The sequence below is a fragment of the Blautia sp. HCP3S3_G3 genome, assembly GCF_052063365.1.
Lineage (GTDB): Bacteria > Bacillota > Clostridia > Lachnospirales > Lachnospiraceae > Blautia_A.
In genome coordinates this window covers 1-57,671 of the sequence record NZ_JBQHXR010000008.1, presented here as the reverse complement: position 1 = coordinate 57,671, position 57,671 = coordinate 1, and the positions used below count along the sequence as shown (strand labels likewise).

The 57,671-nt window shown below is 43.7% G+C and carries 53 protein-coding genes and 1 CRISPR repeat array (1 of these 54 running past the window's edge); of the genes, 46 read left to right on the top strand and 7 right to left on the bottom strand.

The genetic code is table 11. The annotated features are described in order from the left end of the window. The 24 genes from nuoE to ACTNEW_RS09175 all read left to right on the top strand — a co-directional run. A protein-coding gene (gene nuoE, locus ACTNEW_RS09290; RefSeq protein ID WP_441060203.1) for an NADH-quinone oxidoreductase subunit NuoE crosses the window boundary here: on the top strand, window positions 1-439 show its 3' portion. The gene continues 74 nt to the left of window position 1, outside the view; 439 of the gene's 513 nt are visible here — the last part of the coding sequence; its start codon lies beyond the left edge, outside the window; its stop codon occupies window positions 437-439. A 12-nt stretch (window positions 440-451) separates the two neighbouring features. After that, a complete protein-coding gene (locus tag ACTNEW_RS09285; RefSeq protein WP_441060201.1) occupies window positions 452-2,206 on the top strand; it encodes an NADH-ubiquinone oxidoreductase-F iron-sulfur binding region domain-containing protein in 1,755 nt (584 codons plus the stop codon). Between the two features lie 15 nt (window positions 2,207-2,221). After that, entirely contained in the window at window positions 2,222-5,725 is a 3,504-nt protein-coding gene (locus tag ACTNEW_RS09280) for an FAD-dependent oxidoreductase (protein ID WP_441060199.1), read from the top strand. A 307-nt stretch (window positions 5,726-6,032) separates the two neighbouring features. Next, complete coding sequence (locus tag ACTNEW_RS09275; protein WP_441060197.1) at window positions 6,033-6,914, top strand: undecaprenyl-diphosphate phosphatase; 882 nt, start codon at window positions 6,033-6,035, stop codon at window positions 6,912-6,914. 40 nt (window positions 6,915-6,954) lie between these two features. Then, on the top strand, window positions 6,955-9,744 hold the full coding sequence (locus ACTNEW_RS09270) for a DNA translocase FtsK 4TM domain-containing protein (protein WP_441060195.1): 2,790 nt from the start codon (window positions 6,955-6,957) through the stop codon (window positions 9,742-9,744). Between the two features lie 41 nt (window positions 9,745-9,785). Then, window positions 9,786-10,265, top strand: a complete 480-nt coding sequence (gene rlmH / locus ACTNEW_RS09265; RefSeq protein ID WP_441060321.1) for a 23S rRNA (pseudouridine(1915)-N(3))-methyltransferase RlmH — start codon at window positions 9,786-9,788, stop codon at window positions 10,263-10,265. 103 nt (window positions 10,266-10,368) lie between these two features. Beyond that, a complete protein-coding gene (locus ACTNEW_RS09260) occupies window positions 10,369-10,695 on the top strand; it encodes a cupin domain-containing protein (protein WP_441060193.1) in 327 nt (108 codons plus the stop codon). Window positions 10,696-10,709: 14 nt separating this feature from the next. Further along, window positions 10,710-11,648, top strand: coding sequence for a tRNA dihydrouridine synthase (locus ACTNEW_RS09255; RefSeq protein ID WP_441060191.1), 939 nt, complete (start codon window positions 10,710-10,712; stop codon window positions 11,646-11,648). Next, window positions 11,645-12,148 carry a pyridoxamine 5'-phosphate oxidase family protein gene (locus ACTNEW_RS09250; RefSeq protein ID WP_441060189.1) on the top strand — a complete coding sequence of 168 codons (504 nt, stop codon included), beginning with the start codon at window positions 11,645-11,647 and terminating at the stop codon, window positions 12,146-12,148. Before ACTNEW_RS09255 ends, ACTNEW_RS09250 begins: the two co-directional genes overlap by 4 nt. Before the next feature lie 125 nt (window positions 12,149-12,273). Next, window positions 12,274-12,822, top strand: a complete 549-nt coding sequence (locus ACTNEW_RS09245; RefSeq protein WP_441060187.1) for a DUF2284 domain-containing protein — start codon at window positions 12,274-12,276, stop codon at window positions 12,820-12,822. A gap of 106 nt (window positions 12,823-12,928) precedes the next feature. Then, complete coding sequence (locus ACTNEW_RS09240; RefSeq protein WP_441060185.1) at window positions 12,929-13,204, top strand: YabP/YqfC family sporulation protein; 276 nt, start codon at window positions 12,929-12,931, stop codon at window positions 13,202-13,204. An 11-nt stretch (window positions 13,205-13,215) separates the two neighbouring features. Further along, window positions 13,216-14,424: a sporulation protein YqfD gene (locus ACTNEW_RS09235; RefSeq protein ID WP_441060183.1), complete on the top strand. Its 1,209-nt coding sequence runs from the start codon at window positions 13,216-13,218 to the stop codon at window positions 14,422-14,424. Window positions 14,425-14,543: 119 nt separating this feature from the next. Continuing rightward, window positions 14,544-15,386, top strand: a complete 843-nt coding sequence (locus tag ACTNEW_RS09230; protein ID WP_441060181.1) for a fumarate hydratase — start codon at window positions 14,544-14,546, stop codon at window positions 15,384-15,386. Then, entirely contained in the window at window positions 15,387-15,950 is a 564-nt protein-coding gene (locus ACTNEW_RS09225) for a Fe-S-containing hydro-lyase (protein WP_441060179.1), read from the top strand. An 83-nt stretch (window positions 15,951-16,033) separates the two neighbouring features. Beyond that, window positions 16,034-17,044: a PhoH family protein gene (locus ACTNEW_RS09220; RefSeq protein WP_441060177.1), complete on the top strand. Its 1,011-nt coding sequence runs from the start codon at window positions 16,034-16,036 to the stop codon at window positions 17,042-17,044. Further along, window positions 17,041-17,535, top strand: a complete 495-nt coding sequence (gene ybeY, locus ACTNEW_RS09215) for an rRNA maturation RNase YbeY (protein ID WP_441060175.1) — start codon at window positions 17,041-17,043, stop codon at window positions 17,533-17,535. Before ACTNEW_RS09220 ends, ybeY begins: the two co-directional genes overlap by 4 nt. 143 nt (window positions 17,536-17,678) lie before the next feature. Next, a complete protein-coding gene (locus tag ACTNEW_RS09210; RefSeq protein WP_441060173.1) occupies window positions 17,679-18,086 on the top strand; it encodes a hypothetical protein in 408 nt (135 codons plus the stop codon). 87 nt (window positions 18,087-18,173) lie between these two features. Further along, window positions 18,174-19,019 carry a glutamate 5-kinase gene (gene proB, locus ACTNEW_RS09205; RefSeq protein ID WP_441060171.1) on the top strand — a complete coding sequence of 282 codons (846 nt, stop codon included), beginning with the start codon at window positions 18,174-18,176 and terminating at the stop codon, window positions 19,017-19,019. 84 nt (window positions 19,020-19,103) lie between these two features. Continuing rightward, window positions 19,104-19,325: a DUF896 domain-containing protein gene (locus ACTNEW_RS09200; protein WP_441060169.1), complete on the top strand. Its 222-nt coding sequence runs from the start codon at window positions 19,104-19,106 to the stop codon at window positions 19,323-19,325. Then, window positions 19,303-19,890, top strand: coding sequence for a 5-formyltetrahydrofolate cyclo-ligase (locus tag ACTNEW_RS09195; RefSeq protein WP_441060167.1), 588 nt, complete (start codon window positions 19,303-19,305; stop codon window positions 19,888-19,890). The genes ACTNEW_RS09200 and ACTNEW_RS09195 overlap by 23 nt, the downstream gene beginning before the upstream one ends. Before the next feature lie 192 nt (window positions 19,891-20,082). Further along, window positions 20,083-22,569, top strand: coding sequence for a hypothetical protein (locus ACTNEW_RS09190; protein ID WP_441060165.1), 2,487 nt, complete (start codon window positions 20,083-20,085; stop codon window positions 22,567-22,569). 343 nt (window positions 22,570-22,912) lie between these two features. Beyond that, window positions 22,913-23,830: a M14 family zinc carboxypeptidase gene (locus tag ACTNEW_RS09185; protein ID WP_441060163.1), complete on the top strand. Its 918-nt coding sequence runs from the start codon at window positions 22,913-22,915 to the stop codon at window positions 23,828-23,830. Between the two features lie 93 nt (window positions 23,831-23,923). Then, window positions 23,924-25,318, top strand: coding sequence for a tRNA (N6-isopentenyl adenosine(37)-C2)-methylthiotransferase MiaB (gene miaB, locus ACTNEW_RS09180; protein WP_441060161.1), 1,395 nt, complete (start codon window positions 23,924-23,926; stop codon window positions 25,316-25,318). Between the two features lie 171 nt (window positions 25,319-25,489). Beyond that, window positions 25,490-26,269 carry an inositol monophosphatase family protein gene (locus tag ACTNEW_RS09175; RefSeq protein ID WP_441060159.1) on the top strand — a complete coding sequence of 260 codons (780 nt, stop codon included), beginning with the start codon at window positions 25,490-25,492 and terminating at the stop codon, window positions 26,267-26,269. Between the two features lie 102 nt (window positions 26,270-26,371). Here ACTNEW_RS09175 and ACTNEW_RS09170 read toward each other — a convergent pair whose 3' ends face one another. Continuing rightward, entirely contained in the window at window positions 26,372-27,715 is a 1,344-nt protein-coding gene (locus tag ACTNEW_RS09170) for an MATE family efflux transporter (protein ID WP_441060319.1), read from the bottom strand. A gap of 282 nt (window positions 27,716-27,997) precedes the next feature. On the opposite strand from ACTNEW_RS09170, the gene ACTNEW_RS09165 reads away from it, so the two are divergent. The 4 genes from ACTNEW_RS09165 to ACTNEW_RS09150 all read left to right on the top strand — a co-directional run bounded on the left by ACTNEW_RS09165 (window position 27,998) and on the right by ACTNEW_RS09150 (window position 30,190). Further along, complete coding sequence (locus ACTNEW_RS09165) at window positions 27,998-28,363, top strand: BMC domain-containing protein (RefSeq protein ID WP_441060157.1); 366 nt, start codon at window positions 27,998-28,000, stop codon at window positions 28,361-28,363. Window positions 28,364-28,375: 12 nt separating this feature from the next. Then, window positions 28,376-28,804, top strand: coding sequence for a BMC domain-containing protein (locus tag ACTNEW_RS09160; RefSeq protein WP_441060155.1), 429 nt, complete (start codon window positions 28,376-28,378; stop codon window positions 28,802-28,804). A 54-nt stretch (window positions 28,805-28,858) separates the two neighbouring features. Then, entirely contained in the window at window positions 28,859-29,404 is a 546-nt protein-coding gene (locus ACTNEW_RS09155) for a EutP/PduV family microcompartment system protein (protein ID WP_441060153.1), read from the top strand. Between the two features lie 63 nt (window positions 29,405-29,467). Further along, complete coding sequence (locus tag ACTNEW_RS09150; protein ID WP_441060151.1) at window positions 29,468-30,190, top strand: glycerophosphodiester phosphodiesterase; 723 nt, start codon at window positions 29,468-29,470, stop codon at window positions 30,188-30,190. Window positions 30,191-30,361: 171 nt separating this feature from the next. Here ACTNEW_RS09150 and ACTNEW_RS09145 read toward each other — a convergent pair whose 3' ends face one another. Further along, window positions 30,362-31,384: an alpha-hydroxy-acid oxidizing protein gene (locus ACTNEW_RS09145; RefSeq protein ID WP_441060149.1), complete on the bottom strand. Its 1,023-nt coding sequence runs from the start codon at window positions 31,382-31,384 to the stop codon at window positions 30,362-30,364. A 244-nt stretch (window positions 31,385-31,628) separates the two neighbouring features. Between ACTNEW_RS09145 and ACTNEW_RS09140 the strand changes: the two genes are divergently transcribed. The 15 genes from ACTNEW_RS09140 (at window position 31,629) to ACTNEW_RS09070 (ending at window position 49,404) form a co-directional block, all read left to right on the top strand. Beyond that, the gene (locus ACTNEW_RS09140; RefSeq protein WP_441060147.1) at window positions 31,629-33,275 is read left to right on the top strand and encodes a histidine kinase N-terminal 7TM domain-containing protein; all 1,647 of its coding nucleotides are present in this window, start codon (window positions 31,629-31,631) and stop codon (window positions 33,273-33,275) included. Next, window positions 33,272-34,582: a hypothetical protein gene (locus ACTNEW_RS09135; RefSeq protein ID WP_441060145.1), complete on the top strand. Its 1,311-nt coding sequence runs from the start codon at window positions 33,272-33,274 to the stop codon at window positions 34,580-34,582. The genes ACTNEW_RS09140 and ACTNEW_RS09135 overlap by 4 nt, the downstream gene beginning before the upstream one ends. After that, entirely contained in the window at window positions 34,579-35,202 is a 624-nt protein-coding gene (locus ACTNEW_RS09130; RefSeq protein WP_441060143.1) for a response regulator transcription factor, read from the top strand. Before ACTNEW_RS09135 ends, ACTNEW_RS09130 begins: the two co-directional genes overlap by 4 nt. A gap of 265 nt (window positions 35,203-35,467) precedes the next feature. Then, a complete protein-coding gene (locus ACTNEW_RS09125; RefSeq protein WP_441060141.1) occupies window positions 35,468-35,854 on the top strand; it encodes a hypothetical protein in 387 nt (128 codons plus the stop codon). Window positions 35,855-35,936: 82 nt separating this feature from the next. Continuing rightward, window positions 35,937-36,287 carry a hypothetical protein gene (locus ACTNEW_RS09120; RefSeq protein ID WP_441060139.1) on the top strand — a complete coding sequence of 117 codons (351 nt, stop codon included), beginning with the start codon at window positions 35,937-35,939 and terminating at the stop codon, window positions 36,285-36,287. 17 nt (window positions 36,288-36,304) lie between these two features. Further along, window positions 36,305-37,759: an SPFH domain-containing protein gene (locus ACTNEW_RS09115; RefSeq protein WP_441060137.1), complete on the top strand. Its 1,455-nt coding sequence runs from the start codon at window positions 36,305-36,307 to the stop codon at window positions 37,757-37,759. Between the two features lie 96 nt (window positions 37,760-37,855). Beyond that, the gene (locus tag ACTNEW_RS09110) at window positions 37,856-38,917 is read left to right on the top strand and encodes a DUF4428 domain-containing protein (protein ID WP_441060135.1); all 1,062 of its coding nucleotides are present in this window, start codon (window positions 37,856-37,858) and stop codon (window positions 38,915-38,917) included. 94 nt (window positions 38,918-39,011) lie between these two features. After that, complete coding sequence (locus ACTNEW_RS09105; RefSeq protein WP_441060133.1) at window positions 39,012-40,103, top strand: hypothetical protein; 1,092 nt, start codon at window positions 39,012-39,014, stop codon at window positions 40,101-40,103. A gap of 12 nt (window positions 40,104-40,115) precedes the next feature. Next, on the top strand, window positions 40,116-40,940 hold the full coding sequence (locus ACTNEW_RS09100) for a TPM domain-containing protein (RefSeq protein ID WP_441060131.1): 825 nt from the start codon (window positions 40,116-40,118) through the stop codon (window positions 40,938-40,940). Between the two features lie 59 nt (window positions 40,941-40,999). After that, window positions 41,000-44,290 (top strand): leucine-rich repeat domain-containing protein, encoded by a 3,291-nt coding sequence (locus ACTNEW_RS09095; protein ID WP_441060129.1) that lies wholly within the window; start codon window positions 41,000-41,002, stop codon window positions 44,288-44,290. A gap of 179 nt (window positions 44,291-44,469) precedes the next feature. Then, window positions 44,470-46,092 (top strand): hypothetical protein, encoded by a 1,623-nt coding sequence (locus ACTNEW_RS09090; protein ID WP_441060127.1) that lies wholly within the window; start codon window positions 44,470-44,472, stop codon window positions 46,090-46,092. Window positions 46,093-46,214: 122 nt separating this feature from the next. Next, window positions 46,215-46,766 carry a hypothetical protein gene (locus ACTNEW_RS09085; protein ID WP_441060125.1) on the top strand — a complete coding sequence of 184 codons (552 nt, stop codon included), beginning with the start codon at window positions 46,215-46,217 and terminating at the stop codon, window positions 46,764-46,766. Window positions 46,767-46,906: 140 nt separating this feature from the next. Beyond that, window positions 46,907-47,116, top strand: a complete 210-nt coding sequence (locus tag ACTNEW_RS09080; RefSeq protein WP_441060123.1) for a hypothetical protein — start codon at window positions 46,907-46,909, stop codon at window positions 47,114-47,116. Between the two features lie 196 nt (window positions 47,117-47,312). Continuing rightward, window positions 47,313-47,498 carry a hypothetical protein gene (locus tag ACTNEW_RS09075; RefSeq protein ID WP_441060121.1) on the top strand — a complete coding sequence of 62 codons (186 nt, stop codon included), beginning with the start codon at window positions 47,313-47,315 and terminating at the stop codon, window positions 47,496-47,498. A gap of 439 nt (window positions 47,499-47,937) precedes the next feature. Next, a CRISPR array of direct repeats spans window positions 47,938-48,312; the repeat unit is 29 nt; unit sequence GTTGTACCTTACCTATGAGGAATTGACAC. Between the two features lie 465 nt (window positions 48,313-48,777). Continuing rightward, window positions 48,778-49,404: a GNAT family N-acetyltransferase gene (locus ACTNEW_RS09070; RefSeq protein WP_441060119.1), complete on the top strand. Its 627-nt coding sequence runs from the start codon at window positions 48,778-48,780 to the stop codon at window positions 49,402-49,404. A 629-nt stretch (window positions 49,405-50,033) separates the two neighbouring features. Here the strand turns inward: ACTNEW_RS09070 and ACTNEW_RS09065 are convergent. Further along, the gene (locus ACTNEW_RS09065; protein WP_441060117.1) at window positions 50,034-50,159 is read right to left on the bottom strand and encodes a hypothetical protein; all 126 of its coding nucleotides are present in this window, start codon (window positions 50,157-50,159) and stop codon (window positions 50,034-50,036) included. Between the two features lie 470 nt (window positions 50,160-50,629). On the opposite strand from ACTNEW_RS09065, the gene ACTNEW_RS09060 reads away from it, so the two are divergent. The 3 genes from ACTNEW_RS09060 to ACTNEW_RS09050 are packed head-to-tail and all read left to right on the top strand — an operon-like array spanning window position 50,630 to window position 53,825. Beyond that, a complete protein-coding gene (locus tag ACTNEW_RS09060; protein WP_441060115.1) occupies window positions 50,630-50,926 on the top strand; it encodes a hypothetical protein in 297 nt (98 codons plus the stop codon). A 13-nt stretch (window positions 50,927-50,939) separates the two neighbouring features. Then, window positions 50,940-53,198, top strand: coding sequence for an ATP-binding protein (locus ACTNEW_RS09055; RefSeq protein ID WP_441060113.1), 2,259 nt, complete (start codon window positions 50,940-50,942; stop codon window positions 53,196-53,198). Between the two features lie 15 nt (window positions 53,199-53,213). Further along, window positions 53,214-53,825 (top strand): DNA-directed RNA polymerase subunit alpha C-terminal domain-containing protein, encoded by a 612-nt coding sequence (locus ACTNEW_RS09050; protein WP_441060111.1) that lies wholly within the window; start codon window positions 53,214-53,216, stop codon window positions 53,823-53,825. On the opposite strand, the gene ACTNEW_RS09045 is transcribed toward ACTNEW_RS09050, so the two are convergent. Genes ACTNEW_RS09045 through ACTNEW_RS09030 form a run of 4 tightly spaced genes read right to left on the bottom strand, consistent with a single transcriptional unit; the run spans window position 53,817 to window position 56,603 of the window. Continuing rightward, window positions 53,817-54,134: a hypothetical protein gene (locus ACTNEW_RS09045; protein WP_441060109.1), complete on the bottom strand. Its 318-nt coding sequence runs from the start codon at window positions 54,132-54,134 to the stop codon at window positions 53,817-53,819. The genes ACTNEW_RS09050 and ACTNEW_RS09045 overlap by 9 nt on opposite strands. A gap of 15 nt (window positions 54,135-54,149) precedes the next feature. Beyond that, window positions 54,150-55,598: a leucine-rich repeat domain-containing protein gene (locus tag ACTNEW_RS09040; protein WP_441060107.1), complete on the bottom strand. Its 1,449-nt coding sequence runs from the start codon at window positions 55,596-55,598 to the stop codon at window positions 54,150-54,152. Further along, complete coding sequence (locus ACTNEW_RS09035) at window positions 55,585-56,427, bottom strand: helix-turn-helix domain-containing protein (protein ID WP_441060105.1); 843 nt, start codon at window positions 56,425-56,427, stop codon at window positions 55,585-55,587. Before ACTNEW_RS09035 ends, ACTNEW_RS09040 begins: the two co-directional genes overlap by 14 nt. After that, window positions 56,424-56,603: a hypothetical protein gene (locus tag ACTNEW_RS09030; RefSeq protein ID WP_441060103.1), complete on the bottom strand. Its 180-nt coding sequence runs from the start codon at window positions 56,601-56,603 to the stop codon at window positions 56,424-56,426. The genes ACTNEW_RS09035 and ACTNEW_RS09030 overlap by 4 nt, the downstream gene beginning before the upstream one ends. Window positions 56,604-57,671 lie beyond the last annotated feature (1,068 nt).

Here is a 57,671-nt window from a genome sequence, read left to right as displayed (position 1 = left end):
TGCAAAAGTACCTGGCAGCCTGATTACCATTCTTCAGCAGACACAGGACATTTACGGTTATCTTTCTCTGGATGCGATCAACTACATCTCTGAGAGAACCGGAATTATGCCTGCAAAGATCTATGGTGTTGCTACGTTCTATGCGCAGTTCCGCTTACAGCCGATCGGCAAATACCTTATCATGCTCTGCAAAGGTACAGCCTGTCACGTAAACGGTTCCGACATGATTGAAGAAGCAGTTTGTGAACATCTTGGAATCAAAGACGGAGAGACAACAGAGGACGGATTATTTACTCTGAACAACGTTGCCTGTCTTGGCTGCTGCTCTCTGGCACCGGTTATGATGGTGAAGACAGCAGACGGCGAGGAGACCTTCGGTAACCTGACCAAATCTTCCGTTAAGAAAATTCTTGATGATTACAAAGCGCAGAATGCATAGGAGGTAGAAAATATGAAAGTTGTTGTAGGACAGGGCAGCTGTGGTATTGCTACCGGCGCTAAGAAAACCTCTAATGAATTCGAAAGAATCGTAGCGGAAAAGAATCTGACAAACGTTGTGATCGACAAGACAGGATGTATCGGTACCTGTTATCTTGAGCCGATCGTTGACGTTTATAATGAAGAAGGCGCCCTGGAAGCCAGATATGTCAAATGTACACCAGACAAGGTTGCTGAAATCGTTGAGGAACACCTCATCGGCGGCAAACCTGTTGAAAAATACGTGATTCCGCAGGAGGATGAGGCTTTCTTATCCCAGCAGCAGAGAATCGTTCTTCGTAACTGCGGTAAGATCAACCCGGAAAAAATCGAAGAATACATCGCTGTAGGCGGATATGAAGCAGCAAAAAAAGTAATCACATCCATGACTCCGGATCAGGTTATTGACGAAATCAAGATCTCCGGCCTTCGCGGCCGCGGTGGTGCCGGTTTCCCGACCTGGTTCAAATGGAATGCGATCAAATCCAATCAGGGTGCTCAGAAATATATGGTATGTAACGCAGACGAGGGTGACCCGGGTGCATTCATGGACCGTTCCGTACTGGAAGGTGACCCGCACTCTCTGCTGGAAGGTATGATCATCGGCGGTTTTGCAGCAGGTGCTACCGAAGGTATCATTTACTGCCGTGCTGAGTATCCTCTCGCAATCGCACGTCTTGAAATCGCTATGGCACAGGCAAGAGAAAAAGGCTATCTTGGCAAGAATCTGTTTGGAACAGGTTTCAACTTTGATATCCGTATCAAAGCCGGTGCAGGCGCATTCGTATGTGGTGAGGAGACCGCTCTGATCGCTTCTCTGGAAGGCGAACGAGGAATGCCTCGTCTGAAACCGCCATTCCCGGCAGCAAAAGGTTACTGGAAACTCCCGACCAACATCAATAACGTAGAAACTTATGCCAACGTTGCATGGATCATCTCCAACGGCGGACAGGCATTTGCAGACAGAGGTGCTGAGAAATCCAAAGGTTCCAAGGTATTTGCTCTTGCAGGCAAGATCAAGAAGGGCGGTCTTGTGGAAGTACCAATGGGTATGACTCTTCGCGAAGTTATCTACAATATCGGCGGAGGTATCAAAAATGACAAAGCATTCAAAGCTGTTCAGATGGGTGGACCATCCGGCGGATGTATTCCGGCACAGCTCATTGATACCCCGGTTACATATGAAGACATCAATAAAACGGGTGCGATCGTTGGATCCGGCGGTATGATCGTTATGGACGAAGATACCTGTATGGTAGATATGGCTCGTTTCTTCCTTGACTTTACCAAGAAAGAATCCTGCGGTAAATGTAATTACTGCCGTATCGGTACCAAGAGAATGCTTGAGATTCTTGAGAGAATCACCAAAGGTGAAGGTAAAGACGGTGATATCGAACTGCTTGAAGAACTTGCAGGCAAGATCAAAGACGGTGCGATGTGCGGTCTTGGACAGACAGCTCCGAACCCGGTACTTACCACCATCCGTTACTTCAGAAATGAATATGAAGATCATATTTACAACCATAAATGTACAGCAAGATCCTGTAAGGCTCTGATTCACTACGAAATCACAGACGACTGCAAGGGCTGCGGCAAATGTAAGAGAAACTGTCCGGTCAATGCGATCGAAGGTGATAAGAAACAGGTTCACAAGATTGATCCGAATGTATGTATCAAGTGCGGCAAGTGCGAAGAGAACTGTGCATTCGGTGCAGTGAAGAGAGTTTAATAGGAGGTGTAGACTGTGAACAAATTCAGATTAAATATCGACGGCAAAGAAGTCTACGGTCTTCCGGGACAGACGATTCTTGAAGTCTGCAGAGAAAATGATATTTTCATCCCGACTCTTTGCTATGATGAAAGAACAGAAATTTACGGTGCATGCGGTCTCTGTATGGTAGAGTGGGAAGGCAGCCCGAAGCTTTGGAAAGCCTGTGCAACAGAAATTGCACCGAACATGGTAATCCGTACCAACACTCCGCGTGTTATTGAATCCAGAAAAACAAACCTGGAACTTCTTCTTTCCAACCACAAGGGAGACTGCCGTCCGCCATGTATGCTTGCATGTCCTGCAGGTACAGACTGCCAGGGTTATGTAGGTCTGATCGCCAACGGACAGTACGAAGAAGCAATTGAACTGATCAGAAACAACATTCCGCTTCCGGGCGCTATCGGACGTGTATGTCCTCATCCGTGTGAAACAGCATGCCGCCGCGGTCTTGTTGATGAACCGATCGCTATTGCAAACCTGAAGAGATTTGCTGCAGATACCGATGAATTCGGTGAAGATCCGTTTGTACCGGAATGCGAACCGGATACAGGTAAGAACGTTGCCGTAATCGGTGGCGGACCTTACGGTATTTCCATGGCATATTTCCTTCGCCAGCTGGGACATGATGTAACCATTTATGAAGCAATGCCGAAACTCGGCGGTATGCTCCGTTATGGTATTCCGGAATATCGTCTTCCGAAAGAAGTTCTTGACGAAGAGATCGCTGTTCTTGAGAAAATGGGCGTTACCATGATCACCAATACCAAGATTGGCGAAGATATTGCCTTTGAAACAATCAAGAGAGATTTTGATGCTGTCTGCATCGGTATCGGTGCGTGGGTATCCACCGGCGTTCGCTGCAAAGGCGAAGACGCAGAAGGCGTGATCGGCGGTATTGATTTCCTTCGCAAAGTTGTACGCAACGAGCCAATCGACCTTGGTAAAAATGTTGCCATTGTCGGCGGTGGTAATACTGCAATGGATGCCTGCCGTACAGCTGTACGTCTTGGTGCTGATAAAGTATACAATATCTACAGAAGAACCAAAGATGAAATGCCTGCAGATATGCTGGAAATCGAAGAAGCAGAAGAAGAAGGCGTTATCTTCCTGAACCTGACCAATCCTCTGGAAATCATTTCCGATGAAAACGGTCACTGCCGTCAGATGGTACTTCAGGTAATGGAACTTGGTGAGCCGGATGCTTCCGGACGTCGTGCACCGGTTCCGGTAGAAGGCAAGACAGAAACGATCGATGTAGATACAGTTATTCTTGCAATCGGACAGAGAGTAAACGCAGCCGGAATTGACGGTGTAGAACTTACCCGCAAGGGCGGTATCGTTTATGACAAAGATACTTTCATGACTGCAATCCCTGGTGTATTTGCCGGCGGTGACTGCGGTAATGATAAGATTTCCATCGCTGTAGAATCTATCGGTGACGCTAAGAAGAGCTGCGACATCGTTGATGCATACCTTCGCGGCGAAGAAATCAAATATGAGCCGAACTACTATGTAACCAAGAAGGACGTAACTCCGGCTACTTTCGAAGACCGTGAGAGAATGTGCCGTCCGACTATGGAACAGCTCAATGCAGAAGAAAGAAAAGATAACTTTACAGAAGTTGTATTCGGATATGATGAAGCTCAGGCGGTAGAAGAAGCTCATCGCTGTCTGGAGTGCGGATGTAAAGATTACTTCGAATGTAAGCTGATTTCCTATGCAAATATGTATGATGTTCATCCGGATCGTTTTGCCGGTGATATCAATGAAGTAGAATACAAAGATGAGCATCCGTTCATCCTGAGAGACCCGAATAAGTGTATCCTCTGCGGACTCTGTGTTCGTGCCTGTGATGAAGTCATGGGTGTAGGCGCACTCGGTCTTGTAAAACGTGGTTTTGATACTGTTGTAAAACCGGCACTTGAACAGCCGCTGTCAGAAACAGGATGTATTTCCTGCGGTCAGTGTGTAAGTGTCTGCCCGACAGGTGCTCTTCAGGAAAATCTTTCCCTTGAGAAATCTGTTCCGCTTGCAACAGAAGTAACTGACACCACATGCGCACACTGCTCCGTTGGCTGCTCCATTCATCTGGAAACCTACGGTGATATGCTTGTGAAATCTGTTCCGGACAAAGAAGGTGCTGTTAATAAAGGACTTCTCTGCGGCCGCGGTAAATTCGGATTTGACTGTGCAGTTCTGGGAGACAAGCTCCTTGATCCTATGGCAAGAAAGAATGGGGAACTGACAGAAGTGGATTACCATGAAGCATTTGTTCTGGTAACCAAAAAAGCAGAAGCACTTGCTGCAAAATACGGCAAAGATGCTGTAGCAGTATCCATCTCTGACAGATACACCAACGAAGAAGCATATGTAATCAAGAAATTTGCCGATGCAATCGGTGCCAAGACTCTTTGCTTCAATAACAGAGAGAGCGGACTTGAAAAAGTTCTCGGCGTAAATGCATCCCCGAACACTATTGACGAACTTCTTTCTGCAGAAGTAATCCTCTGTGCAGGATTCATTGCAAAAGAAAATCAGGTAATCCGTCTGAAACTGAAACAGGCAGCTAAGAATGGTGCAAAAGTGATTCTTGTAAATCCGGAAGGATATGAACAGGATCATATGAGCTTTGCATATAAGACCATTTCCACCGACAATTCTCTTGCATTCTTCAAGGGTGTTGCAAAAGCTCTTGTTGATATGGGCAAAGGTGCAGGTGTGGAAGGCTTTGATGCATTCAAAGCTTCCGTAGAAGGTGCAGAAGTATGTGATGAGATCAAGGCAGTTGCAGAGCTTTATGCAAATGCAAAGAAAGCAATGATCGTATTCCAGCAGAATGTGGTTACAACAGAAGCTGCAGCACTTCTTGCTGATATCGCTGTTGTATCCGGCCACATCGGCAAAGCCCGTGACGGTATCCTTCAGCTCAAGGCTAAGAATAACAGCCAGGGTCTGATCGATCTGGGTGTAACTGCAGGTGCAGAAGCTATGGAAGGCGTGAAAGCACTTCTCGTATTCGGCGAAGATCCGGATCCGGCACTGCTGAAAGATGTTGTATTCCTTGCAGTATGTGATACTCATATGACAGAAACAGCACGCCTTGCAGATGTTGTAATTCCTGGAACAGGTTTCGCATCTACATATGGAACCTTCACAAATACTGAGCGCAGACTGCAGCCGGTTGAACAGGCAATCGAAGAAGATGTCGTATTCAACAACTGGGAAGTTGCTGCTGAGCTTGCTCATGTATATGAAGTAGAAATGCCATACGATGATGTAGAAGATATTTCTGACGAAATGAACGATGTCCTTCCTGTATATCGTTATGCAGAAATGGGTCAGATCTATGGCGGTGTTCTGGAATGCAAAGGTGCTAAACTGGTTGCTGTAGAAGATGCAGCACTGGTAGCTCCGCTGAAATGTACCGATCATCTTACAAACATGATCGATGCAAGACTTCCGAAAGCATCCAAATAATAAATAAATAATAATAATTTTGTCCAAACGGTGTAATAACATTATCCCTGTGCAGGTGCCTGCACAGGGATATTTTTTTATTGAAGCAATATCGAACAAAAGTTCAGTATCCGAGCCAACATCTATTGTAACTTGCTCTGATTTATGTTATAATTTTTAAGAATCTGTCCAAAAAGATATTATATATAGGAAAATACAATTCAGAAAAGCACACTCTTGAGCAATTTTCAAACACGATCTAGAACAACGTTTCTGTGAATGGACAGAATTTCATGAAATCTAACAGTCAGAGAGGAAAAAACAGACTATGACCGCTATGAATGCTATTTTACTGGGAATATTGCAGGGCATTACAGAATTTCTGCCTGTAAGCAGCTTTGGCCATATCAGTACAATAGAAAATGCTATGGGGATTAGCGTAAATACGGGAGTTCTCTTTGAAGTCATGCTGCATGTGGGCACACTTTTTGCGCTTTTTACCGTATTCCGGAAAGATATCCGGAACGTTTTTGCAGAACTTCTCGGAATGCTTGCAGACCTGATCGGTAATGCCAATCTGTATATTTACAATAGAAGAACCGGTGACAATCTGCATTATGCCAGAATTATAACAGGCAGTTATCGCAAATTTGCCGCACTGCTGGTGGTTTCTGCAATTCCTTCCATGGCACTTGGCTATGTCTGCAGACGTCTTGTCGCAAAAAGCGCCGTAAATCCGATGATTTCCGGAATTGGTTTTCTGATCACCGGAATCCTGCTCCTGGTTACGGATATGGGGAAAGCAGGAGGTGCCACAGCAGCGAAAGATGCTTCTTATGATCAGGCAATGTGGCTTGGAATCTGTCAGGGAATTTCTGTATTTCCGGGATTTTCCAGAAGCGGTCTGACGATCTGTATTGCACTGCTTTTTGGATACAGCCGTACGTTTGCTGTAAAATTTTCTTATTTAATGTCCATTCCGGCTGTATTGGGAGCACTGATTCTGGAAATTGGAGAGTTTGCTTCACCAAACATGACCGTGTGGCTTGGAATCGATTTTGTACTTGGCATGCTGGCAGCTGCGGTAACCGGATACTTTGCTGCACGTACAATGCTGCGTCTGGTACATAAAACAAAATTCCGCTATTTTTCCTATTATTGTTTTTTCATTGGAGGACTGGTACTGTTGACTCATTATGGAATGAAATAATAGTTTGACAGAAACTCATAACAGGAGGAGAACATAACGAATGGCAGTTTCAAAAAATCAGAAAGGCAAAAGAAAACCTGCATCCGGCAAGGCAAAATCAGGCAGAACATCATCTGCAAAAGCTTCATCCGGCAAAGCACAGAATCAATCCGTATCCAGCAGTTTTCAGACAGAAATTATTCTTCTGATCATACTGGCAGCAGCAGTGATTCTGATGTTCAGCAATTTTGGTATGGGCGGAATTGTCGGTGATGCGATCAGCACCTTTTCTTTTGGTGCAATGGGGCTGATGGCATACGCGTTTCCTGTCGTAATGTTTGTAGGTGCTGCTTTTCTTCTGTCCAATAAGCATAATAAGCTTGCCTACAAAAAATCTGCCGCAGGAGCAGTGTTTTTTATTGTAATGTGCGGCGTTATGCAGCTAATCACAGAAGGCTATATCAGGAGCAGAACATTATTGGATTATTATTCCATCAGCTCTGATTATCATACCGGCGGCGGTGTGATTGGTGGTGCTATCTGCATTTCCACCACATCTGCGTTCGGGGTATGGGGCCGCTATGTGATTATGATTCTGGTCCTTCTCGTATGTCTGATTCTGATCACACAGCATTCTTTCTTTGAATTTTTAGAACAGATATGGATGTTTTTTTATACCATGATCAGAGGAGGACATGCACGATATAAAGAAGGACAGCCTGAGCGTGAACTGAAGAAAGAACTCCGCGCAAAAGAACGCCAGCGCCAGAAGGAAGAACGTCAGACAGAACGGCTCAGAGAACTGGAGGAAGCTCTTGCAGAGGAAGATTCAGATGAAGAGGCTCTTCCTGCAAAAGCAAAAAGATCCGGAAAATCGGGAACCAGAAGAGGCTCCGGACAGGAAAAAGCTTCTGACATGTCTTCCGGAAGCAGAAGAGGCAGATCTGCCAAAAGAACAGCTTCTGCACAGACTCAGGGAGAAAGCCGCGGATTTCTGGAAGGAACAGAACTAAAACCTTCCGGTGTACGTGTCCATAAGACATCTGTGGATATTCCGATGGAAGAAGAAAACCGGGAACCGGATAATCTTGCCGTAGATACCAGAGAATCCGGACAGGGACAGATTGAATTCCGCATACATCGTTCTCAGCCGCAGGCGGAGGAAGAGGAAGAAACACTGGAAGATCTGTTCGATACACCTGAGGTTCAGGAAAACATTCCGGACAGAAAAGAAAATATATCCCGACAGGACGAGCAGCCAGAGCCACCTTTTTCGGAGGAGAAGCCGAAGAAATCTACCAAAAATCCGAAATCATCTCCGGCAGAAATTGAAAATGGAATCAAAAATATCACCCATGAGATCAGCAATCAGGAGCTCCCTGCTAAAAAGGTATATCATTTTCCACCGCTGAAGCTTCTCAAAAAAGGAAACGGGAAGTCTCAGGGGGACTCTGATGAACATCTCCGCAAAACTGCCCAGAAGCTGCAGGATACCCTCCATAACTTTGGGGTAAATGTCACCGTTACCAATGTCAGCTGCGGTCCAACGGTTACCCGTTATGAGCTTCAGCCGGAAATGGGCGTGAAGGTCAGCAGAATTGTAGGACTGGCAGATGATATCAAATTGAATCTGGCCACTCCGGATATTCGAATCGAAGCTCCGATTCCCGGCAAGGCTGCTGTTGGCATTGAGGTTCCGAATAAAGAAAACAGTGCGGTCATGCTGCGGGATCTTCTGCAGTCCAGGGAATTCCAGGAAGCAAAATCAAAGCTTTCTTTTGCTGTGGGAAAGGATATCGGGGGCAAACCGGTTGTGACAGACATTGCAAAGATGCCGCATCTTCTGATTGCCGGCGCTACAGGTTCGGGAAAATCTGTCTGCATCAATACACTGATCATCAGTATTCTATATAAAGCTACACCGGACGAGGTAAAACTGATCATGATCGATCCGAAGGTGGTGGAACTCAGTGTTTATAATGGAATCCCGCATCTTCTCATTCCGGTTGTCACAGATCCCAAAAAAGCGGCAGGCGCTTTGAACTGGGCAGTATCAGAAATGACTGTCCGATACAATACCTTTGCGGAATTTGGTGTTCGTAATCTTGGCGAATACAACAAAAAGGTAGAAAATATGCGTGTTCCGGAAGGACAGGAACGCCCCAAAACACTGCCGCAGATTGTTGTGATCGTTGACGAGCTTGCAGACCTTATGATGGTAGCTCCCGGTGAAGTGGAGGATGCGATCTGCCGCCTTGCGCAGCTTGCACGTGCAGCCGGCATTCATCTGGTCATTGCCACACAGCGTCCGTCTGTAAATGTCATTACCGGTCTTATTAAGGCAAATATGCCGTCACGAATTGCGTTTACGGTTTCTTCCGGTGTGGATTCCAGAACCATTCTCGACATGAACGGAGCGGAAAAACTGCTTGGCAAAGGGGATATGCTGTTTTATCCCCAGGGTTATCAGAAGCCTGCCCGTATGCAGGGTGCTCTGATCACGGATGAGGAAGTAAGCAGCATCGTTGATTTTCTGTCTGACAGAAATCCTGCTGTCGAATATAATACACAGATTGAACAGCAGGTAAATACCGCCATCCTTCCCGGAGGGGCATCCGGAAGCGATGACCGCGATGTTTATTTTGAGGAAGCAGGAAAGTTTATCATTGATAAAGAAAAAGCTTCCATCGGTATGATTCAGCGAATGTTTAAAGTTGGATTTAACCGCGCGGCCCGTATCATGGATCAGCTTTGTGAAGCCGGAGTGGTAGGATCGGAAGAAGGAACCAAGCCAAGAAAAGTTCTCATGACAATGGAAGAATTCCAGAATTATATCGAGGAACACGTATAAAAGCAAGAAACATGTATAAATAGAAAGGATTCATGTTATTTATGGAGATCCGGATTTTATCTGTAGGGAAAATCAAGGAAAAATATCTGAATGACGGAATCGGGGAATATGCCAAACGTCTGAGCCGGTACTGCAAACTGACTTTTTTGCAGGTCCCTGATGAAAAAACACCGGACAAAGCATCGGATGCGCTAAATACTCAGATTAGAGAAACAGAAGGGGAACGTCTCATGAAGCATATCCGTGAACAGGATTATGTGATTGCGCTTGCCATAGAGGGAAAAATGCTGGATTCTGTTGAACTTTCTCAGATGATCGGCCGTCTTGGCGTAGAGGGAAAAAGTTCGGTTGCATTCGTAATCGGCGGTTCCCTTGGTCTGAGCGAAAAAGTCTTACAGCGGGCTGATTATAAACTGAGTTTTTCCCGCATGACATTTCCGCACCAGTTGATGCAGATGATTCTACTGGAACAGATTTATCGCGGATACCGTATTCTGAATCATGAACCATATCACAAATAACAAAAATAATTACTTTCCAGAGTGCATTTAAAAATTGCTTTCCGACAGATGTGCGAGATAATTACAAATACAATCTAATATGATAAAACAGGAGGAAAATTTCATGGAAACACAAAGAGTAGAAAATATGTGCGGCGGAAATGGTCATGTGCTGATCAGACATATTCTCGGAGAAAAAGAATTAAATGGAAAATGCCGGCTTTATGCACAGGTAACATTGGAACCGGGCTGTTCCCTCGGCTATCATGAACATCATGGAGAGAGTGAAACCTATTATATTCTTTCCGGAGAAGGAATTTACAGTGATAACGGAACTCTCCGTATGGTAAAGGCCGGAGAAAAAACATTTACACCGGATGGTCAGGGACATGCTCTTTCCAATACTGGAAATGAAAATCTTGTCTTTATGGCACTTATTATTCTGGACTGATGAGGAAAGATTACATGGCGCCCATGGAGGGCATAACCAATTTTATTTTTCGAAATGCCTACCATGCATATTTTCATCCGATGGATAAATATTTTACACCGTTTATCTCTGCGAAACCGGGTAAACATCTCAGTGTGAAGGAAATCCGGGAAGTTTCTCCGGAAACAAATGCAGGGCTCGTTGTTGTACCTCAGATTCTGACCAACCATGCTGAAGATTTCCTGGAAACAGCCCGTATTTTCAAAGAATATGGACATCATGAAGTGAATCTGAATCTCGGATGCCCATCCGGAACCGTTACGGCCAAGGGCAAAGGTTCCGGATTTTTGAAAGATCCCGAGGAACTGGATCGTTTTCTTGACCGTATATGTGAAGGACTGGAAAGAGAACAGATGAATCTTTCTATAAAAACCAGAATCGGGACAACCGATGAAGAAGACTGGGAAGAACTTATGGAAATTTACAACCACTACCCTCTTACCGAACTGATTGTTCATCCACGAATCCAAAAAGATTACTACAAAGGGGAAATACGGTTACATGCTTTTGAACAGGCTGTAAGTACAGTCCGGGCACCTCTGTGTTATAATGGAGATCTTTTTACCGTTCAGGATTATCAGAATATCGGGGAACAGTTTCCGGAAACAGAACGATTTATGTATGGCAGAGGACTGATCACAAATCCAGGGTTGCTCAATGAGATTCGGGATGGTCAAAAACCGGACAAAAAAATGTTCCGTAATTTTCATGACAAAATATATCATGATTATCAGGAACTTCTTCATGACGAACGGAATGTGCTTTTTCGAATGAAGGAACTGTGGAGTTATTTTTCCGTCAGTTTCCGCAATTCAGCGAAATATATCAAGAAAATCAAAAAAGCAACTCATTACAGCGAATATCAGGCAGCAGTGTCCGGGTTATTTGCAGAACAGGAGGAATTTTTAGCATGAGAGAGATGCGTCTTCATAAGAGAGAGGTAAAAGATACTGAAGACCTCAGACATATTCTGGAATCCTGTAAGGTTGTGCGGGTCGGAGCTGTAGATGAAGAAGGAATGTTTATTGTTCCAGTCAATTTCGGCTATCTGCTGGAAGAAACACAGGAAGGTTCCCAAAATCTGAAACTATACTTTCACGGGGCTGTTTCCGGGCGCAAGGCAGATACTTTTTCCTGCAGTCCCGAAGTCGCATTTGAAATGGACGGAAGTCATGCGCTGATTCGCGGGGATTATGCGTGTTCTTACTCCTATGCCTACGAAAGTATTATGGGCAATGGAAGGATTCGTGTCGTAGAAGATCACGAAGAAAAAATCTACGGATTGTCTCTGATCATGAAACACCTGGATGCGGATTCCGAAATCTTTTTTTCGGAAGATGCGCTCACAAGGACAAAAATCTACTGTATTGAGGCATCTCATTTCACTGGTAAGAGAAGAACAGCCAAAGCTTAAACACCTATTTTATGTCACAGGAATGAGTTCTGCGTTTTCCTGTAATATAAAAAAGTCTTTCGGGCAGATTGTACTGCAGCGGAGAGAGATTCTATTGTCATAGCTGCTGGAGAAAGAGTGGTAACATGGAAGTATCATTAAATTTAGAAAAATTTGAAGAATTTATTTCACAATATCCAATTTTTGAATATCGAATCATAAAAACAAATGAGATCGAAACAGAAGAACGGGTGCGTATCATCTGTGAAAAAGAATGTGTCCGTTACAATTCCACATGGGCGTGTCCGCCCGCTGTCGGAACCCTGGAAGAATGTGAGGAAAGAATTCACAGTTATCCTCACGCAGTGTTTTTTTCCAGTGTTGCAGAGGTTTCGGATGTTCTGAACCTGGAGGAAACCCTTTCAACACGACTTGCTCATGAGGAACTGACAACAGCTGTCAGCGATTATCTCCGTTCGCAGGGATATGAAACTTTTACCCTTTCCACAGAATCCTGTGATATCTGCATAGAATGCGCCTATAAACAGGGGCGTCCCTGCGTTCATCCAGACAGGATGCATCCCTGTCTGGAGAGTCATGGAGTTGTGGTTTCACAAATCGTGGAAGCGCAGCAAATGGAATTTCAGCTGGGCGGCAATACCATTCTGTGGTTTTCAATGGTATTGTTTCGATAACATCGATCATCCGCTCATCCAGATCCAATAGAACATCGCTTCACAAATAATACATAACCGATTTCTCCGCGGCATAGATTAGAAATAAAAGCCGCGGAGATTTTTTATGAAAAAAAATAGCCGATATAAGGAAAAGCTGGTAACTTCGCTGGAAATTCCGGAAGATCTGGCATATCGTGATGCTATCGTAACCATTACCGGGAAACATCTGGCTGTCATTGAAAATTACCGCGGCATTCTTCGTTATACCAGTGACGAAATTATTATCCTGACTTTTCGCGGGAGACTTACCATATGCGGAAAACATCTGGAAATCCCCTATTTTTCCAGTGAAGAAATGCAGATTCGGGGATGTATATCCCGCATTTTTCTGGAGCAGTAGGAGGCGTGCTTATGGAGAAATTTTTAAAATTCCTCTCCGGGTATGTAATACTGGAAGTGCAGGGAGAGCAATGTGAAAGATTTCTGAATCTCTGCAGAGCCAAAAACATCTCCATACGGAAGCTGAAATGCCCCAATCCCGGCTGTCTGATCCTGGAAATGCATATCCGGGATTTCTTTTCTCTGCGCCCTGTCCGCAGCAAAACAGGGGTACATATTCGTGTGATCCGAAAATATGGAATGCCTTTTTTTATTGTTCGCAGCAAAAAGAGGATCGCCTTTTTTGCAGGAATTCTTCTCTGTGCCTTCCTTATTCTGTTCCTTTCCGGCAGAATCTGGAATATTCATATTGAAGGAAATATTCAGAATCCAACACCGGATATTCTGGGATTTCTCAGTGAACAGGGGATTGTTCATGGAATTTCCAAAAGAACCATCAACTGTGCAGATCTTGCGGCTTCTGTGCGACGGCAATATCCGGAAATCACCTGGGTGTCTGCAAGAATTGAAGGAACACGACTGATCCTTACTATTCAGGAAGAAGAAATCCCGCAGGATTCTGTAACCGAAACGGAAACTCCCTGCAGTCTGGCAGCGGATGTGGAAGGAACTATTGTGAAAATCATTACAAAGGCCGGAACTCCTCAGGTCTTACCGGGAGATATCTGTAAGAAAGGAGAGCTTCTGGTTCTGGGGCGTCTGGAAATTCTAAATGACAGTCAGGAAATCATACGCTATGAATATGTGCATGCAGATGCAGATATCTATGTGGAACATGAATTGCCCTATTACAGAGAATTCTCCTTAAGCCATGAAGAAGAGTTTTTATCCGGTGATACAGAACATCATTCTTATATCCGGCTGGGAAATTTCTATCTGGATACAGGCAAAACACAAAAATCCGGCTGGAGAAGAACTGCATGGGAAAAACAGGTAAGACTTACCGAAAATTTTTATCTTCCCATATGGCTTGGAAATGTAACCTTCGAAAAAATCCAGGAAGTAACCTCCGTCTATTCAAAAGAAGAGGCCAAATCCCTGGCAGTAAAACAGCTTCAGCAATACGAAGAAAAATTAATAGAGCAGGGAATGGAGATATCTGCAAACCATGTAAAAATAGAAACGGATTACGACTCATGTACGGCCAGAGGAACGCTCACTGTAATCGAAAAAACAGGAATCCCCGTCGCAGTGGAAAGAAAAGAGGATGAAGAAACTTAAAGAATAAAAATACACCAATCTGACCATGATATCTGTCATGGGAGATAAGAAAGAAGTGGAAGACTGGAAATATCTGTGGTAAAATAGGAAGAGTGCAAAAGAAAGGAGTACAGTTACAGATGCGAGAAATTGAAGTAAGCCGGATTACGGATGTAGTGGAAAAACTCTGTATCGAAGCCAATGAACATCTTCCGGAAGATGTAAAATGTGCGATCAGAAACTGTCGTGCATGTGAAGATGGCGAAATCGCCAAAGGAGTTCTGGACAATATCATTGAAAATTTTGAAATTGCGGATAAAGAATGTGTTCCGATCTGTCAGGATACAGGAATGGCATGTGTATTTCTGGAAATAGGGCAGGATGTACATATGACAGGCGGCAATCTGACAGATGCCATCAACGAAGGTGTACGCCGTGGATATGACAGAGGATATTTAAGAAAATCTGTAGTAAAAGATCCGGTACGCCGCGGCAATACAGGAGACAATACACCGGCGATGATCTATACAGAAATTGTTCCGGGTGAAAATATTAAAATAACCGTAGGACCAAAGGGCTTTGGAAGTGAAAATATGAGTGCGATCCGTATGTTCAAGCCATCCGCCGGCCTTCAGGGAATCAAGGATTTCATTATCGAAACAGTAGAAAATGCCGGACCGAATCCATGTCCTCCGATGGTAGTCGGCGTGGGAATCGGGGGCACCTTTGACAAGGCTGCTCTGCTTGCAAAAAAAGCACTGATGAGACCGATTGATTCTTCCAATCCGGATCCCTTTTATGCAGATCTGGAAGTAGAAATGCTTGATAAAATCAATAAACTTGGTATCGGACCGCAGGGATTTGGCGGAAAGACCACAGCGATCGGTCTGAATATTGAAACTCTGCCTACACACATTGCCGGAATGCCATGTGCAATTAATATTAACTGCCATGTGACCCGTCATAAAACGGAGGTGATTTAAATGGAAAAACATATTACGCTGCCTCTTACAGAAGAACTGGCAAAAACTCTCCATGCAGGAGATACGGTATATCTGACAGGAACCATCTACACCTCCCGTGATGCCGGTCACAAAAGAATGTGCGAAGCACTTGCCCGGGGAGAGAAACTTCCTTTTGACCCGACAGATGCTACGATTTATTATGTTGGACCGACACCGGCAAAACCGGGACAGGTAATCGGATCCGCAGGCCCGACTACCAGTGGCCGTATGGATGCCTATGCACCGACTATGATGTCTGTAGGCGCCCGTGGAATGATCGGAAAAGGAGCACGTCTTCCGGAAGTTGTGGAAGCCATGAAGAAATACAGTGGTGTTTATTTTGGCGCGATCGGCGGAGCTGGTGCACTTCTGGCGAAATGTATCAAAAAAGCAGAACTGATCGCATACGAAGATCTTGGTGCGGAAGCACTCAGAAAACTGTATGTGGAGGAAATGCCGCTGGTTGTCATCATTGACAGTGAGGGCCGCAACCTGTATGAAGAAGGTCGTGCCTCATATCTGAAACAGCATCATGAAAGCTAAAAGTCTTTCCATATCTGTAAATCATGCTAAAATAAACAGGTACGCAGAAAATACTGGTATTTGAAACGAAAGGACAGCAATGAATGGCTAACATCATAGAATTACATGCAGATGTGCCTGCCAGCCAGGAAGGGAATGTTTTCGGTCAGTTTGATGAGCATCTGAAACTGATTGAACGGACACTGAATGTCACTTTAATCTCCAGGGACGGAGCTTTAAAGATTCTTGGAAATGAGCAGAACGCATCCCAGGCGAAAAAACTGATTGAAGAACTTGTCACGCTGGCAAACCGCGGCAATACCATTACCAGACAAAATGTCAATTATGCATTGTCCCTTGCTCTGGAGCAGCGGGGACAGGTACTGACAGAAATTGATAAAGACCTGATCTGTAACACGATTCAGGGAAGACCGATCAAACCAAAGACACTTGGCCAGAAAGAATATGTGGATCAGATCCGGCAGAAAATGATTGTTTTCGGTGTTGGACCTGCCGGAACAGGCAAGACTTATCTGGCTATGGCCATGGCAGTGACTGCTTTCCGCAATGAAGAGGTCAGCCGTATTATTCTGACCAGACCTGCCATAGAAGCAGGCGAAAAGCTTGGTTTCCTTCCCGGAGACCTGCAGAGTAAGGTTGATCCGTATCTGAGGCCTCTCTACGATGCACTGTACCAGATTATGGGAGCTGACAGCTTTGCCAAAAACATGGAAAAAGGCCTGATTGAAGTGGCCCCGCTTGCTTATATGCGCGGACGTACACTGGATAATGCATTTATCATTCTCGACGAAGCTCAGAATACAACACCGGCCCAGATGAAAATGTTCCTGACACGTATCGGATTTGGTTCCAAAGTAATCATCACAGGAGATGCCTCACAGAAAGATCTCCCAAGAGATGCTGTATCCGGCCTGGATGTAGCACTGAAAGTGCTGAAAAAAATTGATGATATCGGTTTCTGTCAGCTTACCAGTAAGGACGTTGTACGCCACCCGCTGGTACAGCAGATTGTACAGGCATACGATGATTATGAGAAGAAACAGAAGCCGGCGGCACCAAGAAAGAATACCCGCCGCAGTAAGGAGAATGTATGACATTACAGTTTGAGTGTGAAGTAGAAGTGGACTGGGGAATTGACTGTGCCGGACTGGCAAGAGAAGTTGCCGAAAAAGTTCTGGAAATGGAAAATTGTCCATATGATGCATCCGTAAATCTGGTTTTGACCGATAATGAGGAAATCAAACGTGTAAATACGGAATTCAGAAATATTCTTGCACCTACAGATGTGCTTTCTTTTCCTATGATTCCTTTTGAAACACCGGCAGATTATTCGGTTGTCGAAGAGGATGATTCCTACTTTGACCTGGATACCGATGAGCTTCTTCTGGGCGATATCATGATTTCCGCAGAAAAAGCAGCTGCACAGGCAAAGGAATTCGGGCACAGTGTAAAACGGGAATTCTGCTTTCTTGTCGCACACAGCATGCTGCACCTTCTGGGATATGACCATATGGCACCGGAAGAAGCCGCTGTTATGGAAAAAAAGCAGGCAGATGCACTGGATGCACTGGGTATTACAAGATAAATAAGGATAATGCGCTCTATATACAGTAAATTATGGAATCATTCTCCCGTAACTTACCATCAGAGAAAAGCACATAATCATAACAAAAAAATCCGATACTATAGAATAGAACCATTCCTGTACACAAAGGAGCGTGAATACAAATGCGAAAAATATTCTACAGTATCGGGATTTTTTTGTTTCTTGGCGTCCTGTCCCTGGCCTATTATCAATCCTACCAGATTGCAGCCACCCGGGACCGATTATGGCTTTTGTCACAGACAGATGTTTCAGGAAATTCAGAAAACCAAAACACATCTTTTTCCGAAAAAGCCCCCGGTACAGCAGTCATGGCAGATTCGAATGGAGAAACCGGGCAATATGGAACATACTATCTGAAAGAACAGGATGGGTATGTGACGGTTTATCATTCTGATCAGAGAACCATTTATGAAACCACTTCCATTTCGGTCTTATCCCTCCCGGAGTCTCTAAGGAATGAAGTGAGCAACGGAAAATATCTCAGGGATCAGCAGGAATTGTACAGTTTTCTGGAGAATTATTCCAGTTGATCCGGGAAATCAAGAAAAACCATGGACGAAACAAACAAAATGTTGTAAGATAAACCGGATGAAAAAATAATGGAGTGACAAAAGACCATGAACTATCGTGAATACTTAAAAGATAAAAAGAGGATTGTCATCAAAATAGGTACCTCTTCCCTGACCCATCCGGAAACCGGAAGGCTGAATCTTCGCAAACTGGAAGTTCTTGTTCGTGAGATCGGCGATCTTCATAATCAGGGAAAAGATGTTGTCCTTGTTTCTTCCGGAGCCATCGGTGTCGGTGCAGCGGCTCTCGGTATGAATGGCAAACCTGCGGAACTGGAGAAAAAACAGGCCTGTGCTGCAGTGGGACAGGCCAGACTTATGATGATCTATCAGAAGCTCTTTTCAGAATACAATCAGATGGCGGCTCAGATCCTGATGACCAAAAATACAATGGTAGACAATCTGAACCGCAAAAATGCCAAGAATACTTTTGAAGAACTTCTGAAAATGGGCACAATTCCCATTGTAAATGAAAATGACTCTGTTTCCACCTATGAAATTCAGTTTGGTGACAATGATACGCTGTCTGCAGTAGTTGCAGCACTGATCGGAGCGGATCTTCTGATTCTTCTTTCCGATATTGACGGATTGTTTACCGATGACCCGAATAAAAATCCGAATGCAGAATTTATTGATGTGGTGGAAAATCTGGACAGTCATTTTCGTGACATGGGAAAAGCATCCACGGGAAGCAAAGTGGGAACCGGCGGTATGGCCACGAAACTCACTGCAGCTGAAATTGCCACAGCAGCAGGTACCGATATGGTAATTGCAAATGGAGAAGATTTTCATGTAATCCATAAAATCATTGAGGGACGTAATCAGGGAACCTTATTTGTCGGTCATCCGAAAGAAGAATTTTATCTGATCGATTACATAGAAAAACTGCTGTGATTCATTCACAAATACTTCGGGGTTGGAAGTGAACTTCCAAATTTACCGTTATTGACGCAGCAAGAGCGTCAGGAAAGAGGAAAAATGGAAATATCAAGAATCGAAAGAATTAACGAACTTGCCCGTAAATCCAAAACAGTGGGACTTACAGAAGAAGAAAAAAAAGAACAGGCGATGCTGCGCAAAGAGTATATCGCAGCAATCCGGATGAATATCCGTTCACAGCTTGATAATATCAGTATACAGGAAGCAGATGGAAGTATCACCAATCTGGGAGAAAAATATGGAAACAAAAAAAGACATTAGAAAAAAAATTTTTGCTTCGAGAAAAGCATGTACGGATGAACAAATCGAAAACTGGAGCCTGGATATTACCCGGAGAGTCATTGCTCTTCCTGCATTTCGCAATGCCAAACGCATCCTGGCATATGCAGATTACAACCACGAGGTAATCACACGTTATCTTATAGAGGAAGCATGGAAAGCCGGAAAAGAAGTAGCTGTTCCGAAAGTGGTCGGCAAAGACATGGTGTTTTACCGTTTTACAGATTTCTCACAGCTGCAGCCCGGGTATTACGGAATCCCGGAGCCGGATGGAAGCGGAGAAGCTGTAAACTGGGAAGAAGCCCTTATGATCATGCCTGGCGTGGCATTTGACAGGGAAAATCACAGAGTCGGATATGGCGGAGGTTTTTATGACCGTTATCTGGAAAAGCATCCTTCACTGGAACGTGTAGCAGTAGCCTTTGATTTTCAGATCATGCCGGAAGTACCTGTAGAACCTACCGATATCTTTCCGCAGATCATTGTAACAGAAAAAGAGCTGTTGTTTATCCCGTTCACAGAAACCGGTACAGTGGAAAATAAATAACGGATCAGCTATCAGGATACAGGCTAACCTGCCACTTCTGTAATTTGACTTTCCGGTATCAGGTGTGCTATACTATATCATAATGTTTTACAACCGTTCATTTATTTATAAATCGGCCTTCTGAATGGCAGGAAACATTATATCACTTTTTTATTTATTTTATGAATGCTCGTTTTATGGGGAGGATTTATTATGCGAAAAAAACAAGTACTTGCTTTACTTTTATCAGGAGCCCTGACTTTCAGTATGGCACCTGCTGCAGTATTTGCAGAAGATGCCAGCGAATTATCGATAGAAGATGTTTCAGATGCAGGAATAGCAGCAGCCTCTGAAACACCGGAAGAAGAACCGGCAGAGGCTCCGGCAGAAACACCGGCAGAGGCTCCGGCAGAGGAACCGACAGAAGCACCAACCGAAACACCGACAGAAACACCAGTTGAGACACCGACAGAAGCACCAGCTGAGACACCAACAGAAGTTCCAACCACAGCACCTGGAGAAGTGCCTGTCGTTGAAATTCCCTCTGCTGCAGAAGGAAATCTGAAAGAAGGAGAGGGTGCCACACCTACTCCTACAGAAGCAGCTGCAAAACCGTTTACCGTAGGGGATAAATCTTTTGATACCCTGGATGAAGCGCTTGCCGCATGTACAACACCTGTTGCAAATGATGAGCCGGACACCATTATTCTGAATCAGGATCTGGTTCTTGACAAAACAGTAAAACTTACCGGCAAGAACATTGTGTTTGCCACACCTGCTGACAAGACTATTACCATTTCCAGGAAGAGCGGCTTCAAGGGAAATATGTTTGAAGTCAAAGACAGTTTTGTTTATTTTTGCGGTACAGAAGATTATGATGAAGATGGCAATGATATCCATGGAACGCTGACGATTAATGGTGCATCCGAGGAAATGTCCGAAGGTTCTATTGTATCCATATTGGAAGGCGGTTCTTTCCAGTTAATGGCAAACTGTACACTGACCGGAAATAAGACAAGTGCCAATGGTGCAGCAATCCATTGTACACAGGGAATTGTCCTGCTCAGCGGCGGTACCATTACCGGCAACAGCACAACCGGAGAAGGCGGTGCCATCTTCAGTGATTCCACTGTATACGCAGAAGGTACGGTAACTGTTACGGGAAACACCGGTGCAGAAGGAGCTGTAAGCAATATTGTGCTTGCAAATGACAGTTCCATAACAGATCCGAACGATGAAAAAGCAGTTGTCGTAAGTATTGTCGATAAACTGGAAAAGTCTACTATTAGTATTCAGATGAAAAATCCGGCAGCAGGTGTTCCTGTTGTATGCATGGATTCTGATATTGAAGGTATCACGCTTGCCGATGTATTACCACAGTTTACCTATGAAGGCAGCGGAGATTTTTCCATTGACGAAACCGGTTTCCTGAAATCCCAGGAAACACCGGAAGAAACGAAATTAAGCGCAGAGATTAAAGATGCAGCCTGGCTCAGCACAAATAAAGTAAAATTAACGGTAACATCCAACAAAGATGCAACTGTTTACATTAAAGTTGTAAAGACCGGTACAAAAGCACCTACTGCAGATGAAATCAAAAAGGACAATCATAAAACAACCGTAAGCGCAAACAAATCATCTGCTATTACCTACACTTTCTCTACAAGTGAGAAAACAGCTGTAGGAACAGATGGAGCCAGTATTTATCTTTGCTTCATAGATAATACCGGTGAAGCAGTCGTTGTATCCAAAGATATGGATCCGGCAGCCCGTCCCCCGAAACTTACCGGTGTCGATGCATCATGGACAGGACACGATTCCGCAACCGTTATTTTCCAGTCAGATAAATCCGGTACTTATTACTGGACGTATGGAACAGACTCCACTGCTCCGGCTATTGAGAAATGTACCAAAGGTGCTGCACTTGCTGCAAATGCAAATACCCCGATTTATGTAGAGGGTATTACTACAGAAGGTACGATTTATGTATATATTTACGTAAAGAGTGACAGCGGACTGGTTTCTGCACCATTGGTTGCAGAACTTCAGAGCAAATCCCGTCCGGCTGCACCGACCCAGACACCGACCCGCGATCCGAAGGTACCGGCTGTTACAGAAAGTACCGTAACCGGTCTTGAGAAACCTCTGGAATTTTATCCGAATACCTTCTATCCGTTCACCGTATCCGGTGCCGGAATGGACAATACAGATCCGATTGAGGGAGATGTAAGATGGAATCCTCTGTACTGGAGTACTTCCTCCAATCCTTCCGACAGCGAGAAACACAGCACATGGAAAATTGGTGCTGCAGGCGGTATTAAGAAAGCAGCCACCTACAATCTGTACATTTTCTACAGACAGGAAAAATACACCGGCAATGAATGGCGTGCAACAGATAATATCTCTTCTGTCGCTTACCAGTTCCAGTCAGCTGCCATTGAATTTGATGACATACAGATCACTCCTGGTGCGAACGGAACTTATTCCTATTATGATGAAGATGGTAATCTGGTCACAAGAGATGCCGACGGCAATCTGATTTCCAGAACAGATGATACAACGGATACTGGCAGCGCAACTGCAACTGGTGCCAATACAGCAGATGAGTCACCGGTCGGAACCATGGGCATGCTTGCGGTATTATCTCTTCTTGCAGGTGGTTACGTTCTGGTAAGAAAGCGCAAAAGAATAACTGAATAAAGGATCCCCGGAGCCTGCGAATTTCAGGCAAAGAAACGATACGTTGAGCAGATCATGCGATGATTTCAATCGGGATGATTTTTAAGAGACAGGTCTTAATACCTGTCTCTTTTCATATATTATACTAGTATAACCCGCGATAAATAACCTTATGTTTCATACTTGCATGAAAAAACATACCTTTTGACCCTATCATCCTGTGATTATGGAAGTCACGGACAACATCCATATGCCTGAGTACATAGGCATATGGATAATCTATTTTTCCAGAGCTACAAATAAACTGCTTTTCATGCATGTACTTCAACCATGATCCGCTATGGATATCAGGGAGGATTCCGCAATGATTACAACAGAACCTCTTACCTATGAAAAAATATACTATACACTTTGGGAAACTGCGCAGCGATATCGCTCATTTACCCAGTTTCGTGTAATCGGAAGCAGTCATGATGAACGAATGATTCCCATGCTGGAAGCCGGACATGGCATTTCTGTGCTTTTCTGTATTGCAGGACTGGATGGAGCGGACCGATGGATGTCCTCTTTTCTTGTGGAGATGATACAGGAATACTGCAGAGCTTATGAGTCCAACTGGACACTGGAAGAAGAATACCAGGTAAGAGAACTTTTGGATGATGTACGGATCTGTTTTATTCCCGTAGTGAATCCGGATGGGTTTGAAATAGGTGAAAAAGGCTTTTCTGCAATTCGTAATCCCATCTATCGGCAGATGCTGAAAATGATGGAGCGTGATTCCGACGGATTTTCCTATAATGCGAGAGGCATGGATATCCGGCGGAATTTTCCTACCTGCTACTGTTCCAGAAACAGAATTCATCAGGAGCCGGCAAGCGAAAACGAAACAAAAGCCCTGATCCGGATTTTCCAGGAATATCGCAGTGCCGGTCTTTTGTCATTCCGATATCTTGGCAAACGAATTGTTTATCTGAGGCATCCCCAATCTTTTGCCTATAACCAGAGAAGCTACCGGCTGGCGCGCCATCTTCAAAAATGTTCCTGCTACCGGCTGGAAAAATCTTCGGATGAAGAAAGAGGAAGACGCCGGGAAGAGCAGACAGGAACCGGTTCACCGGAACAGTATTATGGAGAAATCACAAAACAGCCTGCATTTATGATTGAAACACCGGAAATCATACATGACAGCCCAAAAGAACAGGCAGAAGAATGCAGACAGAATTACCAGGAAATCCATACACTGCCTCTGGAATATATTATGTCATTGAACAGACATGGATAATTTAATTGTTCAATTCAGCAGAAACTCTTTGACAGTTCCCGATAAATTCTGTATGATAGAGATTGTCTAAAGAACGGAAAGGATGGATCATCTTTGAGTAATACAAATGAAACCCAAATTCAGTTAACATATGTTCAGAAATGTTCAGATCTGCTTCCTTCCCTTTATGAAGGGCGCAGACCTACTTATTACATCGAGAATGAAGGATGTCAGATGAATTCCCTGCAGACCGAATCCGTAGCTGCCATGATGGAAAAAATCGGATATACAAAAGTGGATACCGAAGATGCCGACGCAGTGATCTATAATACCTGTACGGTTCGTGAAAATGCCAATCAGAAAATATACGGACACCTTGGTCATCTCAAGAGTATCAAAAGAAAACATCCGGATATGAAAATTATTCTCTTTGGATGTATGATGCAGGAGCAGCATGTGGTAGAAACAATTCGCAAGAGCTATCCATTTGTCAGTCTTGTATTCGGTACCCATAACATTCATAAATTCCCGGAATTATTTTTCCGCACACTGACTTCCGACAGCCAGATCATTGATATCTGGCAGGAATCCGATGAGATTGTGGAGGGACTTCCGACTTCCAGGAAATATTCTTTCAAAACCGGCGTGAATGTCATGTTTGGCTGCAACAATTTCTGCAGCTACTGTATTGTTCCCTATGTACGAGGCAGAGAGAAGAGCCGTGAACCACAGGCAATCATCGATGAGATTCGAGCACTGGTTGATGATGGAGTCACGGAAGTCATGCTTCTTGGCCAGAATGTAAACTCCTATGGAAAAACTCTGGAACACCCGGTGACTTTCGCAGAACTGCTTACACAGATTGAGGAAATTGAAGGATTAAAGAGAATCCGTTTCATGACTTCTCATCCGAAGGATTTATCTGACGAACTGATCGAAGTAATGGCACGAAGCAAAAAAGTGTGTCATCACCTGCATCTGCCACTGCAGTCCGGAAGCAGCAGAATCCTGCAGAAAATGAACCGCCGTTATGATAAAGAGAAATATCTGGGTCTGGTGGAGAAAATCCGCACGGCAATTCCGGACATTTCCCTGACCACAGATATTATCGTCGGTTTCCCGGGAGAAACAGAAGAAGATTTCCTGGAAACACTGGATGTGGTACAAAAAGCAGATTATGATACGGCATTTACCTTTATCTATTCCAAAAGAACCGGAACACCTGCAGCCAAAATGCCGGATCAGATACCGGAAGATGTGGTAAAAGAACGATTCGGACGTCTTCTGTCTCTTGTGCAGGAGAACGGCAGAAAAGTCTCTTCCCGTTTTACCGGCACCGTAAAAGAAGTTCTGGTAGAAGAAGAAAGCAAAGAAAAAGGCATGCTGACAGGCCGCACAGAGCATAATCTTCTGGTGCATTTTGAGGGAGATCCGTCTATGATCGGAACCTATGTCAATGTAAGCCTTGATACCTGTAAGGGATTTTATTATTTCGGACATGTTGTATGATCGTTGACTAGTACATCGAAAAATAAATGACTAGCTATATCACGCAAGTGATATAGCTGGTTATTTATTTTTCGATGTACTAGGTAATAGAAGTCAACGAAATTCCATAAACTGTACAACGATGTACTGGATGCAAATCATATTTTAGGAAAGAAGGAAACAGAAATTACGATGCTGAATGAAAAGGAACAGACCGAAGTACTTTTGCTGGTCAGAAAAACAAAAGAATTAATCTACAGAGAGCTGGAAGCAGCCAGAGTCACGGTAAAAGGTGCCGCTGACTATGTCACAAATGTTGATTTTGCAGTACAGGAATTTCTGAAAAAAGAACTGGAAGAACGTTTTCCGGATATCCGTATGATTGCAGAAGAGAAGGAAAACCGGGATTTGTCACCGGATGCCAGATACTGGATTCTGGATCCTATTGACGGAACCACCAATCTGATTCACCATTACGGACTGAGCGCGGTTGCACTGGCATTATATGAACAGGGACAGATTACCTTCGGGGCAGTATACAACCCGTTCCATGAAGAACTGTTCTTCGCGTCCCTTGGAAATGGTGCTTATTTCAACGGAGAAAGAATTCAGGTAAATAATCAGATTGCACTGAAAGACGCAGTCATATCCTACGGCTCCTCCCCTTATGAGAAAGAAAGGGCAGAACTGCTTTTTCCCCTGTTTCATCGAATTTTCAAATCTGTCGCAGATTTCCGCAGAACAGGTTCCGCAGAGCTGGATCTCTGTTATGTTGCATGCGGGCGTCAGCACGGCTTTATCGAACAGAATCTGAAACCATGGGATTATGCAGCGGGAAGCCTGATTCTTACAGAAGCAGGCGGCATGATCAGCGACTGGGAGGGAAAGGAACTTCCCTATCTTGTAAATGCAGATATTGCTGCAACCACCCGGACAATTGCAGAACCAATCAGAAAAATGCTTCAGGACTGAACCTGAAGCATTTCTTCTGATAAAAAGTACTTTGCATTTTCCTATAATGATTTTTCCTATGATAATATGAGATAAAAATCAGACTTTTTAAAATCAGATTATTTACTTTTGTCTTTCTTCCCTGACTGCATAACCATATACCCGTTTCCTTACAAAATAGAAACAGATTACCTGCAGAATAATAGAAATAATCCAGGATGCAGGATAAGAGATGAACAGTATATCCAGGGAACGATGATGCGGAAAGATACCGAAAATCCATACCACTCTGGTTCCTACCGTTCCAATAATGGAAAGAATCATAGGCACTGCAGAATAACCAAGTCCGCGCATCGGTCCCGGAAACAGATCCATCAGACCGCATAGAAAATAAGTAACCGTCGTATAGGAAAGAATTTCCATACCGCTCCGGATCACATCCGGATCGCTGGTATAAACTCTCAAAATTTCCGGACCGAAAACATAAAAACTGCATCCAAGCACCAGACCAACTGTCACTGACAGAAACATACATTCTACCAGAACTTTATCAATTCGTTTATATTTACCTGCTCCGTAATTCTGGCTGGTAAAACTCATACAGGCCTGTGTGACCGAATTAATCGAAGTATAAAGGAATCCCAGAATATTGTTTGCAGCCGTATAACCTGCCATGGCAACGGAACCAAAAGAATTTACAGAAGACTGCAGCAGCACATTGGAAAAATTAATGATCGTGCTCTGAAGTCCTGCAGGGATTCCCACCTGGAAAATCTGTTTCAGGTAATAGCTTTTGATTTTTAATTTTGAAAATCGAAGCTGATAACTTCCTTCCGACCGGTACAGGCAGCGCAGGACCAGATAACAGGAAATCATCTGCGAAACAACGGTAGCAATGGCAACTCCCGATACGGAAAGATGAAAGACAATCACCAGTAGCATATTAAGCAGCGCATTGATGATTCCGGAAATGATCAGAAACACTAATGGCCGCTTCGTATCTCCAACTGCCCGAAGGACAGCAGCACCATAATTATAAAGCATAAAGAACGGCATTCCCAGAAAGTAGATTCGCATATAAAGCGTGGACTGATCAATAACATCCGCAGGTGTATCCATCAGTGCCAGTGCCAGTCTGGAAAAGATAAGTCCCGCAAAAGCCATGAACACACCGCTGATCATAGCAAACAGAATAGAAGTATGTACCGTCTCTGACATTTCCTTGGATTTGCCTGCTGCAAAAAAACGTGCGGCCAGTACATTGGTACCCAGTGAAATGCCGATAAACAGGTTGGTAAACATGTTGATCAACGCTGTTGTAGAACCTACTGCCGCCAGGGCTTTGCTTCCGCTGAACCGTCCTACCACAACGATGTCTACAGCATTGAACATCAGCTGCAGAACACCGGAAAGCATCAAAGGCAGTGCAAAAGAGATCAGCTTATCCATGATCGACCCGCTGCACATATCAATCTCGTATTTGTTTTTTTTCAACTCTTCATCCCCTCATCCATTTATCTTTGCCAAAATTCGACAAAAAAATTCTTCTCCGAATCTCAATATAGCACAGACCAATCTGCTGGTCAATATGAGAAACCTTTTTGGAAAAACCAAATAAAAAATGTTGTTTCTTGCCCGATTCGCATCGAAAATTGCCAGATTTTCGTGGGATTTTGACTTGACATCAGATTTCTATGATAGTATCATTAAAGAAATATTTGTAAATTTCTGAAAGAGAGGAATTACGAAATGGCAAATGAACATGAAGAACAGATCAGAATCGTACAGGAGACCGTAGCAGGCAAGGAGATTACTTTTGCACATGTGATGGGCGGCCCTGCTCCGATCATTTACCAGAAACTCGGATTAAACCCGCAATTGGACTATCGTTCCTCAGCCATTGGAATTATGAATATGACACCGCCGGAATCAGCAGTCATTGCATCTGATATCGCAGTAAAGAGCGGCAATGTATATCTTGGATTCGCAGACCGTTTTACCGGAACGCTGATCATTACCGGAGAAATTTCCGATGTCATTTCCGCATTAACGGAAGTTGTTGATTATTTCCGTGATTCTCTGGGATATGTAGTCTGCAATATTACAAAAAGATAGGATGTGCGGTTTATGGCTCAAATGACCAAAAAAGAACTGCTGGAAAAGATCTTCCATGAGGATTACGAAAATCTGAAAGGCAAAAAACTGCGGATGACCCGTGTACGTGTTCCTGGCAAAGAAGTTTGCCTTGCACATGTGCTGAGTCCTTCCGATGCATGTATTTATCAGAATCTCGGTCTTCATATCGGTGTCCATGAGGGAGAAGATCATACGGGAGAATCCATTGGACTGATTCGCTTTACCCCCTGGGAGGCAGTTGTCGTAGCGGCAGATGTCGCAATGAAAAGTGCAGATATTCAGATTGGATTTATGGACCGTTTCTGTGGTTCTCTGATCATTACCGGAGGACTTTCCCAGGTACAGACGGCAGTGGAGGAAGTTGTCCGTTTCTTCTCTGAGGAACTGGGATTCAAAACCTGCGCGGTTCATAAAAGCTGAGAATAGATAGAGCAGAAGTGTCTGTTCATACAGACAGCACGATAAGGTGAATACATGAAAAAAATTTTTTTAATGGGCAGAAGTGAAGCCGGCAAGACTTCTCTGACACAGGCACTGAAAGGTGAAGAGCTTCATTATGTAAAAACGCAATATACTACAACAGATGAGGATACGATTGATTCTCCGGGAGAATATGCAGAATCCAAACGTTTCAGTGTGGGTCTGGCATGCTTTTCTTTTGAAGCGGATGTGGTGGCGATTGTTCAGGCGGCAGATGAACCGTTTAATCTGTTTGGAGCAAGCTGCAGGTGCTTTATTCTTCGTCCGTTGATCGGAATTATAACAAAGATCGATTCCCCTTATGCCAATGTGGAAATGGTGAAGCAATGGATGATCAATGCGGGATGTGAACGCATTTTTCTGGTAAACAATGTTACAAGAGAAGGAATCGATGAGCTGATGGAGTATCTTCAGGAAGACATGTCTAAGCTGACGATGGAACAGGCCAGATTTAAACAGAGTCTTGGACTTAATGACTGGGATCCGCTCCCGGACGGAGTGGAATATCCAAAGGATACCCGGTGTGCGGAGGAAATCTGAGACAGAGACTTCTGCTAAGGATCCGGTGTCCGTAGGAAAATAGAAAGGTGGATTGGAATTCGTATGAATACACATACAAAAATATTTGCACATCGCGGATTTTCAGGCAGATATCCTGAGAATACGATGCTTGCTTTTACAAAGGCAGTGGAGACCGGCTGCTATGGTATCGAGATTGACGTACAGTTGACAAAAGATGGTGAACTTGTTATTATTCATGACGAGGGTGTGGAACGGACAACCGGTGCCAAAGGATATATCCGGGATTATACACTGGATCAGATCAAAGAGCTGAATGCTTCCGGGAAATGGGGCGATCAGTTCGGAAAAACAGAAATCCCCACACTGGATGAGTATTGCCGCATGATTGCCGGAACTTCCATGGTTACGAATATAGAACTGAAAAACAGCATTTTTCCCTATCCGGGTATGGAAGAGAAGGTGTGGAAGATGATTCAGAAATATCATCTGGAAGACAGAGTACTTATTTCTTCGTTTAATCACTATTCTCTTCTCAAGTTTAAAGAGCTTGCCGCTGATATTCCCTGCGGGATTTTGGAAGAGAGCATTGTTGTGGATGAAGCACAATACGCAGACAGACTGGGGATGCAGTTCCTTCACCCGTCACATCCTGCAGTGACAGAAGTATATGTGGAAAAAGCCAGGGAATATGGTCTTGGAATCAATACCTGGACAGTCAATGATGAAGAACTGATGAAAAAGCTCATAAGGCTTGGTGTTCATGGAATTATTACGAATTATCCGGATGTTGCAGTGAGATTATAAATCATCATATCATAGACCCATGATTATGAAAGAGCATTGGAGAAATCCAGTGCTTTTTTGTGAAATTAAATGGAATTCTTACAAATCAAATGGAATGATTGACCTCCTTGCCGAACAGGCGAATTTGCATGAAGTACATTGTCCGGCAGGGAGGTTCTGGTTTTCATAGTATTATTTATAAAAAATCATTTCTTTTGTAATGGATTTCAGATCGTGTGCGCCGCACATGGACATGGTATCTGCAAGTTCCGAGCCTATTTTTTCGATATAGGTTTTCACACCTTCTTCGGCACCGCCGTAAACCGCGGTGACAAAAGGACGGCAGATCAATACCGCATCAGCTCCGAGAGCCAGCGCTTTAAAGACATCCGTTCCGCTTCGGATACCTCCGTCCACAAGTATTTTCACTCCGGTTCCGTTAAGGGCATCAGCGATCTCTTCCAGAACCTCCGCGGTTGCAGGACACTGGTCAAGAACACGTCCGCCGTGGTTGCTGACAACAATCGCAGAAGCACCGGCGTCTTTTGCTTTTAGCGCACCTTTAACGCTCATGATTCCTTTTACGATAAACGGTACGTCCGCCGATTTTATAATCTCACCCAGCTCTTCAACGGTTTTACTTCCTGCAGGCGGTGTCATGTTTTTCAGAAACGGAAGACCTGCAGCATCAATATCCATGGCAGCTGCAAAGATTCCCGCTTTTCTGCACAGTTCCAGCTTTTCTTTAATTGTATCAGGATTCCAGGGTTTTATAGTTGGAACACCGATTCCGCCGGCGGCTGCGATTGCCTGTGCAGCCCCCTCCATGACTTTGGGGTTGGTGCCGTCTCCGGTAAAAGCAGCGATTCCATTGTCTTTGCAGGCTTTTACCAGAATGTTGTTATAGGTAAGATCATCGTATTTGTCGCCGTAGTGGAGATTGACTGCTCCTACAGGACCTGCAAAAAACGGATAGCGGAACGACTGTCCAAATATTTCAAGCTTCGTATCCGGTTCTCTGTTTTCACAGATGGTATCCATATTGATCCGTATTTCCTGCCATTTATCATAATTCCGTATCGCAGTGTCTCCACTGCCCTTGGCACCGGGACCGGGTATCTGATTGCGGCAGGCTTTTCCATTACAGATCTCACATGCCTTGCAGTAGGAACCGATGCATTCCTTTGCCTGCGCAAGTACTTCTTTATATGTCATTGACAAGATCCTCCTTTAGATTCCAATATATTTCGAACCATTATACCAAAAATCATGAAAAAATAAAATACCACGGATCATGATTCAATCTGTTATATGGAAAAATGTTTGTGTTTGACGATGAGAATCCGGTCGTTATTCAAAAATATCCTTGTAATGAAAACATGAATACGCTAAGATAGAATCAGATATCCGAAATACTATGGAGAATCTATTGTTGACAGACAGTAGATGAGGAGTTTTCATGAACAGGTTAGACAAAAAAAAGCTGCTATCTGCCGGCATTCTTGGTGTTCTGCTGGTTTATGCTTATATTGTAAGGTATGTGATCACGCTGCCGGGGATCATACCGGATACATTTCTGCGATTCAGCAGAGAAATGATCCATATGGGGATCGCAATCGTCTGGCTGATTTCCATCAGGCGTAGGGTCATGCAGAAATCTGTACGTTTCTATATGCTTTCTGTGACTTTTCAACTGATCCTGTGGCAATATATCCGGGCAGTGAAATACTATTTTTTTTATGATACAAGTATATGCCGTTACTTATGGTACGCCTATTATATACCTATCATACTGATTCCGCTATATTGCTTTTATATTCAGGAATACATCGGCAAAGTGGATTCCTATGAAAAACCAAAGAGAATGCAGCTGTTGTATCTGCCTGCTCTGTTTCTCATTGGACTGGTTTTTACCAATGATGTACACCGTCTCGTATTTGGCTTTCCGGAGGGAATCAATGATTATAACAATTATACATACAAGATTTGTTATTTTTTGGTGATCCTCTGGTCCATATCTCTTGGGATCTATTCTCTCGTTATGCTTCTGGTGAAATGCCGGGCACCGGGAAACCGATGGTTTCAAAGAACACCGCTTCTTGTCCTTGGCGGAGCGCTTGTCGTATGGCTTCTCTATTGTCTTGGAATCCTTAATATGGATTTCACAACTGTAAGCTGCTTTGTGATTATTCTTTTGCTGGAGAGCAGTATACAGAGCGGCCTTATCCGCACAAACTCGAAGTATGGACTCCTTTTTGGCGCTTCCACGATAGAAGCGCGTATAACAGACGATGAATTTCATCCCTGCTACACATCCGATACGTCAGAGCCCGTGGACGAAACGATGATGCGCCTGGCTTTATCAGGCTCTGTCAATCTTGAAAACAAGAGGCTCAGAAGTGCCCCGATTTCCCACGGTTATGTATTCTGGTGGGATGATATTACCGAGCTTAATCGCTACACGAAAGAACTGGAAGAAACAGGAAAAGAGCTTGCTCATAAAAATGATCTGATTAAAGCGGAACTGGATCTCCAGGAAAAAAGTCTTCGGATAGCTGAAAAAAACCGTCTGTATGATCGAATTTCCAGAGAAGTGAATACCCAGATCACAGAGATTGAAAATCTTCTCTGCAAAGAATCTTCCTCATCTGATATCCGTGACAATCTGATAAAGATCTGTATCATCAGTGCCTACATAAAACGAAGAAGCAATCTTTTGCTGATATCGGAAGATACTGATGATATTCCTGCGAAGGAAATGGAGTTCTGCCTGAGGGAATCCCTTGACAATCTGCGTCTGGCAGGGATTTTATGTTCTCTGGACAGCAAATGCGAAGGAAAAGTAAAGGCAAACCGTCTTGTTGCTGTTTATGACATGGCACAGCAGGCATTTGAACAGACATTATGCGGATTAAATGCCCTTTTCATAAAACTGAGGATCTCCAATGGAAACATTTTTATGCGGCTTCAGATGGATTGCAGCTGCGAAGTATGTTTTCCGGAAAAAACAGAATGGACAGCTTTGGGCGGCAGGGTAACTGCCAGAAGATCTGATGATATTCTCTGGGTTGAATTTCATCTGGAGAAAGGAGAGGACCGGATATGACAGCATTATATACCGTACATCAGAATATCAGAGGCATAGTGATGATGATGCTGTATTTCCTGTCTCTGATACAGATCGGCTGCCTGATCGCTTCCTTTGAGGGAAAAACGAAATATCTGGTCAAATATATTCTGCCGGTTTTTCTGCTGACCTTTACGGAACTTATTTTTCTCAGATATGTTAATAAGCAGATAGTAGTATACGGTGAGCTCCCGTCCGAAAAGAGATGGAACTGGCTGTTTCAGTTTCCGGCAGAAGCTGCAGGGCTGATGGTACTGATTATCGGTATTTTTACCTTTTTATCATTATACAGGATATTAAAGTATTACAGGAACTCCATAACAGTCTCATCAATTAAAGAAAGTATTGATAATCTGCCGACAGGGCTTAGTTTTTCTGCTCCGAACGGGAGAATCCTTCTGGCAAACCACCGAATGGAAGTGTTATGCCATGCTGTTACAGGAATGGATTTTCAGGATGCGGAACAATTCTGGAATATCCTGTGCAGCGGGTGTGTATGCAACGATGCAGAGCGTATCTCAGAGGGAAATACCCCAAGCATTCGTCTCAGTGACAGTACCATCTGGACGTTCGGGAAAAAGATGCTGACTGTAGAGGATCATACCGTAGTACAGATTACAGCAGCAGATACAACAGATCTGTATGAACTGTCTGAGGAATTAAAGGAAAACAATCGGGATCTGACTGAAATGAACAGCCGGCTGAGACAGTATGGAGAAAATATTGATTCTTTTGTAAGAAGCCGTGAAGTACTTGAGACAAAGATGCGCATCCATAATGAAATAGGACAGGCGCTTCTTGCATCAAGATCTTATCTTCTCCATGAGGCAGCTCCGCTGCAGGAAAAGGATATTCTGAAACGATGGAATTATATAGTCGCCTTACTGAAACAAGAGTCGGTACCGCAGGATTTCAGAAGAACATGGAATTATTTTGTCAATGCTGCAAATTCTGCAGGAGTGAAGATTCTTCTTGAGGGAGAGCTTCCTGATAATGAAGAAATAGTAAAACTGATTGTAGCGGCAGCAGCGGAAGCTCTTACAAATGCAGTACGCCATGCAGGTGCGGATGAGCTTTCAATGAAACTGTATGAATCAGAGAATAAACTTGAAGTAACTTTTACAAACAACGGGCGCAGGCCGGCGGGAGAAATTACCGTGGGCGGCGGCCTCGAGGCATTAAGACTCCGTCTGGAAGAAGCGGGAGGATCCATGAAAATTTCAGCACGTCCTCATTTTGTGCTGAATGTTACACTGCCAATGACAACAGGAAGGGTGTTATCATGATAAATGTACTGATTGTGGAAGATGATCCGATGGCAAGGACTCTATTTGAGATCTATATGAAAAACAGCGAAAGATACCGGATGGCAGGAGCGATCGAAAGTGCGTCCATGGCAGAACTCTACTGTTTGAAAAAGCAGGTGGATCTGATCATTATGGATGTCTGTACGGCTCTGAATGCCAGTGGTCTTGACGCGGCAGCCAGGATCAAAAAGAATCATCCGAAGATTAAAATAATTATCGTGACAGGCCAGCCGGAATGTGATTTTATCAATCGTGCAAGAGAAGCCGGAGTTGACAGTTTCTGGTATAAAGAACCTTCGGAGGAAGTCATTCTTTCTATTATGGACCGCACAATGAGCGGAGAATCTGTTTACCCGGATTCTGTTCCGAAGTTAAAAGTCGGGAATGCTCTTAGCACGGAATTTACAGAATGTGAATTGAAAATTCTCCGTGAACTGACCAGCGGTGATACAGATGAGGAAATTGCAGAGGAGCTCCATCTGTCTGCATGGACGGTTCGAAAATATGTAAAAGTCATGCTGGAAAAAACCGGCTTTAAATCACGCACACAACTGGCTGTTGCAGCCAGGGAAAGCGGACTGGTTATTAAAGGTTATTAAAAGATAAATTTATTAAAAGATTTAGTGGTTATTAAAGGCTGTAAAAGGATATGAATTATAAAAACAGGCAACGTATGACATTAGGTATACTATGCCTGTTTTTTTATTATATATGATAGAGATTCTCGGAATCTTTTGCTGAATCCATTATATTATTGTGCATAATTACCAATACATTGAAAAGTATACTAATTTTAGTATATGAATTAATATAAACAATTCATAAAATAGAAAAAAACAGCAGTATGCAGAGGAGGTGATATCCTTGCGCATTGGCGTCATAAGTACACAGAACGGACTTCTGTCCGGCGCACTTATTAAATACCTGAATGAACGCGGTGAAATAATGGCACAGAGAATTCTGACCAGTGATCCTGACGAGCCTTTCAGCACTTGCTGTTCTTTAGACGCGGACATTCTTCTCATGGAAGTGACAAGAGTGCCGCACTATACACTGGAAGAACGTATGAAGACAATTGTCAGGATAAGATCAGAACTCCCGGATTGCAAAATTGCACTGCTGTGCGATGAAAATGCGGATCAGGAACTGGCTGAACAGATCAAGGATGCAAAGAAAAACAGGGTCATAGACGGATTTTTTTATTCCTCTGTGTCCGGAGAATATCTGGCAGCAGCTCTTGACAGCATGTAACTTCGAAAAAAGAATAAACCGTCTCTAGAAGAAAGGAGGAAACGATGAAAAAAGGAAAAATTACAGCAGCGATTTTTACAGGATGAAAGGCAGGAATCCATGGTATTATGACGGTACCAACGGACAGCAGATCTTTGACAGGATCATGAACATCAACTGGGGATGGTCTGACGTAACAATTAACAGGGATGCATGTACATTTGAAGGAACTGCATTTGAGAATGAACTGAAAGGAACCATCGGTTTTGAAGGAGATTCGATCGTTCTTCAATGGACAGAAGGAGCGAATGGAAGCGGTACGGCATATACCGAAGATTTTGATGAGACAACGGAATTTACGTATTCTTTAGTTGATCTGGACGGAGAAGAGGTTATTGAGATCCATTATCTGAAAGATGACAGTGTATTTACTAATGCGGATGTACGTCCGTAAATGAAGGAGGAATCACCATGGGATTAATAAGAGCAGCTGTCGGAGCAGTCGGCGGCGTGATGGCAGATCAGTGGAAAGACTATTTTTACTGTGAAGCAATGGATAAGGACATTCTTGTAAAAAAAGGAAGAAAACGAACAGGCAAACGTTCTTCCAATACACGCGGAGAGGATAATATTATCACAAACGGCTCCGTTATCGCAGTAGCGGACGGACAGTGCATGCTGATCGTAGATCAGGGACGTGTGGCAGAACTCTGTGCGCAGCCGGGCGAGTTCATTTATGATGTGTCCACGGAACCCAGTATTTTTACCGGTGATCTGAAAGAAGGAATTGCTCAGACATTTGAAAATATCGGAAAGCGTTTTTCCTTCGGCGGAGATGCACCCAAGGACCAGCGCGTGTATTATATCAACACCAAAGAACTGGTGGATAATAAATTCGGTACAGCGAGTCCGATCCCATTCAGGGTCGTAGACAGAAATATCGGTCTTGATATTGATGTATCAGTGCGCTGCAATGGAATTTATTCCTACAGGATCGCAGATCCGGTGCTTTTCTATACGAATGTCTGCGGAAATGTGGAATCAGAATATACAAGAGCTGAAATTGACAGCCAGCTGAAAGCAGAGTTTCTGACAGCGCTTCAGCCTGCTTTTGCAAGGATTTCAGAACTTCAAATACGGCCCAGCGCGATTCCGGGTCATGTTCAGGAGCTTTCCGAAGCCATGAATGAAGCACTTACCAAAAAATGGTCGCAGCTTCGCGGGCTGGAGATTGTTTCCGTCGGTGTGAATCAGGTTACCCTTCCCCCGGAAGACGCGGAAATGATCAAACAGGCACAGAGAACTGCCATTATGAGGGATCCAACGATGGCAGCCGCCACACTGACAGGCGCTCAGGCAGATGCCATGAAAATGGCGGCATCCAATGAAAACGGTGCCATGATGGGCTTTATGGGCATGAATATGGCTTCCCAGGCAGGCGGCATGAATGCACAGACTCTCTTTCAGATGGGAGCGGAACAGCAGGCGAGAAATCAGGAAATGCAGCGTCAGCAGATGATGAGCGAGAGACAGCAGAATTTCTCTGCGGGACAGTCCGTACAGACTGGCAGTGAATGGATCTGCAGCTGCGGAACAAAGAACAACGGAAAATTCTGTATGAACTGCGGTAATCCCAAACCCGTACCAAAACCTGCGGACGAATGGATCTGTTCCTGCGGCGCGAAAAACAGCGGCAAGTTCTGTATGAACTGCGGTGCACCAAGACCTGCAGCCCCGGAAGGCTGGACCTGCAGCTGCGGTGCCTTGAATAAAGGGAAATTCTGTATGGAATGCGGCAGGCCGAAACCTGCAGGAGTTCCTCAGTACAAATGTGATAAATGCGGATGGGAACCGGAAGATAAACAGCATCCGCCGAAATTCTGCCCGCAGTGCGGAGATGCGTTTGATGATGGAGACATTATTTAAAAGCAGGAAATTTTTCGTAAGATATATTGTTTAGAAAGAGATATTATAAAAGTAAATCTTATAAAAGGAGATTTTATAAAAGGAGGACTATTGTTTATGGGATTATTTGGAAAAGTATTTGAGAAAAAAGTATGTGATATCTGCGGCGGTGAAATCGGTCTTCTTGGAAACCGCAAGCTTGACGACGGCAATCTCTGCAAGGACTGTGCAAAGAAACTTTCTCCATGGTTTGAGGAGCGCCGTCACAGTACAGTAGAGGACATCAAAAAACAGCTGGCATACAGAGAAGCAAATAAAGCGAAAGTTCAGGCATTTCAGATTACCCGTGAATTTGCGGGAGACAGCTATCATGTATTTATTGATGATACAAAGGGACAGTTTACAGTAGCATTACGCTTCAGTGCTGAAAACAATCCGGATATTGTGGATCTGTCACAGGTGGTAAGCTGCCGTCTGAATATTGAACAGAACCGCAGGGAAGAACAGTACCGTGATAATGAAGGAAATCTGAAGGATTATAATCCTCCAAGGTATAAATATTCCTATGATTATTCCATTAAACTGGGAATCAATTCCCCCTGGTTTGATGATATGGACTTCAGACTGAACAGTTCTTCCGTTGATGAGCATGACCGCATGAAAATGTCAGAAATGGAAAATACCGGAAACCAGATTGTTGCTGCGCTTACCGGAATGGGTTACGCTCCGCAGGCAGGCGGAATGTACGGTCAGCCGGTAAATGGAATGCAGGGTGGAATGTACGGTCAGCCGGTAAACGGAATGCAGGGCGGAATGTACGGTCAGCCGGTAAACGGAATGCAGGGCGGAATGTATGGCCAGCCGGTAAACGGAATGCAGGGCGGCTATGGCCAGCCGGTAAATGGGATGCAGAATGGCTATGGCCAGCCGGTGAATGGAATGCAGGGTAGTTATAATCAGCAGTTTGGCGCAGCGCAGGGTAGCTACGGTCAGCAGATGAATGCAGTGCAGGGAGGTTATAACCAGCAGTTTAATGGAATGAACGGAAATAGCATATACACTCAGCAGCCAAATGGCATCCGCTGTGATAAATGCGGCTGGGTTCCGGAAGATCCAACTCAGATCCCGAGATTCTGTCCGCAGTGCGGCGATCCGATCGATGGGAACGATATGAGATAAAAATGATATCTTAAAACTTGTACATATAAAGTTTCTGCACCAAAGCAGAAGATGATAAGATGACAGGAAGTGTACGGGAAGGAGATGATACCGGATGTCTGAGGTTATTGAGTATAAATGCCCTGCCTGCGGCGGGGCTATGGAATTTGACAGCAGCAGTCAGAAGATGAAATGCCCTTACTGCGATACGGAAATGAGTATCGCAGATTATCAGATGGCTCAGGGCGGAGCCGATGGCGGGGATCCAGATAACGGCAGTCCGGACTGGACGGCGAACGGCAGCGGTCAGTGGGAGGATGGCGAAACAGAAGGAATGCGAATATATTCCTGCCAGTCCTGCGGTGGTGAAATCATTGCTGATGAAACAACAGGTGCTTCTGCCTGCCCGTTCTGCGGCAACCCTGTTGTTATGAAGGGACAGTTTTCCGGAGATTTAAAACCGGATTACGTGATTCCGTTTAAATTAGACAAAAAAGCGGCAAAAGAAGCTTATTACAAACACTTAAAAGGCAAAAATTTCCTGCCGAAAGTTTTCAAAGCAGAAAATCACATCGATGAAATCAAGGGTATCTATGTACCATTCTGGATATTTGACGCAGAGGTTCACGGAGATATTTCCTATAATGCAGAGAAAATACGCATATGGCAGGACCGCAGTATGGAGTACACGGAGCACAATTATTATGAAATTCACAGGAGCGGCAGCGTAAGCTTCAAAAATGTTCCCACTGACTGTTCCAAAAAAATGGACGATGCACTGATGGAGTCCATAGAGCCTTATCATTTTTCGGAAGCTGTTCCTTTTAATCCGGCTTACCTTGCGGGATATGCTGCTGACCGCTACGATATGAAAGCGGAGGAATGTATCAGGCGTGCAGACAACAGGATCCGCAGCAGTGCCATAAATGCATTTCGTGAAACCGTTCAGGGATATCAGAATGTATCAGAATCTCATACCAACATTCAGACCCGCAATGCACGGTACTGGTATGCACTTTATCCTGTATGGATTCTCAATACTACCTGGGCTGGGAAAAAATATATATTTGCTATGAATGGCCAGACAGGAAAAATGGTGGGAGATCTGCCGCTTGACAAAAAACAGTTCTGGAGATTTGCTGCAGGGTGGGGACTTGGAATCAGCGCTCTGCTTTGTATCATCCAGATCATCATGACACTGGTGTAGGAGGGGAAGATCATGAAAAAAAGAATAAAAGTGGTTCTTTTGTCTGCCCTTCTTGCATTAACGGGAGTGTGGACGGTACCGGCCAGAGCGGAAGCGATACCGGATGAGAGGCTTTTGCCGAGGCTTACAGATGAAGCGGATCTTTTAACTGATGAGGAAGAAGAGCGTATTCTGGCGCAGCTGAATGAGATCAGTGAACGTCAGAGCTGTGATGTTGTTGTAGCGGCAGTGGACGGACTCGACGGCAAGACTGCCATGGAATATGCCGATGATTTTTATGATTATAACGGATACGGGATGGGAACGGAACGCGACGGTATCATACTCCTGGTAAGCATGGAGGAGAGAGATTGGTGGATCAGTACCTGCGGATTTGGGATCACAGCTTTCACAGATGAGGGACTTGATTACATATCCGAAAAATTCCTGCCGGATCTGAGTGATGGGAAATATGCGGATGCTTTTTCCGTATTTGCAGAACTTTGCGATGATTTCATCACACAGGCAAAAACAGGAGAACCATATCATGAGGGAAATATGCCGAAAGAGCCCTTTGATCCATTCCTGATACTGGTGGATCTGGCAGTCGGACTTGGTCTCGGTTACGTGATCGCTTTTATAAAAAAGGGAAAATTGAAATCTGTAAGAGGCAAAGCGGATGCGGAAGATTATTCAGTTCCCGGAAGTTTTGTACTGACAATGAATTCTGACCGTTTTATCAGAAAATTTGTGACTTCTCGAAAAATCGAAGTTAATAATAACAGTAGTTCCGGTGGAAGCACCACACACACCAGTTCTTCCGGAACGACACATGGAGGAAGCGGAGGAAAATTCTGATGACTGCAGAAATCCTCCGGGACGTCTTCAGCGAAAGAAAGATCAGGAGGGAATAAAGTATGAAAAAACAATTATGGATACCGATGATCCTGCTGGTGATAATGCTGAGTGTATCAGTTCAGGCGGAGGATGAATCTGTATGGTCATTTGATACTGTCGATTATACACTGGACGGATACAGCGGTGCAGGCGGAGACGTCGTGATACCCGATACCATCCAGGGATGTACGGTTGATATTATCGGATCAGATGCATTTAACGGGGTGGATAGTATTACATCCATTACATTTCCGGAAACAGTGAAACAACTGGAAAACAGCGCGGGAGGATGGTGCAGTTCACTTTCAAGTGTCTCTCTTCCGCAGAGCCTTCTTGTTATCGGACAGAATTGTTTTGCCAGTGATCCTGCACTTACAGAAATTATCATACCATCCGGAGTATGCTATATTGACAAAGGAGCGTTCGGTTTCTGTAGCGGAATTACTTCCGTAACGTTCGAGGGCGAATGTCCGGTAATTGCTCCGGGTGCATTTACAGAACTTGCGCAGGATGCGGTTGCCTATGTTCCGGATGACCAGGTAGAAGCCTATACTGCAGCTCTTGAAGCGGCCGGCAGCATGTTAAGTGTACAGTCAAGCGGCCAGAATGCAGTCAGACAGGAACCGGTCTCTGACCTTGAAAATATCACATTTGACGCAGCAACCGGCACAATCACCCAATACAGTGGTTTTTCCGGAAGACTGGATGTACCGGAAGCAATTGACGGGGTTCCGGTCACTTCCATCGGACCCAATGCTTTTCAGGGAAATCGTTATCTTTGCTATGTAACACTTCCGGAAGGACTGACAACAATTGAAGATGAAGCATTTATGGACGCAGCGACACTGCTGTATGTAAAAATTCCATCTACACTGAAAAGTGTAGGGGATCGTGCTTTTTGCCATTCTTACAGAGGGTTTGCACTGGAACTTCCGGAAGGTCTTGAATATATAGGAGATGAAGCATTTGTTTATGCGGCTGTTGAGGGTTCACTCAATCTGCCGGAAGGTTTGACCAATATTGGTGACAATGCTTTTTATAATTGTCAGTGGATGAACAGGGTTTATATGCCTTCTACTGTAAAGTATATCGGAGAAAATGCTTTTGCATCCTGCAGCATAAGCTATGTCTATATCGATGCAGCAGAGCTTCCGTATATTGCGGAGTCTGCATTTGCAGAATGCACATTACTCGCGAATATTGATCTGAATACCAAATGTACGAAGCAGGAAATGCTGGATGTTCAGCAGATCGTAGATAATCTGGGACTCAGCTGCCGCGTATGGCGCAACCAGAATCCGGATGTTCAGTATTGCGACAATAATCTTGACACTTATATTGAAAGTCCTGACGGAGCATCCTTTTATATGACAGGCTACACTGGTGAAATGACAAATATCCGTCCATATGACGAATACAGTGTTGACGGCTCCGAGTATAAACCGGTGACGGGTCTGGCAGATGGTGCATTTAAGGGCAATCAGACGGTAAAATATTTTTCCGTTCCGTATAATGATGTATTTACTTATATCGGCAGTGAAGCATTTGCAGACAGTGTAGTGGAAACTGTCGATCTGTTTGATTCCGTAACAACCATTGGAGATGGAGCATTCCGTAATTGTCAGAATCTGAACGAGATAAAGATTCCTGATTCGGTCACTACAATCGGAGCCGGAGCCTTTGAAAATTGTCAGAATCTAAAAGAGATAAAGATTCCTGATTCTGTTACGACAATCGGAGCCGGAGCCTTTAAAAATTGTCAGAATCTGGAAGCAATAACGCTTTCGGAATCTGTTACTTCGATCGGAGCCTGTGCTTTTGAAGGAACCCAGATCACAAGTCTGGTGATTCCTGCAGATCTTGAAGTAAATGTGGAAGCACTGTCCGGAATCGGGCTTGAAGGTATCCGAATGAGTGATTATGCGACAGATGAGCAGCTTGCCGCATGGAATGATGTTCTGGATTATCCGTGGTATGATGCCCTCGTACGTGAAAGTGAAGAAAGTGCGTTTGCAAAAATGCCGTTTATTCCTGCATCAGAAGAATATTTCGACTTTGATGCGGAAACAGGAACCGTCACCGGGTATACCGGAACAGATATCGACGTTGTCATTCCGCGCACGATCGGCGGTGTCGAAGTAAAGAAGATCGCAAGGAATGCATTTGAATGTGCCCGTGATTACACAGATACAGAAATGGATACAAATCAGGATGACTGGCTGCATCTTCGTTCCCTTGTGATTCCGGAAACAGTAACAGACATCGAAGACTCTGCCTTTGAGTACTGTCAGCAGCTTGAAACGGTGATCTGTTACGGACCGCTTGAAAATACCGGAAGAGGCACTTTCTATAACAACCGGTCACTGAAAACGGTGGTCTTTGTAAACGGAACGAAAATGCTTGACAACTATTTATTTGATGGCTGCAGCTCACTTACTCAGGCATGGTACAAAGGAAAAACAGACTATGTGGGTGAAGACTGCTTCAGAGGCTGTGGTATGGAATCGTTGGTAGTCAATGCAAAACAAATTGGCGCCACTGCTTTCAGAGAATGTACAAACCTGAAGGAAATCCATGTTCGTGACGGTGTGGAAAGCTTCTCCGCCAGCGCTTTCTATGGTTGTACTTCACTGTCTGTCATCTGCTTTGAGTTTACCGATGCAGAAGTGTTTGATACTCTGGATAGCTGCTCCGGAGACTGTGCTGCAGATCTTGTTATGAAGCTTCCGGCTTCCGCATCAGATGAAGCCTTCGGAGCGTTCTACAGTGTCTGGGAAAAAGGAAATCTGGGACCGGTTGCGGATGAAAGTCACGTAATAAAAGAAGACTGCACGGTTTTGGATCCTGAAAAACCGAATGTAATAGAACTCATGTCCCCGTATGATGTGACATATGACAGCAGTATGGTACCGGCGAAGAAAGCAGAGAAACCTGACGCAGGCACAGAGAAACAGGATGCCGTTCAGGAAACACCGGATGAAGAGAAAGAAACGTCTTCTGAGGGACAGACTCCAAGTGCAGATGCGGGAGGAGATATGGCTTCTTTCACAGGTGTATGGAATGCAGTAAAAATTGTAGCAGAAGATATGGAATTAAATCTGGCTGATTTAGGCATGGTAATGCAGATGACACTGAATGCAGACGGTACCGTACAGATTACGGACAATGGAGAGGTTAAGGAGGCCCCATGGACATTCGAGAACGGAATCGGTCATATTGATAACCAGACTCTTACATTGACGGAAGATGGCATGCTCTGTGTGGAAGAAAACGGAGAAAAGGTATTGTTCGAACGAATAGGAGACGCCTGAAAAGCAGATCGATTCGAGTGAAAAGGATGCTTAAGTTGAATGATTCAGCCGGAGTTGATTCTCCGGCTGAACTGATTTATTTATCATAATGGATATGATAAAAAATCAGACATGTGAGAATAATGTTTGATGCTTACCATGAAAGGAAAGGTAAAATGACCAGATTTTTGAGTTTATGTATGGATTTAAGGAATAGCAGGTACAGAACCCACAAAAGTATATTCATATTTACAGGGGTATTCATCGGTTCCTGCATTCTGTGTATCAGTTCCGTTTTTGCACAGGTAAGTAATGGTACGAAAGGTTCAGCTGTTACGAACAGTACGACAGAACCGGACAGTGCAGTCGATACAGCGACTGTTGCTGTTGAAACAGAAGAATACCGGAATCTGTCCCTTCACAGGCAGACCGCATTAAATACAGGCAGCATCTGCGGTGTACTTTTTCTCGGATATGTAAATGGAGGAGCGGGAAACATCGCTTCCGACAGTGCTTACCTGGAAGAGGTGCTGGATTTAAGCGGCTGTGCAGAAGAATGCACGTTTCTGAAAACAATTCCTGACGCAAACATTGTAGAGATTGAGGGAGGCAATGAACTTTACTGTATTTATCCGTGTGACGAAAAGGCTTCTTTGACGGTACATGAATATATGATTGATGAATCCAACAATTACAGCGGCGAAGCAGGAGAGGTTTTATACCACAGCGATTCCGGCGAACCGATTCTCCTGCGCTGCAATGTAAGTGAATGCGTCGCAGACTGTCAGGTCACCATTGAAGATTCTCAGGGAGAAGTATTGACATGGGTACCGATGATCTCTCTTTATGACGGAACGATAAGTGTTCCATGGGAGGCTCCATTTGTATACGACGCAACCTATGACGTGGTGGAAGGCTATGGCATTGATACAGAAGCGGAATATGAAGGAGAGTACGAAGGGGAAGAAAATATTCTTACAATTATGAAGGTTGTGAACTGCAATGAATGGGTGTCACTGAGAGAGTATCCTGATGTAAATTCCAATCGTCTGATAAAAATCCCGCTTGGAGCTCTGGTTCACAATTGTGTGCGGTATTCCGATGAATTCGTATTTGGAGAATATAATGGTCTGTACGGTTATGTCCTTTCTGATTATCTGGAATACTTCAGCGATGAAATTTATTCCGGGGAAGGTGATAGCCGGTATAGTGACAACGGATATTTTTACAATAGTATTCTGTACTATGAGGAACTTATGGCTTCAGGCAATGAAATTTTAAATTACAGTAATGACCGGTATCATGTCGTAGCTGTACGTTCCTATGACAACGGAGAAACCCTTTGTGTCGGCTGTTATAACAGCGAAAATGAACCGCTCTGGGGTTATATAACAGGGGTCAATGAGGTTACAGAACTGACTGCGACAGATGCCTTTGTTACAGTTACAGGGGAGAGGCCGGGAGTGATCATCGGCAATTCACTTCAGGGACTGCATATGATCGATATGGAAACCGGTGAAGTATTATGGTTAAGATCCTACGAGGAGCTGCATCTTACTGGTTCTGTGTGCCTGGCCTCGGATGAAGACGGAACGATGTATGCTGCAGGCTATTATGGAGCAGAAATTGTTGCAATCGCTGAGGATGGAACAATTCTCTGGTGGGCAGATCCGGATAATAATGATGTTTACTGGCCATATGAGATCATCGTTGAAGATAATGTGATTGTTGTAAATTATTTCAGCGGAACAGAAATAGGACATTTTGTTGTCGCATACAGAAAAGACGGATCTCCCGACTGGATGGACATCCTTCCGTATTGATGAAAGTAATGTCTTATGTGCATTATTATGATACAAAGGTCAAAAGGTCATGTGTTTCATTCTTGCATGAAAAAACATGACCTTTGGGACCCGAATTATTAATTTAACGGGGAGGTGGAAAAGTGTCTGAAATGATACATAAGGAACCGGTTCGGATCTTCTGTAAATATTGTGGTTCTCCTGCCGGGTTTGATATCCTTCATCAGACGTATCGGTGTCCGCATTGCGGGAGAGAATCCGGGATTCAGGAAGCGAAAAATGAGGTTCTTCACTGGAGAGAACTGCAGAAACAGAATTCAATGAAACCGGAAGAAAGCGAACAATTTGAGGAATGTACCTGTCCATCCTGTGGAGCGCATGTAATCTTTCCGGAAGGAGAGGTTTCTGTAACATGCGATTTTTGCGGAAGCAAACTGGTTCATAACAGCTTTACCGATGAAAGACAGATGCCGGATCTGATCATTCCATTTTTTATTACAAAAGAGGAAGCAAGAAAGCGGATGCTGGACTGGGGACATCAGCATGAGAATACACCGGAAGGAAGAAGTATCGTTTCCGGCATGGGAAATTTTAAGGGATATTATCTCCCCTATTATCTTGTATACAGGCCCGTCTATGGAACCGTGACAAGGGAAGGAACAGACCGGACGGATTGCTGTATCAAAAGAGCGTAAAAAAACATCCCGTCCATGGATGGCTGAACCGCTGCTTTATACGATAGCTGCCACATTACTGTCCAGTTCCTTCTGTCATTTTAATCCGGAACCCCCTCTTTTTATTCGGTTTCGTATTCGCCTGTATCTTTTTTGGAATTATGGGCGACGGAAGGCATTCCCTGATTCAGAGGATTACGCTTCGCACGCAGACAGCAAAAGCCGAAAGAGAAAATGGTACGCTGGAAATACTGGAAGAGCGGGACATCCTTAAGAATCATTTTGATAATACACCGGTATTCTTTGAACCTGACGGCAATGGAAACAATATCCCAAACATTGAGTTCAGGGGCACGAAACTACTGTCTTAATGACGGTAGCCACACTATTTTCCTCAACACCAGGGGAAAGAATAAAGCAGAGGTATCCGAGGGTCTTGTAAATTTTCTGGAATATGTTGAGTCAGGTCACTGTAATACTGGCACTGCCTGCCGGGATAACTTTATTAATCGTCTTCAGAAAGCGGTAGAGGATGTCATAAAAAGCAGTGAAATGGAGGGACGCTATATGCAGTTTAGAGAAATACTCGATGAAGAAAAAGCGGAAGGTAAAGCGGAAGATATTATTGATCTGTTATCTGATTTGGGAATAGTACCGGAAAAGCTACGCGAAAAAATCTTTGAAGAAAAAGATCTTGATGTTCTGCGCTTTTATCTTAAAAATGCGGCTGCTCAAAGTACAGATGAGAAATGAAAGATATGAAATAGGGGACAGGATCACTTGGCTCATTGACTCTTTGAGTCGAGGTTTCTGTTCCCTTGTTTCACATTATTTTAAGATTGCATATTTTTATTTTCAATCCCTGAACACAATGTGTGGAAAAAGTCGGTCAACCTCATTTAAAGTAGAAAGGTGCTTCGAATGCTTGAAAAACAAGGTTTGAGGGAAGATTGGATTTATTTGGAAAGGATGATTTTTTATAAAAATCGAGCAGAATATATAGAAAAAAGGAATTGAAAGAAGGAAAAAGTCGGTCAACCTCAAATCTCTATTTGCAAATAATAGAAAAGCTTTAAATTTAGGCATTTGTAGGGTGTGATGAAAAGGAGATTGACCGACTTTTTGGGAGAAAATGCTTGTAAGCAGAGGAAAAAAGAGGTAATATAAATGAGAAGACAGCAGAAATACTGTTGTTGTACCTTACCTATGAGGAATTGACACTCAATATGGAGCTTGAACATAAATGCAATTCGGTTCAACCGTTGTACCTTACCTATGAGGAATTGACACGCCACCGATCATCAGCGCACGACGCTCGAAGTAAAAACGTTGTACCTTACCTATGAGGAATTGACACACCTGTCCCTGCGGAGCAGCATTCGGATCCTTCGGTTCCAGTTGTACCTTACCTATGAGGAATTGACACTGTTTACTAGTCATACTTTTTCACCGTCCTTTCTGGGATAAAATGCATGTTGTACCTTACCTATGAGGAATTGACACGAGAGATCAGCTGATCTTTTGCTCTTGAAACTATTGTTGTACCTTACCTATGAGGAATTGATACTATACAATCCACGCATTTTCAATTGCCGGAATTACGTTATACTTTACCTATGAGGTAGTTCAAATATTAAGAGGAAATATTCTAAATGTATGTAATGTTGTAACTATTCAGCAATCACTATCCCACTAGGTGATTTGGTGGATATTGTGCTAAAATCCCGATCCATACATGGAGATTGTGTTCAGGTAGCATTTAGCGTTCATTCATGTTACGAACAAACATTGAGTTCAGGGGCACGAAACTCTTATCTGCACATACAGCGAAAACGGTGCAGATCCCGAATTGATTTTGTATATACACAGATAATCTGCCGAAAGGCTTGATTATAATAATATTTTAAGGAGATTGCTTTTTGAAGAAAACAATCATGCAACCGGAGATTGTGCGCTGACGGGAGGTTGGCGTAAATACAATTTCCACGCAAACCTCCCATATTGCGGTCAACAATTTTCAGGAGGAAAAACAATGAATAAAAATGACATTATAATTCGTTTAGAAAGAAAAGAAGAACAACGAGAGGTTGAGAATTTAGTAAGAGAAGCATTTTGGAATGTTTATCGTCCCGGCTGTCTGGAGCATTATGTTCTGAATCAAATGAGAAATTACCCCGATTTCATTCCTGAACTGAAGTTCGTTTTGGAAAAGGACGGCAAAATCATCGGACAGAATGTGTTTGTGCGAGCGGTTATTAAGGCGGATGACGGCAGGGAGATCCCCATTGCCGCAATGGGACCGATTTGCATAGCGCCGGAATGGAAACGACAGGGTTACGGCAAATTACTGCTGGATTATTCTTTAGAACGCGCAAAAGAATTTGGCATCAAAGCGCTTTGCTTTGAGGGAAATATCGATTTCTACGGTAAAAGCGGCTTTGATTACGCAAGCAAATTCGGCATTCGGTACCACGGACTGCCCGAGGGCGCAGATGCATCGTTCTTCCTCTGTAAAGAGTTGGAGGAAGGCTATCTTGATGGCATTACCGGCGAGTACGCTCCACCCGAATGCTACTTTGTGGACGAAGAAAAAGCAGAAGAATTCGATAAAGAGTTTCCTGCTAAAGAAAAACTAAAACTCGAAGGTCAGATTTTCTGATAAACGAAAATGCAGGCGGCGATGCGAATCTACAGCATTGCCGCCTGTTACCATTACAATACAATTAGGCTTTATTTCATATTATTTTCAGATTACATATTTCTATTTTCGATTTCCTGAACACAATGTGTGGAAAAAGTCGGTCAACCTCATATAGAGTTAAAAGGTGCTTCGAATGCTTGAAAAACAAGGCTTGAGGGAAGATTGGATTTATTTGGAAGGGATGATTTTTTATAAAAATCGAGCAAAATATATAGAAAAAGGGAATTGAAAGAAGGAAAAAGTCGGTCAACCTCAGACCTCTATTTGCAAATAATAGGAAAGCTTTAAATTTAGGCATTTGTAGGGTGTGATGAAAAGGAGATTGACCGACTTTTTGGGAGAAAATGCTTGTAAGCAGAGGAAAAAAGAGGTAATATAAATGGGAAGACAGCAAAAATACTGTTGTTGTACCTTACCTATGAGGAATTGACACGATTGCGTCGTCGGAAGTGAAGCGCTTATGGGCTTCGTTGTACCTTACCTATGAGGAATTGACACACCTTTCTTGAAGGCGCGTTTAGATTGACTGGAAAGTTGTACCTTACCTATGAGGAATTGACACTCCCAGTCACGATTCTTCGAACCGATCAACCGCTCATGTTGTACCTTACCTTTGCGGTACGGCGATCGATGTTATATTTCCTGCCTATTTCGGAATAACTCATTCTTTTTTTTCTGTCGTTTCTTATGCTCAACCATTTATCTCCAATCATTCTTATTCCTCCAATAAACTGATACTAATTTATTGGAGGTTGATTGTACATTTTTTGAGCGTGATTTTTGTACATTTTATCACCGTGATTAACAGGAGAAAAACAGATTTTAAATTCACCTGTTGACAAAAGCACCAGCCTATGATATAGTCTAAACACAAATTAAAAATGTTTAGAGCCGATGCTCTGATAAGTGACTAAATGATTTCCCGGAGGGAAAGTCTACCCATTTGGTTGTTTATCAGAGCATCGGCTTTTTTGTTTTCCACCTGCACCTTGACAATTTCATATTGTGGTCATCGCCCGGTTGCCGGGGCGTAGAGTTCGGCAACAGCGACCGATTGCGGCTGAAGACAGTCGGGGCGCCGCCATCACGTGCAAAAATGATATTTCAAATACGATAAACATTAGCAGGCTACGTTTAATGAATAGGAGAAAAACGAAGTCCTGTGATGTGGAGGTATCAGTAAATGAAGAAAAATAACAGAAACATTAGAGTGTGCGCAGTTAACAATGGAAACAGAGACGGATTCAATATCTATCTCGATTTCTCCGGCCAGCGTGAATATCTCATATATCATAGACATAACGGGTTGCTATATGATCTCCTTAAAGACGGAGTAGCAATAGATGATGTTCGTCGCTGGACCCCGGCCTCCCTTGGCTGCTTCCATGTTGGTAGAACGGGATCCTCTGGACTTTATGAAGTGACTAAACATCTCGTGTCCGTTATCAATGATTATATGTTAGAACGTGAAGCCTACTAAGGAGGTGCTACAGATGAAGAGTAATTACTATCCCAACAACACAGCAGTCGCTGTCCGTTTGGAGAGCCTTATAAAGAGTGAAGGAAAGAAGCTGCTTTCTGAGAGAATGTCTTCCCGAATGGTGAAGTGTGCATCTGTCATGAATGAAGAAAGCTTCGTTGGCTGGCAGATTGAGATTCCAACAAAGGGTCTTGCGATTCTTAGTCTCTTTGGTTCAGAAGAATTTACGGAGAAAGAACTAAGATGGTGTGCTGAAAAGACCGGAAAAACTGTCAAGGGAGTCTTGAAAACCTCTGTCTCTAGTCTAACACAGCTATATGAGGTCTATCTTCCTATAACAGAGACAGGACAGACAAGAGCGATTATTGGCTTTAACTGTGGAACCCCTACCACTAAAGATGATAGCATTTCTAAATGGCCAACACATTACTCCGAAATATTTGCTGAGCTCGTCAGCGTGCTGCGAGATACTGGAGCCGTCATGCGAGTTGTCGTAGGTCCGGCTACAGACGAGGAACAGACTTTCTGCCGCAAGAACACGCTGCATAGTTATGATGTGGATGGTATTTCAGTTAGGGACTACCTAGGGAGACCGGTAAAAATGCGAGTCCTCCTCCTTCTTCCTACTTCTCCTTCTATTCGCTTAAAGACAGTATTGGAGGAGGCAGTTCAAGGGGCTAAGTGTAGATATGTCGGTGATATTGAAACCAAGAAAGCTGAAGAAATTTGGAGAAATCCTTTATTTGAGGCCCAGATCTTACCCGACTATGCAGCCAGAATTCTAATGATGGAACCTGAAATCCATGAAACAACTATTGGTCTTCAGGTCTGTGAAGAACCCGTAAAGAAGATACCTGCAAGCCATCGGAACACTAAGAGCCATGGCGCAGTCGAAATTGGCAAAGCAGTCGATACTGCAGGTATTTGTAGGAGGATTACCATCGGTGAAACAGATATAAAACGCCATTATCAGATCGTTGGGCAAACCGGAACGGGCAAATCCACACTCCTTACGAAGCTCATTCTGAGTGCAATCGAAAAGGGTCATGGTCTGACGTTTTTTGATCCGCACGGAAGTACTATTGACTTGCTTCTCAGAATGATTCCAAAGCAGTATGCTGAACGTGTGCGCGTTGTCCGAATCGGTGACGCAGAGCATCCGGTACCATTGAATATTTGGGACAGTGATGATCCGTCCAAGGAAGAACGGAATATTAGCGATCTATGCGAGCTCTTCGGAGATATTTTCAACCCTCCGGGAGAATGTTTCGTCGGACCACGCTGGGAACGGTGGTTCTCAACATTTGCTAAGGCGTCAATTGCCTTCCTCGGCAGAAGAGCTTCTTTGGAGAGCATTGCTGTTATTTCCCAGAGCCAGGATAATATGTTGAAAGTAAGTAAAGCAATCGTCAACCGCTACCCTGAGCTTGTGGAGACTATTAAGCAGGAATATGGCACAGACAAAAGCAATGATTTTCAGGCAACGCTCAATTGGTATTTGTGCAAGTTTCAAAGGCTTATCTCTGTAGAGCAGCTACGTAAGACTCTAGGGGCTGGGGCAAATGCCTTAGACTTCACGAATTCAATCGATACCGATACGGTAACGCTGATTGATTTGGCATCTCCCAATATCGGTACTCACGCAGCTCGGATTGTTGGAACGCTTCTACTTATGAAGCTATGGAATGCTGCCATGGCTCGGCATGAACGGGACAAAACGCACTTTGTGGTGGTAGATGAGGCAGCTTTGTTCCAAACGAATCCTATGCCAAGAATGCTGGCGGAGTCTAGAAAGTTCGGGTTGGCTATGGTGCTATGTCATCAGCATACGGGTCAACTGACGGCTGAAATTCGTGATGCTCTGGAGTCAAATTCTGCGAACTTCAGCGCTTTTCGTCTTTCTCCCAGAGATGCACATACGGCAGCAGTTCGTTTTGACGATCCAAATATGAAAGTGAATTTGGCGAGACTTGATGCTTTCAATGCCATAACTACATTGAGCGTAGATGGGCGACAAACAGCTCCGTTCACTTTAACGATTGATAAGCCGAAGATGCAGAAAGATGGCGAAGCTGTTGCAGCTTACATTGAACAGAGCAGCATCGAACGACTTGTAAAGCCCTACATGGATTTGCGCGCGCTGACCTCTTCAGAAATCCTGAATCTTCTGAACAATCCTCAAAAGATTATGGAAGAACGCTCTCACCTAGTGATACCAGCATTCCTTGAAGAGTGGTCCGTCCGCAGGCAGGAATTAAAAAAATCAATTTGATAGGAGGAGAATCTATTGAACAAATATGAATTCGACCAAAAGGAACTTGAGCGGCATGGAATCCGTTTTGAGACCGTTGAAGAGGGAAAACTCTTCTCGGACATCGTCCGGAAAGAACTCGAGGTGAATGTAGGTAGGGACCTCAGTAAAAATGTTGATCAAGAGGACCTGGATGATTTTGAACAATGTGAAACGCAGGAAGAGTCCGAAGCCTGGCTAAACAAGTATTGCCCGAATTTCCGTGATATTGTAAAGTCAAGGCAGCAGGAAATGGCGTGTCAGATTATGGAGTTTAGAGATAGCATTGAAGGGGTTATTTTTGAGGTCGATCAAAACGTAATGAGTATGACTGTGGAGGAACTGGACATGAGCGTTCGTAGCACAAATTGCTTGAAACGTGCTGGAATACACACAGTTCGTGATATATTGGAGTTTGGCCCACTTTCTCGCATTCGAAATCTGGGAGGAAAATGCAAGAAAGAAGTGTTGCTTACTCTGTGGGAGGTAATTGCTGGTCGAAACATTTATCAAGAGCCCATGATAAATGATTATGGAGAATCGAGAAATACGTGCAATTTTTCAAGCCACTTAACAGATGAGGACAAAGAAAAGTGGCTTTCAGACTGACTCTCTTGATCCGCTATCATCTGTTGTACCAGTTGCACTTCCTGCGGCATCTGAAAACATTTCCCTTCGGAATTCCCTTCGCTCAAGAACGCATGAATCCAAATATTCCAAAAGTCTGTGAATTAGAAATTTTTCATCATCCACTTCGGCTTGTTTCAGAAACAGATCTTCGAATGGATAACGATCATTGATAGCTTCACGAATATGCTCCAGTTCATCATAGCGGGTCTGGAGGAGCATTTTAACGTGATTGGCGCAATTATCGGTTACACGGAGATAATCGTCCAAAGAGTAGTCAAATCTGTACATTCTTCGTCCTCCGTTTCATTCATGGCTTTCATTATCGATTCGATACATTAGATTAAGAATGTGCTCATGTATTTTCTCCTGCCGCTCTGTTTCAAAAGCGTTGTAGGAATCCCAAAGTGGAAAGTGATGGAGGACATCAAGATCATCGCTCCCAACAACAAACCAAAACCATACTGTTTGTTGTTCCTTAATGGAGATGTAAATCTCACGGGCTCGAGAACTTGTATATCCATCAATCGTACCGGTTCCGATAAACGCAGTAGTCATAAGATTATGTAGTTCATCTTTTTTAGCAGGTCTATTTACAGCTATATACGCTTTCAGGCCGGTCTTATCGGTTAAAACAAATTGCTTGTCTATCGGATTATTACATGTGTACAGGCCACTATCATCAATTAATTCAAACTTGACCGTCCCTGCCATATACGTCCCATACACATCGTAGTGAAGACTTGGAAAAACGCAGTTATCGGAAATAGGCTTGAAGTATGCAAGAGGAACAGAATAAGACTCCATCAATTTGAAAAAGCATGTTTTGTCTGTCTGGCTGGCTGGCTCAGAATCGACATAGAATAGCCACGACTCATTCGCGTTGGATGGAGTAGTGTTTCCTTCTCTCCAAAGGTTGTAATCTTTTATGAACAGGTTCCAATTGTTATCGCATATTTTGGCTTTAAGTCTTTTGCTTTTTAGATATTCGAAAAAGCCTTTGCAAAACTCCTCATAGAAAAGCTTTTCGCATTCGTGATCAGTCAAAAGACCTAAGTTATGCTCTTGCTTAATTCTACGGAGCAAATCGATGCTTGTATCAATGTGGTCATTCAGATCACTCTCAGATATAGCTTCTCGTATAACCTGTGCGGCTTTTACAGAATGTTGTAGAGGAATGTGCTTATCATAGTTAATGCGGATTACCCTAATTCCAGGATCAAAGGCGTCGTCAGCCAACTGTTTGACAGTAGACGGCAGCTTTACAGTGAAGCCTAAATTAACCCCTCCTCCGGAGAAAACTTTGGATTGAATAGTTTCGAGCCCCTCGTTTAAAGTAATCTTTACATCATCCGGTAAATAGGTAAACGCAAATGTTCCTTGCTTCAATGTTTTAAGACTGGAAGGAAGAATAATCTTCTTCAGGCCCGTACAGTCACGAAATGCATAACTTTCAATCTCTTTGATGCTGCCGGGAAGAATCAATTCCTTGATCCCCTTGCACATAGCAAAAGCCTGTGTCTCTATATTGGTCAGAGTATCCGGGAAACTGATTTCTGTGATTTCTCCATGATTGAAGAAACAGTCGGCTCCGACTACCGTCACCGGCTTCTCGGATATCTGCGTAGGGATATCTACACTATTTATGTTATTGGATAGATAGGCACTCAGTTTAATATGATCATCGTATTCATTCACACCAAATGACTGCGGGAGATTATGACGATTCGGGACTGTCACTTTATAGCTCTTCATTTTCTTCACCATCCTCATCTAAGATTTCGTCATCATCCATGCCATCATCAATGCATGTCGGAATAGCAAAAGGTCCCACTATTTTTTCGGATTTTTGTGCGGTGTTTAAATCGCAGAGAATAAAAAGTTCATTGGTTTTATCATAGACAATCCGACATTCCGCTGCATAAAGCTCGGTATCCCACCCAAGTCCTTCTTTTAGCTCTGAAAATATAGCAGCACGAGGAAAAGCAAGAGCGGTACAACTATCGTAAAGATGAGGTGGAATATCAAATGCTTGCTCTGCGTCAGAATCTATAACATGAAGCAGAAGCCGTTTTTCGTTAAGATTCCACATCATTTGGATATATGCGGGCTTGCCGAGAGCCACTAATACTTCGCGGGGGATGATGATTGAAAAAGATGGGTGATTAAAGTATACAGTCATAATGTCCCTCCTAATAGGCTTTCTACCAACTTTTTTGGGGCGTGGCATTTCATCTTGGAGTCCGTCAAAAACCTCATGTGGCATCATGATATCCGGTTTTGGCTGTTTAACATTGACGTCGAAGAACTCAAAAGGGTCAAGCAAAAGAACGGCACACACAGAGAGTCCAATTTTCATAGAACATCCGGAAAAGAAACGTTCCCCTGATTCAAGACGCTGATATTGACTGAATTGTATACCCGCCATTTCAGCAACCTGATAAACTGATAGACCGAGTTGTTCCCTTCTAGACCTCAAAATCTGCCCATCATCAAGCAGACAATGATATTTTCCATCTCTAGAAGTAGGAAAGTCATATGGAATAAATGTATACTTGGGAATTATTGTGCGATACAAGCTCATTTGAGTCCGCCTCCAAATAATCCAAATTGGTGATTAACTGCATCTATACATTTACCACCAATATAGGTTAATGTCAAGCGGAAATTTAATATTTCGCAGATACAAGTACCCACAAAAACAATCAAGAACATGGAGGTGCAGCCAATTGGTTGCACCTCTTCTGTGTGAACTTCCATAATAATTAACTCTCGTTTGTGTCAGAAAAGGCAATGAAGATGGTAAAAATCCCTTGATTTCATTGAAAATACTGCGATTTTGCTTGAAAAATTGAGTAAATATGGTAGAACAAAGGGGAAGTAATTAACTCTCGAAAGGTGAGCGCCATGTATCTCGATTTTAAAGTAAAAATACCATCTGATTCAGCTGGGATAACTCGTAAAAAAATCAAAGGAACCACGTACATTTACTGACCACATTGGTGACAGGCACCAATGTGGTCAACTTAAGTAATTTGACAGAATGATAAATTCAGAAAATACGGCTTCAAAATTTTTTATAGCGTGTACACTCGAATTCCCCAGAGTGCATCTGGCTGCTTTTGGTTTTATGGGCGCAGTGGTAGCCTGAAAATAGATGATGCCATACCGGCAAGTACTAAAAGATGCAAAATGCGCCAGCTTTGAACATTCTTTTGACCTGCAGGAATGATCGTGCATACAAATATTAGGAATTCTGACAGGGAGGCCCGGGCATCACCACCTTTCATGAGATTTTGTATGCGAAAGAAAAGGAACATCCTTATAATGCTGATTTTCTATGATTGAAATGAGTTCTCAGATTATCCTTTTTCTTCTTGCGGACATAACTGCGTCCGGGCTGTATCTGAGACCGGTGTCTGGCAGCAGAGCGGAACAGAGTGAATATTACACTGCGTTGGAATTCACCGCAAAGTAACCGTGTAGTCAGACATTTCACCCTGCCGATAATAAAGGACCGGTTTGCCTGATATCTGTATTGATTGTCCTGTCTGGAAGATGCAGCTATTTTCTCATCAGCATCATTCTTAACGATTGCGCAGAGATTAGAATAGAACATATTGATATAGAATTCCTGTTCTATTGAGACAGGAGTTGCACCTGAGAATTCTTCCATTTCAAGCTGGTTTTTCAGCTCATTGTATTTAGATTCAATCGGTTTTCCATCTGAGAAAGTACAGTTCTTTAAACATTTCCGGATATAAATCAGAATCCATTACATTAGTGGCCAGATATTCTGTAACCCCACTGTCAAGTACAACCCGGATG

Bases quoted from the DNA above. Each gene is read 5' to 3' on its own strand.
- ACTNEW_RS09105 (WP_441060133.1), top strand. From the start codon at position 39,012: ATGTCTGAGGTTATTGAGTATAAATGCCCTGCCTGCGGCGGGGCTATG.
- ACTNEW_RS09095 (WP_441060129.1), top strand. From the start codon at position 41,000: ATGAAAAAACAATTATGGATACCGATGATCCTGCTGGTGATAATGCTG.
- ACTNEW_RS09235 (WP_441060183.1), top strand. From the start codon at position 13,216: ATGGAGAAATTTTTAAAATTCCTCTCCGGGTATGTAATACTGGAAGTG.
- ACTNEW_RS09100 (WP_441060131.1), top strand. From the start codon at position 40,116: ATGAAAAAAAGAATAAAAGTGGTTCTTTTGTCTGCCCTTCTTGCATTA.
- ACTNEW_RS09075 (WP_441060121.1), top strand. From the start codon at position 47,313: ATGCAGTTTAGAGAAATACTCGATGAAGAAAAAGCGGAAGGTAAAGCG.
- ACTNEW_RS09250 (WP_441060189.1), top strand. From the start codon at position 11,645: ATGAGAGAGATGCGTCTTCATAAGAGAGAGGTAAAAGATACTGAAGAC.
- ACTNEW_RS09130 (WP_441060143.1), top strand. From the start codon at position 34,579: ATGATAAATGTACTGATTGTGGAAGATGATCCGATGGCAAGGACTCTA.
- ACTNEW_RS09260 (WP_441060193.1), top strand. From the start codon at position 10,369: ATGGAAACACAAAGAGTAGAAAATATGTGCGGCGGAAATGGTCATGTG.
- ACTNEW_RS09230 (WP_441060181.1), top strand. From the start codon at position 14,544: ATGCGAGAAATTGAAGTAAGCCGGATTACGGATGTAGTGGAAAAACTC.
- ACTNEW_RS09110 (WP_441060135.1), top strand. From the start codon at position 37,856: ATGGGATTATTTGGAAAAGTATTTGAGAAAAAAGTATGTGATATCTGC.
- ACTNEW_RS09210 (WP_441060173.1), top strand. From the start codon at position 17,679: ATGCGAAAAATATTCTACAGTATCGGGATTTTTTTGTTTCTTGGCGTC.
- ACTNEW_RS09285 (WP_441060201.1), top strand. From the start codon at position 452: ATGAAAGTTGTTGTAGGACAGGGCAGCTGTGGTATTGCTACCGGCGCT.
- ACTNEW_RS09035 (WP_441060105.1), bottom strand. From the start codon at position 56,427: ATGAGCTTGTATCGCACAATAATTCCCAAGTATACATTTATTCCATAT.
- ACTNEW_RS09115 (WP_441060137.1), top strand. From the start codon at position 36,305: ATGGGATTAATAAGAGCAGCTGTCGGAGCAGTCGGCGGCGTGATGGCA.
- ACTNEW_RS09060 (WP_441060115.1), top strand. From the start codon at position 50,630: ATGAAGAAAAATAACAGAAACATTAGAGTGTGCGCAGTTAACAATGGA.
- ACTNEW_RS09220 (WP_441060177.1), top strand. From the start codon at position 16,034: ATGGCTAACATCATAGAATTACATGCAGATGTGCCTGCCAGCCAGGAA.
- ACTNEW_RS09275 (WP_441060197.1), top strand. From the start codon at position 6,033: ATGACCGCTATGAATGCTATTTTACTGGGAATATTGCAGGGCATTACA.
- ACTNEW_RS09175 (WP_441060159.1), top strand. From the start codon at position 25,490: ATGCTGAATGAAAAGGAACAGACCGAAGTACTTTTGCTGGTCAGAAAA.
- ybeY (WP_441060175.1), top strand. From the start codon at position 17,041: ATGACATTACAGTTTGAGTGTGAAGTAGAAGTGGACTGGGGAATTGAC.
- ACTNEW_RS09065 (WP_441060117.1), bottom strand. From the start codon at position 50,159: ATGATTGGAGATAAATGGTTGAGCATAAGAAACGACAGAAAAAAAAGA.
- ACTNEW_RS09145 (WP_441060149.1), bottom strand. From the start codon at position 31,384: ATGACATATAAAGAAGTACTTGCGCAGGCAAAGGAATGCATCGGTTCC.
- rlmH (WP_441060321.1), top strand. From the start codon at position 9,786: ATGGAGATCCGGATTTTATCTGTAGGGAAAATCAAGGAAAAATATCTG.
- ACTNEW_RS09245 (WP_441060187.1), top strand. From the start codon at position 12,274: ATGGAAGTATCATTAAATTTAGAAAAATTTGAAGAATTTATTTCACAA.
- ACTNEW_RS09190 (WP_441060165.1), top strand. From the start codon at position 20,083: ATGCGAAAAAAACAAGTACTTGCTTTACTTTTATCAGGAGCCCTGACT.
- ACTNEW_RS09185 (WP_441060163.1), top strand. From the start codon at position 22,913: ATGATTACAACAGAACCTCTTACCTATGAAAAAATATACTATACACTT.
- ACTNEW_RS09155 (WP_441060153.1), top strand. From the start codon at position 28,859: ATGAAAAAAATTTTTTTAATGGGCAGAAGTGAAGCCGGCAAGACTTCT.
- ACTNEW_RS09135 (WP_441060145.1), top strand. From the start codon at position 33,272: ATGACAGCATTATATACCGTACATCAGAATATCAGAGGCATAGTGATG.
- ACTNEW_RS09030 (WP_441060103.1), bottom strand. From the start codon at position 56,603: ATGGAAGTTCACACAGAAGAGGTGCAACCAATTGGCTGCACCTCCATG.
- proB (WP_441060171.1), top strand. From the start codon at position 18,174: ATGAACTATCGTGAATACTTAAAAGATAAAAAGAGGATTGTCATCAAA.
- ACTNEW_RS09160 (WP_441060155.1), top strand. From the start codon at position 28,376: ATGGCTCAAATGACCAAAAAAGAACTGCTGGAAAAGATCTTCCATGAG.
- ACTNEW_RS09140 (WP_441060147.1), top strand. From the start codon at position 31,629: ATGAACAGGTTAGACAAAAAAAAGCTGCTATCTGCCGGCATTCTTGGT.
- ACTNEW_RS09225 (WP_441060179.1), top strand. From the start codon at position 15,387: ATGGAAAAACATATTACGCTGCCTCTTACAGAAGAACTGGCAAAAACT.
- ACTNEW_RS09200 (WP_441060169.1), top strand. From the start codon at position 19,104: ATGGAAATATCAAGAATCGAAAGAATTAACGAACTTGCCCGTAAATCC.
- ACTNEW_RS09150 (WP_441060151.1), top strand. From the start codon at position 29,468: ATGAATACACATACAAAAATATTTGCACATCGCGGATTTTCAGGCAGA.
- ACTNEW_RS09045 (WP_441060109.1), bottom strand. From the start codon at position 54,134: ATGTACAGATTTGACTACTCTTTGGACGATTATCTCCGTGTAACCGAT.
- ACTNEW_RS09090 (WP_441060127.1), top strand. From the start codon at position 44,470: ATGGATTTAAGGAATAGCAGGTACAGAACCCACAAAAGTATATTCATA.
- ACTNEW_RS09055 (WP_441060113.1), top strand. From the start codon at position 50,940: ATGAAGAGTAATTACTATCCCAACAACACAGCAGTCGCTGTCCGTTTG.
- ACTNEW_RS09070 (WP_441060119.1), top strand. From the start codon at position 48,778: ATGAATAAAAATGACATTATAATTCGTTTAGAAAGAAAAGAAGAACAA.
- ACTNEW_RS09080 (WP_441060123.1), top strand. From the start codon at position 46,907: ATGGGCGACGGAAGGCATTCCCTGATTCAGAGGATTACGCTTCGCACG.
- ACTNEW_RS09170 (WP_441060319.1), bottom strand. From the start codon at position 27,715: ATGTGCAGCGGGTCGATCATGGATAAGCTGATCTCTTTTGCACTGCCT.
- ACTNEW_RS09270 (WP_441060195.1), top strand. From the start codon at position 6,955: ATGGCAGTTTCAAAAAATCAGAAAGGCAAAAGAAAACCTGCATCCGGC.
- ACTNEW_RS09240 (WP_441060185.1), top strand. From the start codon at position 12,929: ATGAAAAAAAATAGCCGATATAAGGAAAAGCTGGTAACTTCGCTGGAA.
- ACTNEW_RS09040 (WP_441060107.1), bottom strand. From the start codon at position 55,598: ATGAAGAGCTATAAAGTGACAGTCCCGAATCGTCATAATCTCCCGCAG.
- ACTNEW_RS09165 (WP_441060157.1), top strand. From the start codon at position 27,998: ATGGCAAATGAACATGAAGAACAGATCAGAATCGTACAGGAGACCGTA.
- ACTNEW_RS09255 (WP_441060191.1), top strand. From the start codon at position 10,710: ATGGCGCCCATGGAGGGCATAACCAATTTTATTTTTCGAAATGCCTAC.
- ACTNEW_RS09120 (WP_441060139.1), top strand. From the start codon at position 35,937: ATGAAAGGCAGGAATCCATGGTATTATGACGGTACCAACGGACAGCAG.
- ACTNEW_RS09195 (WP_441060167.1), top strand. From the start codon at position 19,303: ATGGAAACAAAAAAAGACATTAGAAAAAAAATTTTTGCTTCGAGAAAA.